The organism is Cognatundibacterium aquatile (assembly GCF_014699135.1).
Lineage (GTDB): Bacteria > Pseudomonadota > Gammaproteobacteria > Burkholderiales > Burkholderiaceae_D > Undibacterium > Undibacterium aquatile.
The window spans coordinates 519,043-576,713 of the sequence record NZ_JACOFT010000003.1 but is presented as its reverse complement, the minus strand read 5'-3'; the positions used below and the strand labels follow the sequence as shown (position 1 = coordinate 576,713).

Sequence of the window (57,671 nt, the reverse complement as noted above, 5' to 3'; positions counted from 1 at the left end):
CAAACAATGCATGCGGCACTGTGCTGGCTGAGGCTGAGGCTGAGCCTGCGTCAACGGCAGCAGTTGCGGCCAATTCGCTATCGGCCGCTGCGATGGAAGTCGCAAACTCCTCATCCGCCGCACTCCATACCTGTGACAGCCGGATCAGTGCATCGACATCAAGCAGACCCAGAGCCTGCGACTCTTGCTCACCAGCGGCAATACTGACGGTGGAATGAAACAATTCTTCGTCATCCTCACGCTGAACCACGCGCTGAATCTGACTGCCAGGGACGCGCTGCAAACCTTCAACCTGATCAATCGCCACACCGACCAGATGCGCATTCTGGCGCAATAATAATATCTGTCCGGGTAGCTCGCCACGTTCATCCGGCCACGGCAACCAGCGCCGCAAATCGAGCAATGGGATGGTCTGCTGTCTATACACAAACACACCGGCAATCGCCTGATCGCGACGTGGCAACAGCGTCAGCTGCGGCTGTCGGATCGCCTGCACGACATCGTTCAGCGGCACCGCAAAACGCAGGTCACCAAGCCGGCAGAATGTCATGCTCAGGCTGCTGTCGTTGCGATGCGCGTCGTTCAACGCTACCGATGCTGCGGCAAGGGTCACAGGCGCTCCGTCGATTGATTCAATTCGTTGAGCAAGTTCACGACGTTGCGGGTCGCATCCGCCTGCTCGCTGGTCGCGCCGTAAATAGCGGCGATCGATTGCGTGGTGTTATTCATTGAATCGAGAATCCGTGCAAACGAATCGCCGACCTGTTCCGACAAGCGCCCGCCCTCATCCACCCGCGTCACGGTTTGTGTGATCAACTTGGCGATCTCGCGTGCTGCCAGCGTCGATTTCTCTGCCAGCTTACGCACTTCGTCAGCGACCACAGAAAAGCCCAGCCCTTGCTCGCCAGCGCGTGCGGCTTCGATCGCCGCATTAAACGCCAGCAAATTGGTCTGGCTCGCTATATCGGCAATCGTGTTGATAATTTCGTTGATGTCGTTTGACGATTTCTGTATCGCCTGTATCGCTTCTTGCGAACGCTTCAGCACACCGCTGCCGTCGGCCGCATGTTGCTGCGTTTTCTGCGCCAGATCATTCGAGTGTTCAGAACTCTTGGAAATACTGTCGATTGATGCGGACAGTTCATCGAGTATGCGCGTGATCGATTCAACTTTTTCTGAAATCAGGTTTTCTCTATCCACCTGCTCGGTAATATCCACCGCATATTTCACGACCTTGTACGGTTTGCCTTCCAGATCGAGGATAGGATTGTAGGTTGCCTGTATCCAGACTTCTGCGTCGTGTTTTCCTATCCGTTTATAGCGCCCGCTTTTAAACTGGCCGTCCGCCAGATCCGCCCAGAAATGACGGTATTCCAGCGATTTGACCAGTGCGGCTTCACAAAAAATTTTATGGTGCTGGCCGATGATTTCCTGTTCGGTAAAACCAAAAGTACGCAAAAAATTAGCATTCGCCGTCAGGATATTTCCCTGCAAATCGAATTCAATCACCGCTTGCGAACGGGAAATCGCATTTTGCTTGCCCTCAGATTCTGCCTGCCTGGTACGCAGCTCCGTAATATCGGTCGCAAACTTCACGATCTTGTATGGTTTGCCATCCGGATCAAACACCGGGTTGTACGACGCCTGTATCCAGACATCCTTGCCATGCACATCGAGCCGCCGATACACACCGGCATCAAATTCACCACGCCCGAGGCGTTCCCAGAAATTCAGATATTCGACAGAACGCGCTTCGTCCTGCGTGCAAAAAAGACGATGATGTTGCCCCGTTATCTGTTCGATGTTGTAGCCGAAAATCTGCAGAAAATTCTGATTCGCAGCTAACACTCTGCCATCAAGAGAAAATTCAACAACCGCTTGCGCGCGGTCTATCGCATTGATTTTTCCCTCATCGTTCGCGCGTCGTAATTTTTCAGCGGTAATGTCGGTCGCAAATTTGACGATGCGTGCGGGCTTGCCATCGTCGCCCATGATGGGGTTGTAAGACGCATGTAACCAGACTGTTTTGCCGTCTTTTCCGTAGCGATGAAATTCACCCGAATAAGTTTCGCCCTTGGCTAACTTACTCCAGAACTGGCTATATCCTATGCCGTTGACATAAGCCGGTTCGCAAAAAATCTTATGATGCTGGCCGACCACTTCGTCACGCGTGTAGCCCATCGTTGAAAGAAATAATTCATTCGCATGCAGGATATTGCCTTGCAGATCAAATTCGATAATCGCCTGCACGCGGTTGAGCGCTTCGATCAAGGCATTCTGGCGAGAGATACTGGACTGGTTCATGACGGTGCTCTTTATGTTTGATACTCAGTGATGATGGCTGAATCAGCCCACTGCGCTGGGACCGTGAAGGAGCGCTCTGGCCGCCACGCTCGTGGCTGAAAGTGCGCATGCCGCTAAAAGCGAAAAATAAGCTGAAAAAAGCCACCGGAATAACATCGCTAAATTTGATAGATGATTAAAAATCAGCGTTGCATTGTTTTTATGTTTATGAGTGCAATCGTTTGATTCTATAGGATATTCAGCCGCAGCAATGGCTGATTGCCAGTAGGAAATAATATTTAACGAATCAGCCGCGCATCGTTTGCGATCAACGCTGACCGCTAATCACAACAACAGAGGGAAAAGTACGTTGTTTACGTTGATTACTTTGATTACGTTGAGGAATGAGATGTGCCAGGACTGGTCCCGCCGACAGGAATCGAACCTGTATCTTACGCTTAGGAGGCATACGTTCTATCCATTGAACTACGGCGAGACACGGTGTGAACAGCGACAGGCGCTGTTCAGCAAGCCCGCCATCTTACCTGAGCAGCCCCTAACAATCAATCAAGGCCGTATCAAGCTTCAGTCAAAGACGAATCAAGATCGCTAAGCGCTGCGCTGCCTGTCGTACAATACGGGTTTTCTCCAATGTAGTCCGGCATGATCTGCCGTACTGATCTCACAGGTATTTATGGCAGTTATCTCATTAAGCGATGCCCAATTGGCATTCGGTCACGTTGCTCTGCTCGATCATGCAGAGTTTTCCCTTGAAACCGGCGAGCGCGTCGGTCTGATCGGCCGTAACGGCACCGGCAAATCTTCTTTGCTGAAAATTATCGCCCGCACTTCAAAAATCGATGATGGCCTGCTGGTGCAGCAACAAGGTCTGAAAATCGCGTATGTGGAACAGGAACCGCAATTTGACCAGAACATCAGCGTGTTTGACGCGGTGGCTTCCGGTCTCGGTGAATTGCCTGCGCTGTTGCAAGAATATGAAAGCCTGACCGGCCAATTCGGTGGCGACAATGATGATGCGCTGATGGAGCGTATGCATGACATTCAGGTCAAGCTGGATGCCGCCGACGCCTGGAGCCTGGGCAATAAAGTCGAAACCACGCTGGATAAACTCAATCTCGGTAAAGACGCGATTATGGGTACATTGTCAGGCGGGATGAAAAAGCGGGTGGCGCTGGCCTGCGCGCTGGTCAGTGCGCCGGATGTATTGTTGCTCGATGAGCCGACCAATCATCTGGATTTTTCCTCTATTCAATGGCTCGAAGGTTTGCTGAAAGATTTCAAAGGCAGCGTACTGTTCATCACGCATGACCGTAGTTTCCTCGACAATGTAGCGACCCGCATCGTGGAACTCGATCGCGGCAAGCTGACTTCGTATCCCGGCAACTTCACCACTTATCAGACCCGCAAAGCAGAACAGCTGGAAAATGAAGAAGTCGAAAACGCCAAGTTTGATAAATTTTTAGCGCAGGAAGAAATCTGGATACGCAAAGGTGTGAAAGCGCGCCGCGTGCGCGATGAAGGTCGCGTCAAACGTCTGGAACAATTGCGTCTGGCACGCAGCGCGCGACGTGAATTGCAAGGCCAGGTCAAGCTCGATGTCACCACGGGCGAGCGTTCCGGCAAGATCGTCGCCGAGCTGGAAAACGTCAGCAAATCGTTTGGCGAGAAAGTCATCGTCAGAGATTTTTCCAGCATCATCATGCGCGGCGATAAGATCGGTCTGATCGGTCAGAACGGCGCCGGTAAAACCACCTTGCTGAAACTGATACTCGGTCAGGAAACACCGGATAGCGGCACCATCAAACAAGGCAGCAAATTGCAGATCGCGTATTTCGATCAGATGCGGGCACAGTTAAACGATGAAATGAGTCTGGCAGAAACGATTGCACCGGGCAGTGATTTTGTTGAGATCAACGGTCAGCGCAAACATGTGATGTCGTATCTGGGCGATTTCCTGTTTGCACCGGAACGCGCCCGTTCACCGGTCAAATCTTTGTCCGGCGGCGAACGCAATCGCCTGTTGCTGGCGCGCCTGTTCGCCAAACCAGCCAACGTCTTGGTGCTCGATGAACCGACGAATGATCTTGATATCGACACGCTGGAATTACTCGAAGAATTGCTCGAAGAATATACCGGCACCGTTTTCCTGGTCAGCCATGACCGAACCTTCCTCGACAACGTCGTCACACAGGTGATCGTCTCTGAAGGTGAAGGTCAGTGGCGCGAATATATCGGCGGTTACAGCGACTGGGAACGTTACAGCAATTCCGTCGCCAAATCCGCGGCGAAAGCGGACAGCAAACCAACCGCCAATGTCGCCAATACAGCAGCGACCGCAAATGTACCCGCCGCCGCGAAAGCCAAAAAGCTCAGCTACAAAGAGCAACGCGAGTTAGAAGAATTGCCTAAGCTGATCGCGCAACTGGAAGCGGAGCAAGCTGCGATTACCGCGCAACTCGCCGATGCTGACTTGTATAAAAATGGACCGGACGAAGCAAATAAATTGAATGCGCGCTTTGCCGAGATCGATGAGGAATTGCTGACAGCGCTGGATAAATGGGAAACCATCGAAGCCAGAAGTAAAGGCTGAATCCAACCGCAGTAAAGCAAAGAGAGGTGCACGGATGGCACCTCTCTGCATTTGGACTACAGGAGTCACTATGAAGACACGACGCGAACTATTCTCAGCCTCAACCGTGCTCGGCAGCTTGCTGCTGGTTCTCAGTATGACAACGGGTGCGCAGGCGCAAACCCTGTATCGCTGCGGCAATTCATATCAGGACAAACCCTGCGACAAAGGCCAGAAAGAGCAGATCTTAGGCAAGCTCGCCATCACAGACAATACGAATAAACCGGTGGTCGATGCGTCGTGTCGCTTGCGTGGTGAAGACGCCAAAAAAATTATCTGGATGCGTGAAGCCGGTGCGACGCAAGAGCGTGTTTTGTCTGAAGCCGGCACCGAAGAGCGCAAGAAACTGATCAATGAAATTTACGCGCAACGTGGCAATGCTGCGGATGTACGGGCGGCGGTTGAAAAAGAATGCATGGATGAAAAACAGCGTGCAATGAATGCCGCAAAACCAGCAGTACCAGCTGCGCCAGCGACACCAGCGTCGGCCTCGGCACCGGCTGCCAACGAAAAAGCCGCATCGGCAAGTGCGCCCGACAATGGCGAAGCAGCGCGCAAAAAAGCAATGTGCGATAAGGTGCGTGAAGCGCTGGTCAGCCTGCGTCAGGCAGGCAACGCGGGCAACGCCGACAAGGATTTAAAAAGCATGGGTTGCGATCGCTGAAAGTTGTACACAACACACGGCGCAAAACTGCCAACGAAACCAATTCATGCCAACGCATACCGGAATAGCTCTGAATTTGCCCGAATATGCCTTAAATATACTCCCCCCAGTATATTTTTAAGCCCTTTATTTATGCTGAGATAAAGGCGATTTCATTAAAAAAGAGGGGGAGTATCCGTATTGACAGAAAAAACCGGCGCATACGTCAAAGCGCCAGCCAGCACAATCTGCAGAGAAATAATCAGACAAAAAATCAGACAAACACCGGTTCAATTTCCAGCGTCACTGCAAACGTCGCTAACACATCGGCCTGCACTGCCTGCGCCAGCGCGCGCACTTCTACTCCGCTTGCACCGCCCCGGTTCACCAGCACCAAGGCCTGTTTTTCATAGACACCGGCACGTCCCAGATTTTTTCCTTTCCAGCCGCAACGCTCTATCAGCCAGCCTGCCGCCAGTTTGTACTCGCCGGACGCTTGCGGATAACTGACCAGATCAGGATAGTTCAGCAACAGCGCATCGCGCTGTGCCGCGCTCACCAACGGATTTTTGAAAAAACTGCCGGCATTACCGATCACCTGTGGATCGGGTAATTTCGCCTGACGTATCGCGATAATCGCATCGCTGATTGCGCGTGGCGAAGGTGCGCTGATCGCTTGCAGTTGCAGATATCTGGCGACATCGGCATAGCCGATTTTTGGCTGCCATTGTTTAGGTAACGCAAACTGCACGCTGGTGATTGCCACGCGGTCTTTCAGCGCATGTTTGAAAATACTGTCGCGGTAGGCAAATTGGCACGCAGCCTTATCCAGCACCAGCATCTCGCCAGTGGCAAAATCAAATGCTTCTAGCTGAAACAAAGCATCCTGCACTTCCATGCCATACGCGCCGATATTCTGTATCGGTGCCGCGCCAACCGTGCCGGGAATCAGGGATAAATTTTCCAGCCCGCCCAGGCCCAGCGCCAGCGTCCATTGCACGAAAGCGTGCCAGTTTTCACCGGCCTGCGCCTGCACATAAACAAATTCAGCATCTTCACCGACGATGGATTTGCCGAGTAAATCCATCTTCAGCACCAGCGCATCGACCTGATCCGACAACACCAGATTACTGCCGCCCCCCAAGATCAGACGCGGCATTGCAGCGATCGCCGGATCAGCGCGCAACGCGCGTAACTGCTCAATGTTGGTGATGGATAAAAAGTAATTCGCCTGCGCCGCAATGCCAAAAGTATTGTACGGTTGCAGCGAAACATCGCGGGAAAAAGAAAGATTCGTCGTCATAGGGTGCAAATTATAGCTGCTGCGCTTTGTGACAGCCGCGCATTTGATAAAATGACGCACGTTTATTTATTTCACCAAGGAAGCACTATGCCCTCATTTGATACCGTCTCTGAAGCAAACATGGAAGAAGTGAAGAATGCGGTCACGCAATCGAACAAAGTCATCACCAATCGCTTCGACATGAAAGGCACCAGCGCCAAAATCGAACTCAAAGATAAAGAGCGCGAAGTCGTGATTTTTGGCGATACAGAATTCCATCTGGATCAGATTATTACTGAGCTGACGCAAACCATGGGAAAACGTAAAGTCGATGTGCGTTTCCTGGATTTCGGTAAAGTTGAAAAAATCGGCGGCGACAAGGTCAAGCAAGTCATCAAGGTCAAAAATGGCATTGAGACCGAAGACGCAAAGAAAATTGTCAAAGTGCTGAAAGACAGCAAAATGAAAGTGCAAGCCAGCATACAAGGCGACGCTGTGCGCGTTCAGGGCGCGAAGCGCGATGATCTGCAAGCAGCGATGGCTTTACTGCGCAAGGAAATCAAAGATTTGCCGCTGGAATTCAATAACTTCCGCGATTGATTGCTGACGCGGATATCGTGCAATATCGCGCAATCTTGAGCCATATTGCACGATGCCCCATGATATCCGCTTCGTTCCGCCTTCCGACCTCACACCGAAAGTCACCATGAAACGCCTTGCCCTGCTGCCTCTTTTATTGTGTTCACTGACGTCCTTCGCAACGGATGTCGGCGTGGTCGGTTTATTCCCGGGTAAGGCGATACTGGTTGTCGATGGCGCGCCGCCCAAGGCTTATGCGGTAGGCAGCGCGCTGAGCAGCGACACCAAACTGGTCGATGCAGATCGCGAATCCGCCACCATCGTCAGCAACGGCAAACGCTACGTGCTGGTGATGGGGCAAACCGTCCACCGCTCGGCCGCCAGCAGCGGTAACAGTGTGGTTCTGAAAGCGGGTGATCGCGGGCATTTTATGGCGCCTGCCATGATCAACGGCGTCAGTGTGAATATGATGGTCGATACCGGTGCCAGCCTGATCGCTTTGCCTGCAACTGATGCGACGCGCATCGGCCTGAATTACAAAGCGGGGCGCATGGGCCGGGCCAATACGGCCGGTGGCGTCGTCAATACGTATCTGATCAAGCTCGATACGATCAAGATCGGTGACATCGAATTACATCAGGTGGATGCGTCCGTCATCGAAGCAGGCCTGACGATGCCTTTGCTGGGCATGTCGTTTCTGAACCGCATGGAAATGCGTCGCGAAGGCGATCAGATGACCCTGAGCAAACGTTTCTGATCAGGGTCACAGACACCAATAAGGCAGCACTTACGCTGGTTGCGCCTCAACGACGCGACGCTGTCTGACCGCCGCTGCCAGACCTTCCAATACCTTGACACTGGAATCCCAGTCGATACAACCATCGGTCACAGACTGACCATACACCAGCTCCTGACCCGGAACCAGATCCTGACGTCCGGCCACCAGATGTGACTCAACCATCACGCCGACAATGCGCGTGTCACCAGCAGCAAGCTGAGCGCCAATATCCGCACAGACCGGAATCTGGTTCGCTGGATTTTTCGAGCTGTTGGCATGCGATGCATCGATCATCAGGCGCGCAGCCAGACCGGCTTTCGCAATATCCTTGCAGGCCGCATCGACACTCGCTGCATCGTAATTCGGCGTTTTTCCACCGCGCAGAATAATGTGGCAATCTTCGTTACCATTGGTCGAAACAATCGCTGAATGACCGCCTTTTGTCACTGATAAAAAATGATGCGACTGCGAAGATGCCTTAATCGCATCGACCGCAATTTTGACATTGCCATCGGTGCCATTCTTAAAGCCGACCGGGCAAGACAAGCCAGACGCCAGCTCGCGATGGACCTGCGATTCTGTGGTGCGGGCACCGATGGCCCCCCAGCTGATCAGGTCAGCAATATACTGCGGGCTGATCACATCGAGAAATTCCGTACCAGCTGGCAAGCCGAGTTCATTGATATTGAGCAGCAGTTCACGTGCGATACGCAGGCCATCATTGATGCGGAAGCTGTTATCCATGTACGGATCGTTAATCAAGCCCTTCCAGCCGACGGTGGTGCGCGGTTTCTCGAAATACACGCGCATGACAATTTCTAACTCACCGGCAAAACGCGTGCGCTGCTCTGCCAGACGACGTGCGTATTCCATCGCAGCTTTGGTATCGTGAATCGAGCAAGGACCTATCACCACCATCAGGCGATCATCTTTGCCGTGCAGAATATTGTGCAAGGCGGTGCGTGCGTGCGCAGCAGTTTCAGAGGCTTTGACAGAACAGGCAAACTCACGGATCAAATGTGAAGGTGGAACCAGTTCTTTCATTTCGCGTATGCGTAAATCATCGGTACGGTGCATGTTCTCTCCTGTGTCTTTCAAGTATAAATAAGTGCAAATGGTTGAATTTGTGGCAAAAAAAAACCGCCATGACTGGCGGTTTTTTCAGAAATCTGGTTGAGCTTTTTTTCTTTGTGCGCTTACCTTCTTCCGACCGCCTGTGGCTTGGAATAGCTAAAGTAAAAAAAGAAAAAGAAGTGCGCAAGTTTCATAAATTAGGCGTTTAGCTTGAATCGCTATATTAAATTTTGATAAAACTTAAAAAGTTCGGCATTGATATTGCATCAAAAATCAGCAATTGGCAAGCCAAATCCCGCCAATTCGTATTTATTTTTTCCAGAGCGCTGGTGGTTCCGGCGGAATATCACCTTCAGGATACACATTCATGATGGGTTTGCTCTGCTCTTTCAATTTCACTTGCGGTACGTTGCGCCCCATCCATTGCCGCATGCTGGTCAGATTGGTCGCAATATCACGACGCTCAGGATTAAGCCGGACGGCGCGCTCCAGCAAATTCAGCGCGTTTTCATAATCGCCTTGCGCAGCAAGAGACACCGCCTGATTATTCAATGCAGATGCATCAAATGGATTTACTTTCGCTGCTTCAGCAAATTTTTTACTGGCTGCAGCGGCGTCCCCTTCCGCCAGATGTACCCGCCCTTCTGCCTGTAAATCCGCAGCGCTTACCAGGGTTGATAACAGCAGCGTTGCCGACGCGACGATCAAGGTATTCATGATAGTTTTCATCGGTCAATTTCCCAGATAGTAAGGCTTAGGCGCAATCGGCGGGAACGAGACCTGACCTCGCCGTGGCTCAAAGGTGTAACGGATATACAGCATGCCGCTGGCATCGGTGAAGTCACCGGAATTATCGGCAGATAACCTGCCGCCCAAAGTAAAATGCGGCGACAGCAAATACTCTAATGCGCCTGAAATTTTGTATTGCAATCCGGTATGCGACTGCCCGGCATAGCTGCTGGCAATATTCAACGCAGGATTCGCCGCCGCAAATAACTCCAGCTCAGTCTGGTCTGCGCTGATCAGCGGGTAGTACGGCGCCGCATCTTCGCGGAAATGCTGGACACCAACCGAAGCACCGGCCTGATACGACAACTTGCCATAACGTCCGCTGATTTCCAGTGGCACATTCAGAGCGACATACGATTGCGGGCTGAAATACCCACCGTGGCCGTAAGTGAAGTAACGCAGATTCTTTTTATAGAAACTCGAATTCAGGCCGAGCCCCGTTGTGACTGTGGTGTCTTTGGTCCGGTAAGCACGCCAGTAAATACCGGCACCTGCATCGACCATCGTGTTTTTAACGACGTTTTTACCATTGATGCCATACAGGCCAAGCGCACCGTAAACACCGCCATCCTCGCCGTCGTAGGACGCATCCAGACGCAAGCCGTTTCTGGTGACGCCGCCCCAGCTCAACCCGTACAGGCTGTCTTTTGCTCCCGCATACGACAGATAACTATCCGTCACAGAACGACGGGACACTTCTGCACTGAAATTCAGACCGTCCGACTGCGTGCTCCAGCGCAGCCCGCCGACAACATTCTGGATAGGGAAGTTCAAAGGACTGGAACCGACATCGAGCTTCACTCCGGCTAACTCATAACTCAGATTCAGCGCAACTCCTCTCGCCACCTGCTCTATCGAAGATGCATCTGATAAACCGCGCGTTCTGGCCTGCGTTGAAAAAGCGATTTTGGCGAATTTGGCCTGTTCATTGAGTATCGTATTGCGACCGAACTGACCTGCGATATTCGCATCATTCAGTTGCAAGGTACCGGCATCAATCACAACCGGAATCACCTTCAGGCCAAACTGGCCATAACCCAAGGTAGTGATATGTGCTTCTATCGGTGTTTCCAGATCTTTCAACTGAGATAAACCGCTTTGTCCGCTGCGTGCGCGGGCAGCAAATCCGGCGGTGACTTCGGAGCGGTTCAATTCATTCAGGGCATCAATCTCTTTGATCAGTGCGGCCTCTTCCGCGCTGACAGGTGCCGTTGACTTGGCAGATGATAGCGGTGAGACTTTTTTTACCTCGGCTCCGCTGACTGCGTTTCCTGCTACAGGCTTCGCTAGTGGTAAAGGGTTACTGCGAATCACAGCAGAACCCTGAGATACTGGTGGCGCAGCAGGCACGCTGAGCAATGCTGGCGCGTTCACTGTTTTGTTGCCGGCATTGCCAGCAACAGCCACGCCAGTTGAGTTACTGACGGCGGCGGGTATAGCTATCGTATTGGTTGTACCTGATGTACTTGTCGAACCGGGGGTAACTCCATTCGCAACCAGCGGTGTTGCAGAGACCGGCGCGACCGCTGCGGATGTTGCGCTTGCAGGCTTCGCCGCGGCAGCATATTGCGGTGCAAGTTGTGGCACCTCTTTCAATACCGGTGGCATGGGCGTCGCTGGCGCACTCACTGGCGCAGGTGCTGCGACTTGCGTCACTGCCGGAACAACGTCAGCCTTACGTTCAGCAAAAGGATTGACTTTGAAATTGTTGAGGTTGTTAGCAACCGAACCTGGTGTGACCAGACGCAAACCATCGACACCTGCGCCGGACAATGGGCGCTGTGCCTGTTCCAGTGCCAGTGCTTTTTTGAAATAGCCTAAGGCTTTGCCGTTATGCCCCTGTGCCCGTGCAACATTCCCCGCCAGCGCAATAAAGCGCGGATTCTCTGGCTGCATGCGCATTAATTTATCAAGGTAATTCTCAGCGCCACTGAAATCTTTGATCTGTATCGCCGCAAAGACCAGTCCTTGTAATACCTCGGGATTATCCGGATCGGTTTCCAGTACTTTGGTGTACAACTCTTTTGCCGGTTCGCTGTCACCAGCAGACGAATAAATACGCGCCAACGTCAGCAGCAATAAATTATCGTCCGGCGTCTCTATCAGATAAGGCTGGATATAAGCATAAGCCGCCGCGTAGTCTTTTGCTTCTCTGGCGCGCTCGGAGTAACGCATGGACAATGCCTTTTGTAATTGCTTAAAGGATTTAATTTCATCCTCCTGCAATTTCGGCATCGCCGCCACTTTACGCATCACGGCTTCCAGCTCGGCTTCCTGATTCGCCTGCATCAAGGTGCTGGCGTATTGCAACAAAAGGCTGGCGGAAGGTTGCTGCGTATTTTGTACCGCCTGCCGTATCATGGCAAAACCGCGTTCGGTATCGCCTAACTTGATGTACAAGGCCGCAAGAGTGCCGATGTACTCGTTATCTGTTCCTGCCGCCGCTTCAATCTGTGTCAGAATTTCCCTTACCTGATCGACATAGCCACGTTTGTTCAGAAGATCAATCCGGTCAAGCTGGACGCGTATCCATAATTGCTTTTGCAGGGCAAACATTTCTGGTTTGCGCGCGTTGGCAGGGACGCGCTCCAATGTTTGCAAACCCTCCCACCAGAGCTGCTGCATCTGACTGAGCAAGGCGCTGACATAAAGCGCCTCTGCATCGGGTTTTTCAACATTGGTCAGTGCATCTAACAATGCCTGCGCCTGCGGTGCCATGTCCCGTTTCAGATAAATTTTGGCCAGCGACATTCTTAACCAGGCATCTTCCGGCTTGATCAGAATCGCGTCTTCCAACACCCTTTGCGCGCCGACGATATCGCCTGCTGCTTCAAGTTGCTTGGCCTGAGCCGCCATTTGCTCAGACTTCAGATTCGCGACGATCGCCAGGTGACGAGGTAATAAATATTCACCGAGCGCCTCCAGATCACTGAGTCGCTTCTGCAAAACATAGATGCCGATCAGACCATCGAGCGCGCGCATTTCTTTTTTATCTGCATTAAAAACACGCTTAAAGTTTTCTTCTGCGCCAGCCATATCGTTTTCAGCCTGCAACGCATCGGCGAGTTGTAAAAGTCCGGATGGCTCGGTGCCATTGATCTCAACCGCTTTACGCAATAACGCGATCCCTTTTACGCTGTCAGCATCTTCAAAAGCGGTGCGTGCATCTTCGATCAGTGCCCAATAATTGGCGCCGTCAAATGCTTGCTTCCAATTCGATTTCGCTTTTGCGGACGAAAAATCTAAGGCTTTTTGCAGGAATTTACGCGCTTCAATAAATTCTTCCTGGCGCATTTTGACCAGCCCCATGCCACCATAACCAACAGGATCTTTAGGATGAGATTTGATCAGTGACTGGAATTCTTTCTCTGCCGTCGGCACATCATTGGCATCAAGTGCTTTAAACCCGATTGCAGATCCTTTTGCTAAAGGACTCTCAGGCTTGGGCTTATTGACGGGACGGCGCTCTTCCGGCGCATCATTCCTGACCGGACGATTCACGCTCGCAAGTTTATCTTGTATGGTTTTATCCTGCGGGTGTTTTTCCAGATAGTTCCGGAAATATTTACTGTTGCTGCTTTGCAGCCCCATCCAGGTTAATGCCTGACGCCATGCCTCTTCCGCCTGCCTGGATACGTCCGCTTTACTGGTCAGACTCTCCAGCAAGGCTAGGCCTTCCGGTCTGCTGGCATCGCGGTACGTCAGCGTTTGCGCATAAGCCAAAGCATATTTATGGTTGGAGGGATTTTCTTTCGCCAGTTTTTCAAGGCCGCGTTTTGCCTCGGCATAACCAGATTTAGTACCGGCCAGCACCTGATAATATTCAAGCGCCGCATCACCTTTCACATCGCCGATCATGCGATAACTGTCGGCCGCTGCCTCAGTATCGCCTTGCTGCGCCAGTCTTCTGGCATTTTCAAGCTGAGACTTGCCCCCGGCAGTACCGAGACTGATCGCTTTTTCTACCAGACGAATTTGCGCGCTTGCCGCCTTCACTTCTTTCAGCTTATCCAGATGATTTTTCGCGAGATCGGCATTGCCGCTGTGAGCGTCGAATATACCCAGTGCGACCAATGCCTCAATATTATTCGCATCGACTTTCAGTACCTTGCGCCAGGCATCGGCGGCGTTATCGTCACGACCGCGCTGCTCCCAAAAATGTGCCTGCTCAACTAATTTCTGGGTCAGAGGAGAGTTTGCAAAAGCAGTGCTGCATTCGACACACATCGCTAAAAGCGCCAACGCCATCGCTTTTCTTTTGAAAACCATTACCATCCCCTATTCAACACTTTGATGAAGCGATCTCTACCTCAATTGGAGAATTTGAAATCTGCTTTAAAACTGGCATTAAATTATAAACAGGCAGACCACAATCATGTGGTCTGCCTGCGTAAATTTACTCTTTTATTCAGTTATTTTTGATGTATCAATGTTGATCTTTGGGCTCATTCGCCTTCAAGCGCTGGGCTGCCTTTTTCCGTAAATAACGGAACAGTAAAGCGGCGGCAATCAATGACGCCAACATCAGGAAAGCAATCAGCAAGACAGGTTTTGTCGACAGATTCCACTTCAGCCAGGTCCATAACGGCAGATGACCGGAATAATAGGTGTTACCGATCAATGCATTGATGACCTTATCACCTTTAATCAACACCAGATCGCCCTGGAATTGGCTGCGAAGATCGGCTTTATTCAAACCATCTGTCACATCCAGTAAGCCGCGGGGGCTGCCAGAAGTCACGACGACAACGCTGTGACCGCCAGACAATGGCGATTCAAACTGCATAACGGTGCCAAATGCACTTCCGGTGCTGGCTAACATTTCGCCGGATTTACGCTCGAGTTCATCCAGATCTTTACCAGCCCAGCGCGCCAGAACACGTAAAAATCCGGTCGGCAATTGCAAACGGTTCCCTGTTTCATCAATGGTCAGTGGCATATATTTTGACCATTGTTTCAAAAGAGGCTGGTTACCGTTAGTCGCAATCACGAGCAAATCTTTATTGCTGTGTTTTTCGACATCGCTACCGTAGATCACGGTATTGTTAGTGACAGGATAGCCGGTTGATTCCCCCATACGCCCCATCAGATTGAAAAAAACTTCCAGCTCCTGATTACTGGCGCGCTCAGGGAGAATGACAGCCGTTTCAGATAAATCTGCCAATTTGGTAAACGGGAAGCCGGCATTCGCAATGTAGGCAAGGTTGGGGTATGTCGCGTAATGCGGCATGTGTGAAAAATCTATGGTCGAATCTGGGTCAATCGTAGACCGCACGTTATCCAGATACACATCTTTACAAGCACCTTGCTTAGGATAGTCATAGAAGAAGTGAAATTGCAGTTGGTTTTCAGCGCCGATTCTGAATGTCGGTACTTGTATCTCCTCCTGAGCGTAACGCAAACCGGACTTGAAGAAAAGCATCACAGATTCTTTGATCTTGCCTTTTTCCGGTTCTGCACCAGACAAAGACAATGCGCGGACAAAACCATCATTAATACCGATATTTAACGTCGACTTGTCAATCGTTGGTCTGGGCGTAAAGCGATAGCGCAGATCCATAGGAACGCCCTCGGTCTGCCAGGTGAACAAGTCAGGTGCCACCCGCATGTTAATCCGGATCAGATCGGGCGTCAGGCCATTCACCTGCAAACTTTGCAGCGGGGTCAGTTCGCCGAATTTAACCGGCCGCGAAGTTGGCAGCCATTTAGGCGCATCATAGGCTTTACGCAGCGCGGGCTCTTTAAAGTTACGGATAATCGCCGTCTGACCTGCCAATGCCGTTTGTCCCAGTGTCAAAGCTTGCGTCGCAATTTTCAGCTCTGCATTGTCACGTCCTAAAACTAACAACAACTTTGTTTTCGGGTTTTGCGGATTTGGTACCACCATCAAGGTCGGGCCATTGATCACAGGTAATTGCACACCGGCAGGTGCTTCTTTCGTCGTTGCGAATACGATCGCATGTGATTTTGGCATGCCATCAGCGACCGGAAAACGAGCACCGCGATAGGACGCCAACTGACCAAACCAGGAAGCCACAACACCGGCATTGCGCAACAATTCCAATGATGCTCCATTGGGCAACACAAACGGCAACTCCAGCAATTTGGAATCGCGCTTGTCAAAGAATGGCCCAGGCAACAGCGCCAGATCATTCGCCAAATCGATTGTGCTGACGGTCAGCTCCAATTGCGTCGTATTACTGATTTTCGCCCACAAACTGGAATGATATGGGTCTTCACATTCTCTGGTGTAATGCCCTATCAGTTTGAAACTGAGCTGATTAAAGTCTGCAAAAAACCGTGGGTCGATATTATCTTCGCGGACGATCCCCTTAGGATTATCTTTCGGCAGGGGCACAACGCTGACCAGCTCATTGTTAACCGAAACTTTGATATGGGATAAATCCGGCAACAGCGCTGGCGAATACGCAATGCCATAACGTATTTTTGCCGAAGTAATCACTTCGTCACTGCGGACTGTGAAAGGAAATGTACGCTCACCTTCAACACCACGCAATTCGATATTCGAGCCCTGCCCCATCTGCTTGAGGCTGATGGTATACACTTTTTGGCCAAGAACTGGCGTTGAAGCAACGGCAGAGGCATCACTTGTCAGTGTCTTTTCCGTTTCTTCCGTTTGCGCTTCAGCAGATTTTGCGCGCTTCGATTTCGCAAAAACGTCATCATGCGCCGTCACACTCATGCCAAATGCAATTGCCAGGGCAAGCGTGGTTTTGACAGTTTTTTTCCAAGGCAATGTTGATTTCATGTTTTTCACAATGTTCGCTTCAGTAAGTGTATTCATGTGCTAAGCGCTTTTTCCTAAGTATTGCCTCAATCCGGCTCCGAACCGGATAAAACCACGCATACTATGAAAGGCAATTTCTTTTAAACCATTCAAAGGATGATCCAGATCGCGTTCCTCGGACCAATTCAACCAAACGTCTGCCCGGCCAATTGTGCAACTGATCAGATCCATCTGTTGCTGTAAACTCAGATCCAGAAATTGCAGACTCAATAAATTCTCTTTTGAGAAAATAACTTTCGATGGAAATAAACATTCGCCATTCGTACCATACAGCGAAATCATTGCCTCTTCGCCTTTCTCCATTTTGAAGCCTTCGGGTACTTTGAGTGACATTCCGCCCATAGAAAAATCCTCGGTCTGACAAACAAAGGAGTGTCCGTTTGGCAAACGCAATGTGGCGCTCAACTCTGCACGGACGCGGTGCGAGCGCCGTACCTGCTTGGACTCGGTTGCCACGGCAAGAGTCGCACCAAGAATAATCAGGTTATAAATCGTCCATAACATGTTCAGCAAAACTGTGTCGAGCTCATAGCTATTCCACCAGATAGCCCGTCCGATACCGACGATGAAACCTAAAATATTCAAGGCCAGCATCACCAGGTAGGGTTTGGAAATCACCCAGTCAAAGTGCTCCTCTTCAACTAAACCACCTTTGGCGGTTACGTTGAACTTACCTAATTTTGGATTAATCAACGCCACCATCGTTGGCCGGAAGATGTACCAGGCAAGCGTTGCCTCATAGACTTCAGCCCAGAATGAATGCCGGTGAGCGCCCTGAATACGAGAGTTGGTCAAGTTGGCGTGCAGCAAATGTGGCAACGAATATGCCGCAATAGAAATCGCTGATGCCTTGATGATGTGAACTTCAAAAAACAGATACGAGATGGGTGCCAACAGGAAAACCATGCGCGGCAGACCGTAAAAGAAATGTAGCATCGCATTGCTGTAGCAAAGTCGCTGACCAAAAGTCAGCCCCTTACCGAACAAAGGATTGTCGACCCTGAAAATCTGCGCCATTCCACGCGCCCAGCGTATGCGTTGCCCCACGTGTGCAGACAAACTTTCGGTTGCCAGTCCCGCCGCTTGTGGCAGTGCCAGATACGCCGTGTTATATCCAAGCCGCTGCATTTTTAATGCGGTGTGCGCATCTTCAGTCACGGTTTCAACGGCGATACCACCAATCTCTTCCAGATAAGTACGCCGCAAAATAGCGCAGGAGCCACAAAAGAAAGTCGCGTTCCATAAATCATTTCCATCCTGAATCAAGCCGTAAAACAGCTCGCCTTCGTTGGGTACATGTCGGAACGTATGCAGATTTCTCTCGAACGGGTCGGGTGACAAAAAATGATGGGGCGTCTGTATCATCGCCAGTTTCGGATCGACCAGAAACCATCCCATCGTGTATTGCAAAAACGAGCGGGTCGGCATGTGATCGCAGTCAAAAATCGCGACAAATTCACCCGTGGTGCGCTTCAGCGCTGCGTTAATGTTGCCTGCTTTGGCGTGGTTATTATCCGAGCGCGTAAAACACTGGACACCAATCGTCTCAGCGAACTCAGCAAATTCCGGACGCCGCCCATCGTCCAGAATAATGATATTCAATTTATCTTTTGGCCAGTCTATGCCCATCGCCGCCATCACGGTCGGTTTGACGACTGCCAAATCTTCGTTATATGTCGGAATAAACAGATCAACAACTGGCCAGCTTGATGTATCGGTCGGTAAGATGACAGGTTTGCGCCTCAGAGGCCAGGCAGTTTGCAGATATCCCAACAGCAACACCAGCCACGCGTAAACTTCTGCCAGAATCAGTACCAGCGCAAAAAACAAATCGACCAGATTTTCAGTATCTATCGTGTAATTGACCCGCCAGTAAATATAACGGCTGGTTGCGCTGACGGAAAACATCACCATGATCAGTGAAATCAGCGTTCCTGTGTACCGGCGTAAATACATCGCGGTAGAAAATATCACTGCCGAGAAAAAAGTCTGATATGGCAATTCCATTGGAATACTGATCGAAATCCAGAACAGCACGGCGGCAACAATCAACGCCAACACGCGGGGCAACTTCGAATTCCACCCGGACCAGTTAACCATCAATCGCCCAAACTCATTGAGCCGGCCGTATAAATATCTGGAGTTCAGTATTGAGCGCATTAATCAATCAGTCCAAAATTTTCCTGCAGCCATGCAGCAAGTTGCTGCACATCATGTGTCGCTGAACTGTGTTGTGCGTAGTAAGAAACCGGCATCTGGCACGCCAGCGCCTCACTCACGGCTTCATCCTTATGTATCGTGGAAGGAACAAATTTGTCTCCCAGCGTTGTCCGCAGCATGCCATGGACATCACGGCATAATTGTCTTGAGGCATCCATTTGATTCAAGACGTAACAGTAGCCGAGAAAGTCTTTTCTTCCTGCGGTGTAATATTGAATCAAGGACTCAATCGAAGGGATAGTCGAATATGAAGCAGCGTCAGGCTTCAGCACAACCAGCCCGATATGCGCGACACTGAGCACTTGCTGCAAATAAATGCTTGGACCCGGCGGCGTATCAATTAAAACGACGGTCTCCGGTTCCAGAAATAAATTCTGCAAATGAGAAAGCAACCAATCCGGATTTTCTCTGACCGCATCTTCAAATATCGCCCGCTGATCTTCTTCCACCGTTCCATATGGTAAGAAGTCAACGCCATAAGTACTTTGGTACAACACGTGCGACCAGCGATCATCTGCCAGATTACGGATCGCGATTCCGGAAGCATCCTCGTAAGGTATTCCGAAATGCAATCTCAGCGCATTCTGCGGATCCAAATCTAACACAACTACCTTAGCGCCCATGCGCGCAAGCGATGCCGCGAGGTTCGCCGTGACCGTTGTCTTTCCTACCCCTCCTTTGGGAGAAATGACTGCAACTATCCTCATGATTTGAAGATTTTTTTGAAAAAGGAATTCACTGGCGTATCGACGGTTTTAGCTGGCTCCGGCTGCTTAGCCAGTCGTTTAAAAATGTCAGAGACAGCTTGATGTTTATCTGCATGAACAGGTAAAACTGCTACTTTTTCCTGAGAGCCCGATCCGTTCCCTTGCGCGCTCACTGCATCCACAGGCAAACGGCGAAACAAACTGCTGTTTTGTTGCAGCTGCTCATCCGTCTGGAATAAAGTGGTTTTTTGCTGACGCTCAGATCTGAATAAGCTTGCAGAACCATTGATCTTTTCAGGAACAGCAACGACCGACTCTGTCGGTGTAAGGTCTTGTTTTCTGCCGAAAATATCACTCGCTCCATGAGAACTGCTACCAATACTTTCTTTTAACACTGGCTTACGATCAGTTCCGGGCATAATTTCTGGCCTTATTGATGGCGAGGCTTGCGGCACCGGGAGCGGCTCCATGTCTTCGGGCATCGAGTTGTCAGGAATTGCATGCACCCTGACATCACGTAAAAGCGGCCAGCGCTTTTTAGCCTGCTCACTCTCCACGTCTCGATTTATCTCTTGGTATGCTGTCGCTGGTTGCCCAAACTTTTGAAAAAGATTTTTAACGTCATCATCCATAATCTTTACAGCCCTTTTCAATACTTAATACATCTTTATCCGACAATCAACGACGCGTGAAATATGTCGGCTCATTGAGCTGTTTCTTTAGTTCAAAAACAAACAACTGACCATCTTCCAAAGCATCACCGCGCTGCGTTAAGCAAAGTGATTTGTCCATTCCAAGATTATCAAACAATTGTGCATAAACACCTTCGAGTAGCGCGGACGACCATACCAACGCATCCTCACCAAAAGCCACTTTCAACGGAGAAGCATGGTGCTCAACAACGAGACTCTCTGCTTGCTCTATCAGTTCCACCCAGCCCCAATCGATTTGCGACCAGTGAGAATTAATACCATCCTCAAGTACTTGCAAACTACTGCCGTTGAGCGCCGGAAAAGCGGCTGCCATGGTCCGTCCCATCTGATACATAAACGCCCGCAAATCAGACACCTCGCCTTTAGAGGCAAACTCAGCAGAAAACGCAGCAAGAAATGTTCTCCATTGATTCGAGCACTGTTGAGACTCGTAATACTGCAGATTTTTCTTCAACATACTAAACACTTCCATTCATTATTTTGCTGTTCTTTCTGCACCCGGCGTCTGCAACAAAGCCAGATTCATCGCCTGAAACTTTAACACCCTGCAGAATTGCTCGTCTAGCGATACACAGTAAACAAATGTCAACAATTTATAATTAGGAATATCCAAACATCAATGCAGAGTCATTTTTTCTCAATAAGTTTCAAAGCAAAAACATTAGTTTGCGTTAGATCAGAATCCGTCAGAAGTAAATAGTCATTTCATTTGCTTACAATTACCCGACATTTGACCATGACACATGATAAAAAACATTATTACATTGGCAATTAATTGATTTTTATTTTCTGATAGCTCGCTTATATGGAGTAACTATCCATATAAGCTGGCAAACGCAAAAGGTTTTTCGTGGGGCAGATCTACAGATACAGGGCGGATGTCGTCCAACCGTCCACTCAAGCAGAGGAAAAAAGAGGAGGAAATTTTTTCATTCAATGAGATTTTGGGGCATGCAAAAGTAGCCAATCGACGACAGACTGTATTTTCTTTGTGGCCGGATTATCCGGGCGATAATGCAGAAGTGGACACTCGTAGGCCAAAGCCTCTTCAACCTCAGCGTCTTCCGGTATGACCCAAGGCACCATACGCTCACCTAATTGTGTGTGAAACAGTGCTAATACATCTTGCGCCAACTGCCGCTTTGCCGATTGATTAATCACATAAGCGGATCCTGCAATCTGCGCACTTGGTGGTCTATAGGCAGAGATCAGTTCTTCCATTTCTGGCAAGGTCGAGTACGACGCCGCGTCAGCCAGCACCACGGCAAGAACATAATCTGCGGCATGAATTGCCTGTTTCAGATATACGGAAGGCCCAGGCGGGGTATCCAATAGCACAATCGCGTTTTCTGACAAATTCGCTTTTTTTAACTTACCACGTAACCAATCATCTTGTTTTTCCAGAATGCTCTCAAAACGCTGACGCTGCACCTCTCCCCCTCGTCCATAAGGAGAAAAATAAACATGATAAGGGCTGGCATGTGTCACACCTGCAAGTCTGGTGCGTGTACCGGTCAATGCACTGATCCCCTTGCATTCGTTCTGATCCAACCCGCCAAGATGCCATTGGAGTGCATTTTGCGGATCGAGATCAACCACCAGAGTGGGGTGTCCACGCTGAGCAATCCCAACCGCAAGGTTGGCTGATAGGGTAGTCTTCCCTACGCCACCTTTTGCTGACACGACAGCAATCACAAACATGGAACCTCGCCCTCAATCAATACTAGTTAAATAATAATCAGCGTTACGCAGTGCCCCCGACTGTCAGACCATCAATACGCAGACTCGGCTGACCAACACCAACCGGCAAACTCTGTCCTTCCTTGCCGCAAACACCAATACCGGAATCGAGGCGTAAATCATTACCTATCATAGACACGTGGTTAAGTACTTCAGGTCCGTTACCGATCAGGGTTGCGCCTTTGACCGGATAACTAAGCTTACCGTTTTCTATCATGTAAGCTTCGCTGGCAGAGAACACAAATTTGCCATTGGTGATGTCAACCTGACCGCCGCCAAAATTCACTGCATATAAGCCATTTTTCACAGAAGCGAGAATCTCTGCCGGATCTTTATCTCCGGCCAGCATATAGGTGTTGGTCATGCGCGGCATAGGTAAATGCGCGAACGATTCACGCCGGGCATTACCAGTGACGGCCATCTTCATCAGACGCGCGTTCATCGTGTCCTGCATGTATCCCTTCAGTATGCCGTCTTCAATCAACGTACTGCATTGCGTAGGATTACCTTCATCGTCAATATTGAGCGAACCGCGGCGATGTTGCATCGTGCCGTCATCAACGACAGTCACACCTTTTGCCGCAACGCGCTCACCGATACGGCCAGAAAACGTACTTGATCCTTTGCGATTGAAGTCACCTTCCAGACCGTGCCCTATCGCTTCGTGCAGCAGCACACCAGGCCAGCCTGGCCCAAGCACGACCGTCATCGGCCCTGCTGGTGCAGGACGGGCATCCAGATTCACCAGCGCCGATTTCACGGCTTCATCTGCATACTGTTCAAGCAAGACATCGGAAAAATAAGAGTAATCATAACGACCACCGCCACCGCTGGAACCCATCTCACGACGACCATTCTGCTCAGCAATCACGGTCAGGGAAACGCGCACCAGAGGGCGTATATCTGCCGCCAGCGCACCATCACTGCGGGCAACCAGAATAACGTCATACTCGCCAGCCAGCGATGCCATCACCTGTACGATGCGCGGATCTTTTGACCGCGCCATTTTTTCTATACGCTCAAGCAAACGCACTTTCTCATTGGCATCGAGAGAATGCAGAGGATCATCACGCAAATATAAATCCCGCCCCTGAATTCCGTGTAAAGCGGAAGCCACTTTAATTTTGCCAGCGCCCTGAACTGCAATCGTTCTGGTTGCTTTGGCAGCATCAGACAAAGCCTTTTCAGAAATTTCATCGGAGTAAGCAAAGGCGGTCTTATCACCTGAAACAGCGCGAACACCAACACCCTGATCAATCGAAAAACTGCCGGTTTTGACTATACCTTCCTCAAGACTCCAGCCTTCGCTGCGAGTGAACTGAAAATACAGATCAGCATAGTCCACACGGTGAGTGAACATAGAACCAAGCACTTTCGACAATTTATGGTCGTCCAGACCAAATGGCGTCAATAAAATGTCGCGAGCAATAGCAAGGTGGTTCAAGGCTGAATTTGAAGAACTCATAAAGTAGATTAACCAATACAAAAGAATGCAATATATGCATTGTAAAACAACTCAGCGACGACAACAGTATGCTGATAACTTACACTTGAAGTTGAGCCGCCCTGAGAGGTAAGCTGGAGGGCAACTATAATTTCCGATGTTGCAACGCGGGCAGGCTGGTGCGGATCTGATGTAACAGTTCAGCATCTATTTCGCCGCTGACAAAGCCTTCACCTTCGGGCAATTCTGCGACGATCTTACCCCAAGGGTCAATCAGCATACTATGTCCCCAGGTGCGACGCCCGTTCAGATGTTTGCCGCCCTGCCCCGATGCCAGAACATAACACTGATTCTCTATCGCTCTGGCTCGCAACAGAATTTCCCAGTGCGCCTGACCTGTGGTGTAAGTAAAAGCAGCAGGAACAACGATCAGGGAACAAGGTCCCATCGCACGGAATAATTCCGGAAAGCGTAAGTCATAGCAAATAGACAGGCCTACCCGGCCGGCCTCAGTTTCAAAGGTGGTTACCTGTTCGCCGGCAGTAATGGTACGCGCCTCTTCGTAAGACTCCTCGCCTTTAGAAAAACCAAATAAGTGGATTTTGTCGTAGCGGACGCGCTGCACGCCCTGCGGGTCAAATACCAGGGTCGAATTCATGACTTTGCCGGCTTCAGCTGACTGCAGCGGAATTGTGCCGCCGATGATCCAGACCTTTAGTGAACGCGCCATATCGGCTAAAAATTCCTGCATAATGCCGCTGCCGGCAGGTTCGGCGATCGCCAGTTTGTCGGTATCCTGCAAACCCATTAAAGGCCAGTATTCCGGTAGCAACAATAATCCAGCCCCCTCGCCTGCCGCCGCGATCAACAGGCGTTTTGCCGTTGCCATATTGTCGGCCAAAGCATTGGAAGAAACCATCTGTATAGCTGCAACTTTCATCATTCACCTTTCTTGGCATCTTGCACGCGATGCTCACCTGCAACGTCCTGATTTTCCTGACGTTCAATTTTTTTCACCAGAGGATCTTTCCACGGGCCGCTCACCATATATTCGAAGGTGAAAGCCTTTGCCAGCGGTTCACGTAAGAATAATTGCGCCAGGAAAGTACCTAAGCCGATAACGGGATTGACCGCCAGCCCATACACAACCGATGCTGCACCCGCATTGATAACAGGAATAACCACAACATGCAATTGCTGAGATTCATTCACGATGTCCGCGTTGCCAGCCATCACCACGGTCGCATTCACTCCGCGCATTTTCAGATTATCGGTACGTGCCACACCCTGCAGAATTTGTGCGCTGCCGGTAATCGCATCAAAAGCGAATCCTTCAGAAAATATATCCCGGAAATCCAGAGTCAGACGTCGCGGCAACGACTGCATACTCAGCACACCGAGTAACTTCGCAGCGCCTGGATCGACTTTTAAAAACTGCCCGGCGGCCAGATCGAGCTGCACCTTGCCGCTCATGCTGGGAATGTCCATCGCATACGGCAAGCCATTCCATTTCACGTCGCCGTCCAGACGTCCGCGTCCACCGCGCACGACATTGGCAAACCCAAGCCTGTCCAGCAATTGCCCGGCATTCGCGATATCGAGCACGTAATTGAGTTGGGTCACGCTATTTCCGGCGCTATTCCCAGTGCGACTTCCCCAGCGTCCAGTCGCCCTGAGTTCCGCATCCGGATTTTTCAACAGTACCTTACTGAGCAGCCATTCACTGGAAGCGCCACTCATCTGATTACTGGCTTGCAACTCTAATCTGCCCAGCTTCTTGTTGAATAATTCAACATTATCCGCAACGATATCGAGCCCCGGTATCTGGGTACTGCTACGCTTTTCATCGAACAAATCACCCGTATCGCTTGCCGCCGATTGCTGGATAATCAGCTTGCTTAAACGGGCCGTCACGCTGCCCGGTCCGGCTACCGCAGCGCCAGCTTTTGCGCTGCCGTCATTCCAGCTGATATGGCCGGAGACCTGATTGGCATCGATATTCGCCTGCCAGAGATCATTATGATGAGAAACCCCCATCACGACATGATCCAGTTGCTTACCCATGATATGCAACTGACCGGTTTTTAATGCCAGGGTGCTGACATCCAGATACGGTGCAATATTTAAAGCGGTGACACCCTGCACCACTTTGCCAGCAGCGCCGTTCAGCGCAGAAGTCGCCGTATTGTTATTCGCCATTGCCGGGCCAGCAGAACCTGTGTTCAAGACGCTGCGCCACTCATCGACATGCAGTACATTCGATTCAATATTGACCGCCACTCCGCGCAAAGGCTCAGGCGCTGGCACATTCACACCGATGCCGCCACGCAGAAGCTGCCAGCTCGCCTGCTTATCTGTACTTTTCTGTCGTACGTATTTTGCATGCACTGCATTGCCAAGATGAATGCGCAATTCATCCTGCAGAACACTGGTGTCAGTGTTTATCTGCGGCACCAATTCGATGCGCAAGGGCATTGCTTCAGTCGCGCCTTTTTTCAACGGTGCAGGAAAATTGAGCGCCATTCCCTGTAAATTTGATTCAATCACGATTTCCGGTAATTGCTTTTTCACGGCGATCGTTGCGATGTAGCGGCTGGTACCGTCAATCTTGATTTGCTCGCGATTAGCCGCTGGCAGCATCTGCCGCAAGCCCTCGCCAGTGACGCTGCCATCAAGCCGGACGCGAATACTGTTATCTTTTTGCGAGCCGCCGCTAATCACAATTGGCCCGCCCAACGCAGTTCCCTTCAGCGTTCCGAGATTGACACCGCGCTCATTAAATTCCAGCTTGCCGTTGACGCCGGTCACCAGCGGAATGCCGGGTTGCAGCACTACGTCATTATTGGCAAACTGCAGCACACCGTTGACTTTTGCGTCGATCATATGTCGTAACGGTAATTGCAGCTTTAAAGTCAGACCAGCAGTCGCGCTGGCTTTCGATTCCGCCAGAAAATGCCCCAACCAGCCATCCACCGGACTGGCGCTGACGTAAGCCAGCATGGTTTGCAATTGACCGCTGGCGTTGCCATCGATATTCAGGACAGATCCCGCACTTAATAAATCGGGAATCACCGCTTTGACTTTACGCAGATCAGCGCCCAGGGTTTTCGCCGTATCGCCGTTAATTTCCATTCTGGCGCGCTCAAAGATGAAATTCCCTTTGATATCGTCTATCACTGGCCATAAAGGCGCTTTGCCACCTTCCGCCAGCTCACCGGCAGTGAAATCCAGTTTGCCGCCAGTCAGATTACCCCTGACCAGAAATTCACCTTTGTTTTTGGAATGAGGCTCACTGGCTGAAAATGGGAAATGCGCGAGGTCGCCGCGAATGCGCACGGTGACATCGTCGGCGCGCCCATCAAGGATGCTTTTTGTCAGCCAATGTCGTAAATCCGGCTCGGCGACCGTTGGAATATAACGATCCAGCTGTTTCAGGTCGAAACCATCTATATGCGCCGTTAAATCGACGTCACCGGGCTGCGGCTGCGCCGACGCACGCATAGACATGATGTGTTTGCCGGATAAAGTGGCATGCATACTCTCTTGCGTCATGTCCATACGATTAATCTGAAACATCAGCTTATCGTCGGCTTGAAATTTCCAGTTGGCCTGCATTTGCAAGCGGTTGAACGGCATGACAGGATCAATGAAGTAGCTGGCAAGGCGCAAGGACAAGTCTTTTGAATCCAGCGAAAATGCCCCACCACGGTCACTGGCATCCACGGTGCCGGATAAATTTTCAAAGCCCGGAATCGCCGGAACTGCTGCTTTCGCCGGAGTTTTTGCGGTTTTGGCGCGAGCTAACTGAGCTGGCTGCGGCTGCATGGACAAATTGATAAATTCGCCATTGACTTTGTAGGCTGCGACATCCGGATAAGTCCCTTGCCAGGAAGCGGAGAATTCTTTTAATTGCCCCTTGGGTGCAAAATCCGCCAGCATCTGCCGCTGATCGGCAGGTAAAGGCAAATGTCCGGCAAAATTGGCCAGAATTTGCAAATCAAGAAATTTGGCATACAACTCGACCTTCGCTGGCTGGTTTCCTATGCCGGGGGTAAAACTTTCCCTGATGGTGGTCGCTGGCATGACCGCGCCATCTCTGGCTTTCATGTAAAAATCGGTGAGTGCAATCGTGTGTCCTGCTTTGCCGAACAAAGATGGCAGATACTTTTTCCCCAGATCGGCTTTTTCACTGGCGGTCACCCGACCACGAATTTCTGCCATATCCAGCTCAGGCAAGTCTTTGGCAAATTTCCCCTGCACATCTGCAAGTTTCAGGTCGGCGCTGACATCAGCAACTCGGCCGCGATCGAGCCGCAACCATGATCTTACTGCGCCATAGCCCTGACTGATATCGGCAGGATAATCAATATATGCGCGCAACGCGTGCAGGTCGGTACTTTGCAGATCGGCATACAGCTCACCGCTCCAGTTGGAGAAATCAGACACTTGCCGGCTAAATGGCGGATGCTGCAAATCACCGCGAATATCGACCGGTGCGGTCAATGCCGCAGGTGGCGTTGCGCGCAGTGCAAACTGATGATGCTGCCAGCGATTGCGCAAAATCAGACTGACATCCTTGAGCTGTAATTCCGGTGCGTTGCGTGCCTGGTCATTCCAGCGCAGCAAGCCTTGTTTGATCACAATCTGATGCTGCGCCAGCACCCAATCGAGGCCCTTGCCATCGCTCTTCTTTTTCGGATCGATAAAAAACCCACCGATATACAATTTGCCGTCGGCGTCGCGCTGTATATCGAGTACCGGCTGATGCAGCTCTATCTTGTCGAAGCGCAGATCAAGCAGCGCCAGACTCCACCACGACAGCGTCGTCCTGACCTCGGGCAGACGCAAGGCCGCTTTGCCATGCTGATCAAGCATCTCCACGTTCTGCAATACCAGTTGCGGATTAAACCCTTGCCAGGATGCCTGTAAAGATGCCATGTGCAATTCGCGTCCGATCGCCCGGCTGACCATCGCTTCTACTTCCGGCTTGTAATCGGCAACATGTGGCAACACCAGATAGCGCAGCACCAATACGAGGATGCAGAACACAAAGTACAGCAATAAAGCAGCGCGGAGAACAAAGCGGATGCTGCCACCGCAAGCGGCAAAAGTATGCGACGACAGCCGACGCCAGCGCGAGCGTGCTGGCAATACTGGCTCCTGATCTTCCGCAGCAGAAGGCTGAGAGGCGGGGATATCCGTTTTCATTTAAGCAATGACACTATTCTGCCGACAAGGCGCTGGTCACTGGATATACCGCTATTTTCAACATACTCCCCTATATTTTTCTTCATTTCGCCCAATTGTCCGCAGAAACATTGGGCTTTAAATAATACTCCCCCGGAGTATATTTACGCCTTCCGGGAGGAACTTCACACTTCTTTGATTAAGACGCCCGCAGCCGATCAAGATGACTTAGAATCGAAGCAACACTGCGACACCGCGCTTTCCCGACGACTGACTATGACTCTCACGCCACCCGACCAAGCTGACATCCCCGATATTCTGAATGCATCGCGTTTCCTGCAACGCTGGCTACAAGGCGGCAGCGACCGTCAGACAATGTTGGACGAGATTTCAAGATTATCCTTGACCCCGGCAATTTTTGCTCAGATTTTACAAAAAGAAATTTCATCTGGTGCGACGCTGAACAAAGCCATGCGTCGTTTGCGCAACCTCGTCGTCTGCACCCTGATCAAACGCGATCTGTGCGGCGACGCAGACATGCACGAAGTGGTGACGACCATCAGTGAATTTGCCGACTTCGTCGTGCAGCAGCATCTGGCCGCACTCAGCGCTGAAATGCAGAGTTTATACGGCACACCGACCGGGGAAGACAGCGGCCGCGTGCAGGAAATGATCGTGCTCGGCATGGGCAAGCTCGGCGGCTATGAACTCAATGTGTCGTCGGATATCGATCTGATCTTTTGCTATGCCGAAGATGGCGACACCGTTACCAGCGACAGCACGCAACGCAGCTTGTCGAATCATGAATATTTCACCCGCCTCGGCAAAAAGCTGATTGCGGCGATTTCTGAAGTGACCGAAGACGGCTTCAGTTTCCGCGTCGATATGGCATTGCGCCCGAACGGCGCCTCCGGGCCGCTGGTCGCCAGCTTTGGTATGGTCGAAGAATATTTTCTGATTCAGGGCCGCGAATGGGAGCGTTATGCCTGGGTCAAAGCACGCGCCATGACTGGTACAGCGGAAGATATAACCACGCTGGAAAAAATTATCCGCCCATTTGTCTATCGGCGCTATCTCGATTACGGCTCGATTGATTCGCTGCGTTCCATGCATGCGCAGATCCGTGCCGAAGTGATACGCCAGGAAAGCAAACATCCGGAACGCAGCAACAATGTCAAACTGGGACGCGGCGGCATCCGTGAAGTGGAATTTCTGGCGCAGGTATTTCAGCTGATACGCGGCGGCCGCGACACCAGCCTGCGTGACCGCTCGACCCGCAATACCTTATTGACGCTGGCCGAAAAAGGGATACTCGACACCCGGATGGTGCAACAGTTGATTACTTCTTACACTTTTTTGCGCAACCTCGAACATCGTTTGCAATATCTGGATGATGCGCAAACCCATACTTTCCCGGCGCAAACAGAAGACCAGTTGCGCATCGCGCAAATGATGCGTTGCCAGAGTGTGGAAGAACTGCTGACGCAATTGCAGCCGCATCGCGCCTTTGTCGCGGAACAATTCGACGCCATTTTTAAAGATAAAGCAGACGACAGCACAGAAGCCGCCCAATATCTGCTGACAGCCAATCTCGGCAGCAGCGACAGCGAAGAATTACTGACATCACAATTAAGCAACGCGGGCTTTCATGAGGCGGGCGATGTCGCACGCAGACTGATCGCCAGCTGGCAGTCGGGGAAAATTCAGAGTTTGTCAGAATCCAGCCGCAACAAAATGATTGCGCTGATCAACAATGCGCTGCCCCAGATTGCCAGACAAGAAGAAATGCAACTGGCTTGCTGGAACCGCCTGCTCGATTTTCTCGAAACCATTGCACGCCGCTCGGCCTATCTTTCTTTACTGACCGAATATCCGCATGCGCTGGCACGCGTGATCCGCATGATGGAAGCCAGCGACTGGGCAGCCAAGTTCCTGACCCGCCATCCCATCCTGCTAGATGAACTGCTCGATGAGTCATCGCTGCACCAGCGTCCTGATTGGGGCAGTTTTGAGCAGGATTTGAAGCGACAGCTCAGCCAGCACCAGGGTGACACGGAACGCCAGATGGAAACCCTGCGCGAGCTGCACCATGCAATGCAGTTCCGCTTACTGGCACAAGATCTGGAAGGCCAACTCAGCGTAGAACATCTGGCCGATGAACTCTCCAGACTCGCTGATCTGATCGTAGCGGCAACCATACAAGCCGCATGGGAAACCATCGCCAGCCGGCATCGCGAGGTACCGCGTTTTGCCGTGATTGCCTACGGCAAACTGGGTGGCAAAGAACTCAGTTACGCGTCGGATCTGGATGTGATTTTTCTGTATGACGATGACGATCAGGAAGCGCCCGGCAATTACGCCAAACTCGCACAGCGCTTCATCACCTGGATGACCAGCCATACACCGGCGGGCATACTGTTCGACATTGATATTGCGCTGCGTCCCGACGGTGCGAGTGGCTTATTGGTGTCTTCGCTGGGTTCCTTCGCCCGCTATCAGGAAAAATCCGCCTGGTTGTGGGAACATCAGGCGCTGACCCGCGCCCGCTTTTGTGCTGGAGATGGCATGATCGCGCAGGAATTTGAACGCATCCGCGATCAGGTATTGCGTCAGCCCAGAGATGTTGCCGGGTTATCGCAGGAAGTCGTCAGTATGCGTAAAAAAATGCGTGATGCGAACATTAACCGCAGCGAATTATTTGACCTCAAGCATGATGCTGGCGGCATGATCGATATCGAATTTATGGTGCAGTATCTGGTTCTCAGACATGCCCATCAATATCCGCAACTCACAGCCAATATCGGCAATATCGCCTTGCTGAAACTATGTGGCGAACTCGGTCTGATTGATGCCGATCTTGCCGGGAAAACCGCCAAAGCTTACCGCTGGCTGCGCAAATTGCAACATGGCATCCGCCTGCAAGGGGAAGACCGTGCACGCATCGCCGTCACCAAAGTTACTCAGGAAGTAGCAGCAACGCGGCAATTATGGGCGTCGCTGTTTGGCGACGACATCACACCGGCATAGATTCCTCTAAGCTTATCTTCCAGATACAGGGCACAGCCGGCATCGCAACGCTTTGGCCTGTATCTGACTCCGGCGACTATCCGCTGGCATTTCCTCCAGTGTCATTCCCAACGCATGCAGCCTGCTCAGTTAATCGTGGCAGCAGACATGCGTTGGCGCGCGCCGCCCTTTCACCCCCAACGGCTCTATGTCAGCGCCCAAACCTCACACACAAGTGCCAATACCATAACCGTGCACTATCAAGGGAATAAGTAACAACAATGCAAATGAGACTAATTCCTATTTACATTAATTAAAATGTTGTTTACACTACGCGCAAACCTTTAACTTCAACCAGGAGCACACCTTGAGAAATAAGCAAACGCGCCAGCCAAATAGCCTACGCATCAATGACACGACATTCATCTCTATGAATAAAACCAGCATTGCCATGGGCATTTCCACCGCGATGTTTATTCCATTAGTGGCGATGGCGCAGACAACACCAGCAAAACCTGCCGATGACAAAACGCAGGCACTGCCAGAAGTGCAAATTTATGGCAAAGCACTGGATCCGAACCCGAATGCAGAATCGGGCGTGCCTTACAAAGCAAAAACATCTGGAGATTCCCGTCACACCCGCCCGCTGGCCGAGACACCACAAACCATTTCTGTCATTACTAAAGCTGCTATTGATGATTCCGGCCTGACTGAACTGAAACAGATTCTGAGCGCACAGCCGGGCATTACCCTCGGTACCGGCGAAAATGGTAACGCCTTTGGCGACCGTTACATCATTCGTGGCCAGGAAGCCCGTAGTGACGTATTCGTTGACGGTCTGCGCGACCCGGGAATGACGACACGCGAAAGTTTCGCAATTGAACAGCTGGAAATTTCCAAAGGACCGAGCTCCAGCTTTGCCGGTCGCGGCAGTGCTGGCGGTGCGGTGAATGCCATCACGAAACAGGCAACTTTAGATAAAGATTTCTCCAAAGTGTCTATCGGTGCAGGTACCGACAATCAAAAACGTGTGACTGCCGATATTAACAAAGGCTTTGGTGATAACTTTGCCCTGCGTGCCAACGTTCTCTACGGTGACGAAGGCATACCAGACCGCTCACCATCAAACCGCAATCGTAAAGGGGTGGCACTGTCCGGTCTGTGGGAAGCTAATGAAAATCTGTTTGTGACGCTGGATTACTACGGTTTGCGTACCGAAGATAAAGCACCGGATCTTGGTTACTATCTGGTTGGCACCGTACCTGACCGCGTTCCGGCAAAAAATGTTCCGGTCTATGCGCAAGCCAATGACTTCCTGAAATCTGATGTCGATACGCTGACCGCACGCGTCAAGTGGAAAATCGCACCGGCGCTCACGCTCAACAGCCTGACACGTTACGGCAAATCCGGTAATTCCTATGTCACGACCGGCGCATCCAGTGCAACCCGTTACGATGGTGCGACAGGCAAAGCGTACACGACAGGTGTGCTTGATAACGGCCATACCGGCTGGCAGGACGTTGACTATTTCGCGCACCAAAGCAATCTGCGCTGGGATAAAGAATTGATGGGTCTGAAACACGAATTCATCTTCGGCGCAGAATACACCGATCATAAAGTCGTTTCTGGTAACTTCGCTGTCAGCAACAGCGGCGCTTTTAACTGTAAAACAACCGCAGGTATCGGTGCAAATAACGGCTATTGCTTTACTGATAGTAATGGTGTGCCAGTCAGCAACCTGAATACACTCGCAGGTCGCAACGGCATCCGTCAGGGCTGGACTCAGAACTGGCAGGTAAAAACGATCGCACTGACAGCGATGGATACCGTTGATCTGACCGATCGCTTCACTGCATTTGGCGGTTTGCGTGCCGATTATTTTGACCTGTCACTGATCCGCCGCAACAATACTACAGCCGCTATCACTGGCGACTACAGCTACAACGATACACTGGTCAACGGTCACCTTGGGCTGAGCTATAAAGTCACGCCAAAACTGATCGTCTACGGCAGCATGGCAAGTGCACAGGATATCAACGGCGGTGAAGCCGATGCTGGTACCAGCAGCGGTTACGGTGGCGCTGTCTTGTATCAAAATCAGATCGCGGGTGCTAAACCTGAAACCTCGATCAATCTGGAACTGGGTGCCAAGTGGAATCTGTTTGACGACAAATTACTCGCAACGGCAGCGATATTCCAGACCAAAAAATCTGATGTGATGGAAGGCGCCAATTACGACACCATCGGTACATTCAACACAGGTAAAAATCGTGTACAAGGTATAGAGTTTGGCCTCGCTGGTGATGTGACTGAAAAACTGTCAGCACAAGTCGGTCTGGCGATTTTGCGATCAAAAGTGCTGGATTCTGCAACGGCATCAAATATTGGTCGTCCTTTGAGTAACTTTGCTGAAAAATCATTCTCTGCACAAGCTAAGTATCAATTGACAAACGCATTCTCGTTCGGTGCTACTGCCCGCTACGAAAGCGACCGTTGTGGTGGTCAGCCAGACACTGCGGCTGGTTACACTGCGACTGGCTATTGCTCGCAACCGGTGCCGTCATTTGCTGTCTACGATGTATTTGCAGCGTATCGTTTTTCCAAAAAGCTGGATCTGCGCGTGAACGTATTAAACGCTACGAACAAGGACTACTACACGGCAGTTTATCGTTCTGGCTCGTTCTTGTATAAAGGCGATGCCCGTGCAGTCCGGTTAACGCTGAACTATGAAATGTAAGTTCGCTGCAAAAACCATCATCAACGCTTCATAACGTTCGATACAATGTCGGGCACTTGCCCGACATTTGCTGATATGACTAATACAACCACCGCAACGGCGCAAGCTGCGCTCAGCACTATTCCACCGGACATACGCTGCGCACAGGATTACGAGCGTCTGGCGCAACAATTCATGGTGCTCCCCCATTATGAATATGTTGCCGGTGGTTGTGGTCGCGACATTACTGTCGCGGCAAATCTGAACGCCTTCGCGCTATGGGCCATTTATCCCCGTCTGCTACGAGATGTCACCGCTGGTCACACCCGGCTGACGCTGGGGCAGCAAGCATTCCCCCACCCGGTTTTTATGGCACCGGTCGCGTTTCAGCAACTCGCTCATCCGGCCGGAGAAATAGATACTGCCCGTGCTGCGCAGGCGATGCGGAGCTGTATGGTCAGCAGCACGCTGTCATCCGTCCGCATGGAAGACGTTGCGGCTGTCGCCAGTAATGGTGGCTCGCCGCGCTGGTTCCAGCTGTATTTTCAGCCCCAACAAAATGACACACTGGATCTCATCAACAGAGCAGTAAATACAGGCTACAGTGTCATTGTCGTCACTTTAGATGCATCGATTCAGGCTGCCAGCTTACGCGCCCAGCGCGCAGGCTTTCGTATGCCACAAGACTGTGTGGCAGCCAATCTGCGCGATCATACTGCACCTGCAAACATCACTCTCAGCCCCGGTGAAAGCCGCGTCTTTCAGGGCATCATGCGCGACGCGCCAACCTGGAAAGATCTTGAGTGGCTGATGACCCAGACATCGCTGCCAGTCTGGGTAAAAGGTGTGTTACATCCTGACGATGCACGCGCACTGCAAAACATGGGCGTGGCTGGCATCATCGTCTCGAATCACGGCGGGCGTAGTCTGGATGGCGCTCCAGCCAGCCTCGATGCGCTGCCTGCCATTCGTGCTGCCGTCGGTACCAGTTTCCCCTTATTACTTGACAGTGGCATACGCTCTGGCAGCGATATATTCAAAGCCCTGGCATTGGGTGCAGATGCCGTTCTCATAGGCCGTCTGCAAATGTACGCACTGAGTGTCGCTGGTGCTCTGGGCGTCGCCCACATGATCAAGCTGCTGTGTGAAGAACTCGAAATATGTATGTCGCTGGCAGGTTGCGCGACACTGAAGGAAATCAATCGAGGCGCGTTAGTGCGATGTGGCACGTCGGCCACGTCGACTGATTTTCCACCTCACGACAACAGTCACGAATAAATGAGATGAAATTATGCTGATTACTATAGATCACGTATTGAGTAAGGATGAAGTAAAACAATTCCGTCACTATCTGGATAATGCTGAGTGGAATGACGGCACCAAAACAGCAGGAACACTGGCGCGTAACGTCAAACGTAATGCACAGATTGACGACAGCACTGAAGTCGCAATCAGCCTGGGCAACCATATTCTGCGTTCGCTCGGGAATAATCCTCTGTTCGTCTCGGCGGCGTTACCCCGCAAAATATATCCACCAAAATTCAATCGCTATGCTGACGGCGGCACCTACGGCACGCATGTGGACAGTGCGATCATGCAGATACCCGGCACAAATCTGAGCCTGCGCACCGACTTATCCGCCACATTGTTTCTGGCTGAGCCGGATGAATATGAAGGCGGCGAGCTGGAGATCGAAACAGAATTCGGCGTGCAGGCAGTCAAACTGGAAGCCGGCGACATGGTGTTGTACCCATCATCCAGTCTGCATCGGGTCATGCCAGTCACCGAAGGTGCCAGAGTCGCTTCATTTTTTTGGATAGAAAGCCTGATCAGCGATGAAGGCGAACGTGCGATGCTGTTCGACCTCGATCAAACCATACAAAAACTGACACCATCCATTGACGCAAATGATCCTCGTTTGCTGAAACTCACGGGTATTTACCATAACCTGCTGCGCCGCTGGTCGATTACCTGAATCACCATTGAGCATTACCTTCACCAAGGAGTTTGTATGACATCGATAATCAAAAAAATTATGCCGCTGCTTCTCGCTTTTTCAGCAAGCTATGCGTCAGCCCACGGAGATGTGAAGTGTACGAGCCAGCCCAAATCGGAATGGCGACCACACACGGAATTACACCAGAAACTGACCAAGGAAGGTTGGGTTATACGCCGCATGGAAATGACTTCAAGCTGCTACGAAGTCTATGCCAAAGATCCGCAAGGCAAGCGCATCGAGGCTTTTTTTGATCCAGTGACATTCAAGCGTGTTGAAGAAAATTAAGCAGTCAGTCTGGGATTTGCCAGTACGCCTGCTGCACTGGCTGTTGGTTGCAACGATTACAGCAGCCTGGATCAGCAGCCATCGTACTGGCTCAGCGCACGAATACATTGGCTACGGTGCCGGCATGATCGTTTTCCTGCGGCTACTGTGGGGTTTTACTGGCAACCGTTATGCCCGCTTCCGGCAATTCGTTCGCCCTGCCCCGCTGACGCTGCAATATCTGCGTGAAGTGGTGCAAGGTCATGCAGCTCGCTATCTGGGACATAATCCCTTGGGCGGATGGATGGTCATTGCATTGCTGAGCTGTGTCGGCCTGCTCGTTGTCAGCGGCTGGCTCACGACCACCGATTTATTGTGGGGCTATGCGTGGCCGGTGCTGCTACACACCAGCATCGCATGGGCCTTAATCGGACTGATTGCTTTGCATATCAGCGGCGTCTTATTTACCAGTTGGCAGCATCATGAAAACCTGATCGCCGCCATGCTCACAGGAAAGAAAACGCCCGCTGGTGACGATGATATTGAGTGACGACTCAATAGGCACGTCAGCCCTAAAAACTGGACTATAAGAACAATGAACAAGGGATTCGTATATCAGAGCTAGCTACAGCGGAGCCTCAAACATATTGATGAAGTAATGCAGATGCGTGGAAGATGTGGGGATAATCAGAAGTTATTTGATGGCATCACAGACAAAAATATGGTGATGCCATCCGTGCTGATATCGGTTAAATCAGTATTGATCAAGCGCAGAATCAGACTTGTGGTTTAGCGCTTTCCAGCCATTTTTTAATACGGCCAGCGTCTGCCAGGCGAGAGTATTTTCCCTTGGAATCAAGGAATACCATGACAATTGCACGACCTTCTATCATCGCCTGCATTACCAGGCAGCGACCAGCCTCTGCAATGTAACCGGTTTTTTGTAAACCGATTTCCCATGCAGGATTCGAGACCAGTTTATTCGAGGTACCGTATTCAAGCTGACGACCGCCAGGATTGACCACATATTTAGAGTCGGTTGAATACTCGCGAATGACAGGATGCTGATACGCAGCATTAACCAGCTTGACCAGATCTTTTGCACTCGCACGGTTCTGGCTCGATAAGCCACTGGAATCAACATAGTGCGTTTCCGACATTCCCAGTTGGTGCGCTTTCGCATTCATCGCGTTGACAAAGGCAGGCAATCCACCTGGGTAATTCCGCCCTAACGCCGATGCAGCGCGATTCTCAGAACTCATTAAAGCGATATGCAACATATCTGAGCGCGACAACTTCGCACCGATCTTCAGACGGGAGCCTGTTCCCTTTTCTTTATCGATGTCATCTGTCGTAATTTCTATCAGCTCATTCAAATCCTGATTCGCTTCGACGACAACCAGACTCGTCATGAGTTTGGTAATGGAGGCAATCGGCAAAGATACATTGGAATTTTTTTCAAACAAGACCTTAGAACTCGCCTGATCAACCACATAGGCAACGTTTGACTGTAAAGCTAAAGGATCGTGTGAATGATTGAGTCCTACAGTATCGCCAACACTGGGCTTTTCTGGCACCACAGGCGCCGCCGCAACACGTTCAGTGATCACCCTGCGTTTACCGTTAACAACAGCATAACGTTTAGTCGTTTTTGCAGCGGCTGTTTTGACCACTTTTTTGTGGACAATATGTTTCTTATGCGAGGTGTGTTTATGTTCGGTCGCCTGCGCCGATAAAATCGTGGCGGGGAACAGGCTAACAAAAGAGAGGATTAAGGCTTGACGGGCAAATTTCACTGTCACTAACTCCTATTAAAATATGCCAAAAAATTTGATGCAGTTTAGCAAATCTCAAAAAAATCGCAAGATAATTAATAACTTAGCGTAAGTTTTTGAAGCAATACATCATGTTAAAAATTTAACGAACGCAGATACAGACTCACGTTCAGTGACCAGCGTATTTTCCACTTTCGACGTATCTGCGTAACCCAAAGCCATGCCACAAACAAGCATTTCATTTTCAGAAAACTGTAGTTGCTCACGGATAATTTTATGATACTGGGTAAAAGCGGCCTGTGGGCAAGTATCCAGACCACGGGCTTTTGCTGCAAGCATGATATTTTGTAAAAACATGCCGTAGTCTAACCAGGAGCCTTGTTCCATTACGCGATCAATGGTGAAAATCAATCCCACCGGTGCATCAAAAAAAGCATAATTCCTGCCATGTTGCGCATGCATCCCTTGCTTATTCTCGCGGGCAAGTCCAAGCAAGGCATATAAGTCCCAACCAACTTTACGCCGCCGCTCCAGATAGGGACTAACCCATTTTACGGGGTAATAATTATATTCCTCAGTATGCGGCTCTTCTGCAGAGGGATGTTGATGGGCATGCAGAATTTTTTCAGACAGCTGCGTCAGACTATCACCCGTCAATACATAGACTTTCCATGGCTGCGTATTGCTCCCGGATGGTGCGCGCGATGCCACCTCAAGAATGCGCTGTATGTCTTCGGACGCCACTAAATCAGGTAAAAATGCACGAACCGAACGGCGTTCAGTAATAATCTGGTCAACAATTTTCTGGGAGGGGGAAGCTATCATCATGAATCACTTTTTATTGATTGCAAAAGTAAGCGCAAAGCGTCTGGGAGCAGGACCGGACGGCGGCTCGCCCTATCCACATAGACGTGGACGAAATGACCTTGTGCGCACGCTTCAGTCTCATCTGCTTTAAAAATACCCAGTTCGTAACGCACACTGGAATTTCCCAATTTACTCACAGAAACACCGGCGGTCACTTTGTCAGGAAAAGCGACGGAAGCGAAATAATTACACTGAGTTTCTATCACGAGCCCAATCACATTACTTTTCTCAACATCAAGTACCTGATGACTGATCAGAAATTCATTGACGACGGTATCAAACCAGCTGTAATACACCACATTATTCACATGACCATACGCATCGTTATCCATCCAGCGCGTGGTTATTTCATGGAAATGGCGGAAGTCGCTACGGCTTTTCGCTTGCATCTTCATTAGTCCCCTTTAACATCGGCTCGGTGCCGCTATAGTCTGGAATAAAAGTCTAACATAAGCTTACAAATTCATTATCCTGTCATACAGAAAAGCGAGACTACGCATTGAGAATCGACATTTCTCCTGACTCGGCAGGCAAGGTCAGAGTTTGATCAAAAATGAAGACGTTAAAATATTGCATTAATTGCATAATTACGCTTGATTAAGCGCGATGAAGCAATATAATAATTACTGCAATGCACAAATTTAACGAACGACTGCATTTATCGATTGTATTTGTTCTGTTTCAATAAATGCTGAAAACACCCTCTATCTGATTCGCCCTTTTAAACAGGAGATCATCATGTTTTCCGTACCTGAACAACTTTCCAATGCAACTAAAGCAAACTTAGACGCACAACTCGCGTTATTTTCTAACCTGAGCGGTAAAACCTTCGAAGGTGTTGAGAAATTAATTGAATTGAATCTGAATGCAATTAAAAGCTCATTCGAATCATCTGCCGCAACCACAAAACAATTGCTGGCAGCAAAAGATCCTCAGGAATTTTTTGCTCTGAGCAGTTCACACGCTCAGCCAAGTGCAGAAAAATTACTCGATTACAGTCGCCATCTGACATCAATAGCATCTGCCGCACAAGCAGAACTCACGCATGCTGCAGAAGCACAAATAACAGAAAGCAATCGCAAGTTTCAGGCATTGTTTGATGAAGTTTCGAAAAATGCGCCTGCAGGATCAGAACAATTCGTTTCGTTTTTTAAAACAGCGATCACGAATATGAATTCCGGATATGAGCAATTAAGTAAAACCACTAAACAAGCAGTGGACGCAATAGAAGCTAATCTGAACAACACAGTCGCACAAATCTCCCAAGCAACAGAAAAAGCGACTCCTCGTACTACAAAGAAATAAACGTACATGGCCCCGACATTCAGGGGCTTCAGTTGTAAAAAAAGCCCCGGAAGTTTCCGGGGCTTTTTTTATGAAGGGAAATAATCAGACTTCACCTAAATACGCCGCCTGAACTTTTGGATCATCCAGCATGTCTTTGGCGTTACCGTTCATGGTGATGGTACCTGACTCCATCACATAACCACGATGAGCGGCCTGCAGAGCTAATTTTGCATTTTGTTCTACCAGCAAAATCGTAATACCCTGTGCTGAAACATTTCTGATTACTTCAAAAATCTTCTCAACCATAATGGGTGACAACCCCATTGAAGGCTCATCCAGCAACAATAATTCAGGATGACTCATCAATGCTCTTGCCATCGCCAGCATCTGTTGCTCGCCACCGGAAAGGGTGCCTGCCAGTTGAGCAGAGCGTTCTTTCAAGCGGGGGAAAATCGAGAACCATTTATCGATATCACTTTCAATACCGGCTTTATCATTTCTGGTAAAAGCACCCATCATCAGATTTTCAAGAATCGTCATACGGGTAAATACGCCTCGTCCTTCAGGTACCATTGCCAGATGGTTCGTCACCAGTTCAAAAGAGTTTTTTCCTCTGATGGATTTGCCTAAGTAAAAGATATCACCTTCCACCGTACAGCTCGGCAAAGTACCGGTGACCGCTTTTAATGTAGTGGTTTTCCCCGCGCCGTTCGCACCAATCAACGTGATCAATTCGCCCTTATTCACCTCAAGGTCTATGCCTTTAACGGCCTTAATACCACCGTAAGCAACCTTCAGATTACTGATCTTTAAAATGTTCTCAGCCATTAATGAGCACCTCCCAAATATGCTTCGATTACCGCAGGATTTTTCTGAATATCAGCCGGAACACCTTCTGCAATCGGTTTGCCATAATCCAATACGGTAATACGGTCACACAGGCCCATCATCAATTTCACGTCATGTTCAATCAAGAGTACGGTCTTTCCTTCGGCCTTGATTTTCACCAGCAGTTCTCTGAGTGCAAGTTTTTCAGTCGCATTCATACCAGCAGCTGGCTCATCAAGAGCAAGTAATTTCGGATCAGTTGCTAATGCGCGGGCAATTTCAAGTCTGCGCTGATCACCGTAAGAAAGAAACTTGGATGTACGTCCGGCGAATTGTCCAATACCGACAAAATCTAGCAATTCCTGTGCGCGACGACGGATTGCCGCCTCTTCTTCACGCGCAGCAGCGTGTTGAAATATAGCGCCAAAAACACCTTGCCTGGTACGGATATGACGCCCCACCATCACGTTTTCGAGTGCAGTCATTTCGCCAAACAGACGGATATTCTGGAAGGTACGGGCAATCCCCGCCTTAGCGACCTCATGCGGTGCCGAAGGCGAATACGGCTTGCCATCCAGCTCGAAGCTGCCGGTATCAGGTTGATACAAGCCGGTGATCACATTAAAAAAAGTTGTTTTACCAGCGCCATTCGGGCCGATCAAACCGTAAATCTGACCTTTCTTGATGTCAATCCCTACGTTTGACAATGCTTGCAAACCACCAAAACGCTTGTTCGCACCCTCAATTTTCAACATTGTTTGTTCAGTCATCTTGATCTTCCTTATGCTGCTGCGTCATTCGTTTTGGCCATTCTGTCTTCATGTTTCGGCGCTGGCCATAAACCGGCCGGACGATTCAACATGACAACCACCATTGCCAGACCGTACAACAGTTGGCGCAATACCTCAGCATCAATCCAGATTTTTCCGAATATCAACATCTGCACTGGCTCAACCACGTGACGTAACACTTCAGGTAATGCCGCGATCAAAATCGCGCCGAGAATCACGCCGGGAATATGACCGATCCCTCCCAGTACGACCATGGCGAGAATTACCATAGACTCGGTCAGAGAAAAAGACTCTGGTGAAACGAATCCCTGAAACGACGCGAACATGGCACCAGAAATACCACCAAATGATGCGCCCATGGAAAACGCCAGCAATTTCACGTTACGCGTATTGATACCCATCGCTTTTGCAGCGATTTCATCTTCCCGAATCGCTACCCAGGCTCTTCCGAGACGCGAGTGCTGCAAACGTGTCGATACAATCACGATGGCGATACACAAAAATAAAAACAGGAAATAATAGGCATTCACCGATGGCATGCTGAAACCAGCCAGATTAATCGTCGCATTGGAACCCGCTTCACCTGCCAGCGAAACACCTAAGACACTGACCGGATCAATCATGTTGATCCCCTGAGGTCCGTTCGTAATATTGACCGGCGCATTCATATTATTCATAAAAATGCGGATAATCTCACCGAAACCCAACGTCACGATCGCAAGGTAATCGCCGCGCAGCTTTAATGTAGGCGCACCAAGCAATGCACCAAATAAGCCCGCAATGGCTGCCGCAAAAGGAATAATGATCCAGACCGAAAGATGAATACCCTTTTGTGCGATTTCCGGGCCAAACAGCGTTACCAGAAAATTCCCGAGTGCCGGGTAATTTTCAACAAACGACGCCAGAACAGTCGCAAACTGTGGTGAACCGAAAAGAGCCGCCAGATAAGCACCTACCGCATAAAACGCGATATAGCCAAGATCGAGTAATCCGGCAAAACCGACCACAATATTTAAACCAAGCGCCAGCATGATATAGAGCAACGCGAAGTCGATAATACGAACCCAGGAATTACCAAAATTTGCAGCAACAAACGGGAAAAGAACCAGCACTATCCCCAACACAGCAAAGCTCGTGTAGGCCTTTTCAGGATTTGCTTTGACATCAAATATAGTTGACATTGATCTTCCCCTTACGCACGGTCAGCAACGCGTTCACCCATGATGCCGGATGGTCGCAATGTCAGCACGATAATCAAAACAATAAAAGCAAAAATATCCTGGTATTGGCTACCGAGTACACCTCCGGTTAAATCACCGATATATCCTGCTCCCATACTTTCGATCAACCCAAGAATGATGCCACCAACCATCGCACCATAAATATTACCGATTCCGCCTAATACAGCTGCAGAGAAGGCTTTTAAGCCGGGAACAAATCCCATGGCGAACTGTGCAGACGAATAATTGGCAGCCCACATTACGCCTGCAATGGCAGCAAGTGCGGCACCAATTGCAAACGTGGCGACGATCACCTTATTCGAATCAACCCCCATTAAGCCTGCAACACGGGGGTTTTCAGCCGTCGCCCGCATTGCCCGTCCCATCTTGGTTTTTTCTACCAGCAGCACCAGCGCTATCATCGCCACGGTAGCCAGTACCAGCAGTAAGATTTGCACCTGAGAAATCACTGCCCCGCCAACCTCAACAGGGATAGTCGGCATGACAGACGGGAATGAGATAGGACTACGCCCCCAGATCATCATGGCAAAGGTCTGCACCAGAAGTGAAACACCAATTGCCGTGATCAATGGAGCCAGACGAGGCGCATTGCGCAAACGGCGATATGCCACACGCTCAATAAGCAGATTGACAGCGATACAGACTGGAATTGCGCCAAGAATTGCAATCAGCAACATGACGAAACCTGGAAGTCCGGGCGCATAGACCTGCAAAAGCTTGATGATACTCAGCCCCGCCATCGCGCCCACCATCAGCACATCACCGTGTGCGAAGTTAATCAGATTCAGCACCCCATAGACCATGGTGTACCCCAGGGCAACCAGAGCATACATACTACCTAAGACAAGCCCATTAATAATTTGTTGGATAAAGGTATCCATATTTCGCATCTCTCTCTATAAACGAATCGGAATTTCAGCTAAACGACAACTTTGAACTGGATAAGCTAGTTCGTAATCAGCAAAAATCATTCCTGTTAACAAAAAACGGCTCCCTTTACTCAGGGGGCCGCTCGTGTTTTAACAATTTGCTATCCGAAAAGGCGCGTCATCATATCGAGAGTGCCAATAGTACGTGTAATGCACATGATCAATTCTCCTCTGCAACTTTTTGTAAAAGTTTTTCTAATATTTAGACTTCTTTGTTACGCCATTGAAGTGGGCGGAATTATACAGATGCGACACACTGTACGAGTGGTAAAAAAACCACCCGATGCTACGTATTTTCCACAAAAATCAATGACGACTGTCAACACTTGATCAATTTGGTCAATATCCGCATTGATGTGCGGAACAATCTTAAATACGAATTGGCAAAATAAAATATTGAATATCGATAGAAAACAAATTTTTCAATTGTTATGTCGATGAGTTTGCCTGGTGTGATATTTCCTTATTGGCACTGAGTCCTTTTGGCATAGGAAACGTCACATGCTCCTGAACACCATCTAAAGCCCGGACGCTGCGTGCACCAAGATCGCGCAAACGTGCAATCACCTCAGCCACCAATACTTCTGGAGCAGACGCGCCAGCAGTAACACCGATGCGCAGGACATTTTCCAGCCAGACAGGATTGATCTGCGCCGCATTGTCGACCATAAATGCAGGCACGCCAATTTTTTCGGCGAGTTCACGTAGACGATTTGAATTCGAACTGTTTGGACTTCCAACCACCAACACCAGATCGACTTGAGGTGCCATGAACTTTACAGCCTCCTGACGGTTAGTTGTTGCGTAACAGATATCCCCCTTTTTGGGTTCACTGATGGATGGAAAGCGCCTCTTCAGAGCGGCGATAATTTCGGCAGTATCATCAACCGACAGCGTAGTCTGCGAGACATAAGCCAGCATCGCAGGATCCGAAACGATCAAGCGATCTACATCCTCAATTGTCTCAACCAAATACATCCCGCTTTCTGCCTGTCCCATCGTACCTTCGACTTCCGGATGCCCCTGGTGACCGATCATGATAATTTCCCGGCCCTCATCACGCATCTTAACAACTTCAGAATGAACCTTTGAGACCAAAGGACAGGTAGCATCAAAAATCTGTACGCCACGTTCTTCTGCTTCTTTACGGACGGCCTGAGACACACCATGCGCAGAAAAAACCAAGGTATTTCCGCGAGGAACATCGTTCAGGTCTTCGATAAAAATAGCCCCTTTTTCTTTCAAATCATTCACAACATAAGCGTTGTGTACGATTTCATGCCTGACATAGATAGGTGCACCAAATTTCTCTAATGCCCTCTCCACGATTTCAATTGCACGATCTACCCCGGCGCAAAAACCACGGGGCTGAGCCAATAAAATCTCTTTTTCCATGTGTTTACAAAATCCCTATGATTTTTGTTTCAAATAATAAGGTCTGCCCGGCAAGGGGATGATTGAAATCAAAAATATATCCCTGTTCATCCACTGAACGTAACACTCCGGCAAAACGTCCACCAGAAGGAGCGGCAAAATCAACCAGATCTCCAACGACGTATTGTTCGCCAGATGCCGAATTTTCTTTTAAAGTAGTGACAGACACACGCTGAACCAAGTCAGGATTACGTGGACCGAACGCTTTTTCCGGCGATAATTCTTGCGTTACATGAGCTCCCTCTGTCAAGCCAATCAGAGACAGTTCAAGCTCAGGAGCAAGCTGGCCGGTTCCCATCTGCAATGTTGCCGGGCTTTCTTTGAATGTGCTGATAATGTCTTCACCATCTAAGGTCGCGAGCCGGTAATGCAAAGTAAGATAAGCATCTTTAGTAACAATGGGGGTGTTGGAAGTGGTCATGATCAATGGCTTTAACAAATAAGTGTCTATTGTAAGCCAGCTTTTGTACTTCGATTCTTTTCTCAAAATTCCGGAGTGACGTAAATATGGCAATTAACGATTGGCCTGAAGATCAGAGGCCAAGGGAAAGACTGATCAGATTTGGCGCGGCTGCGTTATCGGACGCTGAACTCCTGGCTGTGTTTTTACGAACCGGCGTTACAGGGAAAAGCGCGGTGGACCTGGGGCGCGAGATGATCAATAGCTTTGGCTCTTTATCAAAGTTATTTAACGCCTCCATTACCGAGTTCTCTGCCATTCACGGATTAGGGCATGCTAAATACGCACAATTGCAAGCTGTGCTTGAATTGGCCAGAAGGTCTATTTACGAAGAGTTGCAAATCAACGCCTCCCTATCTTCACCACAAGCCGTTAAGCACTATCTGCAACTCTTAATCGGAAACAAAACACATGAATCCTTTGCGGTTCTGTTTCTCGACACGAAAAACAGGCTGATTACATCAGAAGAATTATTTCGGGGCACCCTCAATCACGCCAGCGTGTACCCCAGAGAAGTAGTTAAAACAGCCTTACAACACAACGCAGCGGCCATTATCCTTGCTCACAACCACCCGTCAGGCTCCTGCGAACCCAGCGATGCAGATGTGCGACTAACGCAAACTCTGAAGCAGGCACTGGCACTGGTCGATGTACGAGTACTGGATCATTTTATTATTGCAAACCCAGATGTCTACTCCTTCGCAGAGCATGGTTTACTCTGAATTTTAAATTGTTAAATTAATTTTTAAATTAAGACACAATTATTTTTCGCAAGTCATTGATAATTCATGAGATTTTGTTTATACTCTCATTTTTTCCAATTTCGGAAACTATCAAGGAGTTAAATATGGCACGTGTCTGCCAAGTAACTGGGAAAGGGCCGATGGTTGGCAACAACGTTTCCCACGCTAATAACAAAACAAAACGTCGCTTTTTGCCTAACCTGCAAAACCGTCGCTTTTTCGTAGAATCAGAAAACCGTTGGGTTTCTCTGCGTTTATCTAACGCTGGTCTGCGCGTCATTGACAAAATCGGTATTGATGCGGTTTTGGCTGACCTGCGTGCTCGCGGCGAAAAAGTTTAAGCTAAACTATTGTTAGGAAATCATCATGGCTAAATCTGGTCGCGACAAAATCAAACTGGAATCGACTGCTGGTACAGGTCACTTCTACACAACATCTAAAAACAAGCGCACGATGCCTGAAAAAATGGAGATCATGAAATTTGATCCTAAGGCACGTAAGCATGTAATCTACAAAGAAACCAAAATTAAATAATTTTGCGTTTTTAGTAGCAATAAAAAAACCTCGCATTGCGAGGTTTTTTTTTCGTTTTTCGTTTCCCTGAATGTTCTCGATTAACCATAAAAAAAACGGCGCTACTCACGCCGTTTCTTATACGCTATGCCGTATCAGGCGTAGGTGCGCAACCTGCGGGAAAAATCGTGTAAAGCCTGAATACCCGACGCTTCAGCGCGCAGACACCAATCCTGCAGTTGATGCACCAGTTGTTCACGGCTGACTGTCGAACGCTCCCAGATCAGTCCTAATTCAACACGCATATCGTGCATCGTCTGCAAGACGGTACTGTGAGCCAACACTTCTGACAATTCTTGTTTCTGAGATACTTCCAGCTTGGTCGGTTCACGCTGCAACAGCTTTTTTGTGACTTTCAGACGCGCCGCTTCAAACTGGGCTTTCTCGCGCAATAAAACAACTTCATCATGCCAGGTTTTACGCAAAGATTTTGCGTACTTAGCCATGACATCGTAGCGATTAGTGATCACCGCCTGCAAAGTTTCCATATCGACTGCGGATTTCAACTCGACAAATTTTGGTTCCGGCGCCACTTTTTTCACCGTCGCCCAACCAACCATTTCCATGGTGCGGATATACATCCAACCAATATCAAACTCGTACCACTTAGATGACAACTTCGCCGAAGTGCCAAACGTGTGGTGGTTATTGTGTAACTCTTCACCACCAATCAATATTCCCAACGGAAATATATTGGTAGAAGCATCAACACAATCATAGTTACGATAGCCCCAGTAATGACCGATACCGTTAATTATTCCGGCGGCAGTAATCGGAATCCATACCATCTGCACTGCCCAGACAGTAATACCGATAACGCCAAACAGGAGAAAGTCGATAAGCAGCATTAAGACAATGCCTCGCCCGCTGAAGCGGGTGTAGACATTCCTCTCCAGCCAATCGTCCGGGGTCCCATGGCCGTATTTCTGCATGGTTTCCAAGTTCTTGCATTCACTACGATACAATTCCGCGCCCTCGAACAACACTTTCTTGATACCACGCGTCTGCGGACTGTGCGGATCCTCTTCAGTCTCACACTTTGCGTGATGTTTACGATGGATAGCAGCCCATTCTTTCGTGACCTGACCAGTGGTCAGCCACAGCCAGAAACGGAAAAAATGACTAGGAATAGCGTGCAATTCCAGTGCGCGATGCGCCTGACAACGATGGAGAAAAATCGTTACGCTGGCAATCGTAATATGAGTAACGATTGCGGTGAATACAAAAACTTGCCAGCCAGTGGCACGGGTAATGCCATTGGAAAGAAAATCTATTGCGGTTTCAATAAAAGTGCTCAAAATATCATGTACTCCGTCGTTATCGCTTGCTTCGTAGCTTATGTTGTATAAATATACGCACAACCTCAGTGGCACGTGCGCGGGTATTGTACGCGTTTTTAGAGGGGTTCCACCAATTTATATGCGTCCATCAGCTCAACTTTGCAGCCTCCGATGGCTCGTTTTTGAGTAATGTCACCACTCTTTGTGGAAACGGCAGATCTATGTTGTGCTCTTTAATGACTTGCCAGATCGCCAGATTAACCTCGGACAGCACGCCGACACGCCCATTCTCCGGATCAGATATCCAGAATCCAACACGGATCTCAAAACCGTCAGCGCCAAACTTAATCAGAGATGCCGACGGGGCGGGATCTTGTGCAACCCGTGCAACCTTAGCGACCGCAGATGCTAACAGAGCCAGTAGCGTATCCAGATCAGTCTGATAGGAAACCGTCAGATCCGTCGACATCGCCACCTTGCTATTGGTTAAGGAATAATTTTGTACCGGCGTTGATACCAGCATTTCGTTCGGAATCACGGATTCGGAACCATCAGGTCCCAACACAACGGTGTACCGGGTATTGATCTGAGTGACTTTTCCGCTGAATTTATCTACGGTAATCATATCTCCGATAGACATGCTGCGGTCGAGCAAAATAATGAATCCCGAAACATAACTACTGGCAATTTTCTGTAAACCAAATCCTAAACCAACCCCAAGTGCGCCGCCAAATACGGAAAGGACGGTTAAGTCGATCCCGACAATGGTGAGACTCATCAGAATTGCGACGAGAATAAGCAATGCGCGTCCGACACGGGAGAGAACAACTTTCAACGATGTATGCACCGTTGGCAACATCATCAGCCGGGTTTCAAGTGCGGCGCTGGCCCACAATGCGACAATTAAAGTAATCGCGACGGAAATACTTGCCTGAAAAATCGTCAGCAAGGAGATTTTATTCTTACCAACTGGAATGACCAGGTCATCCATTGCTTCCAATAAATCTGGCCACAAACCACTGAAGTGCAAGACAACACCGACCCACACCAAGCCTGCGAATAGCTTTTCAAAAAGAGCCAGAAACTTACCTAAGCTTCCATCCCTGGCAAAAGTCTTACGTACAACATAAAACCCAAAGCGTATGAGTGCCAGAGAACCTATCACTGGAAATAGTAACCGGATCAGATTGGTATGCTGCCATTGTCCCAAAATCGCTTTACCGATCAGTAAAAACAATAAGGTCAGCGCGGGCGTCAGCACACGTGAAAAACTACCGACACCTAATTGGACAACACCTGAGCTGGCATGCTCACGACTACCCGCGACACTACTTTTAAGAAAGCGCGAAATGACCCAGGCAAGCGCAAAACAACATAACACGGTCCCCACTTGCCAAAAAAACTGAGGCTCACGAAAATCGGTGGCCAGATCTGACAATAAACTGGCGAGTAATGGTGCGCTCATATTGGGAAAATAAATCGGGAAAATAAAAATGTCCTCTTCGCATAACGAAGAGGACTATAGAAGGAACAAATTATTTATTGCGTTCTAATATCGCAGCAAAGAAACCGTCAGTCTGATGAATATGTGGATACAACTTCAGATAGTCGCCCATCTCCAGTTCTATCTTTTGCTCAGCCAAGACTTTTGATGCCGGCACTAAAGTGAAATCAGCATGTTCCGCCAGGAAAGCCTGAACAATCGCTTCATTCTCTTCATCCAGAATACTGCATGTCGCATATACCAAACGACCACCAGCTTTCACCATGCGAGAGGCACTCGCCAGAATAGAAGCTTGCTTTACATTCAGTTCCGCCACACCTTCGACCGTCTGGCGCCATTTGACGTCAGGATTGCGGCGTAAAGTCCCGAGGCCACTGCATGGTGCATCAACCAGCACACGATCAAGCTTGCCTGCCAAGCGCTTAATTTTTGCGTCCTTCTCATGCGCAATCACAACCGGATGCACGTTTGATAAGCCACTGCGGGCGAGACGTGGCTTCAGCTTCGCCAGACGCTTTTCAGAAATATCAAATGCGTATAAACGACCTGTGTTGCGCATCGTCGCACCGAGTGCCAATGTCTTACCACCGGCACCAGCGCAAAAATCGGCAACCATTTCACCACGTCGGGCGCCAACCAGTTGCGCGAGTAACTGACTGCCTTCGTCCTGAACTTCTATCGTGCCGTCTTTAAATAACGGCAAATTCTGTATCGATGGCTTTTTCTTTACCCGCAAACAAGTGCTGGAATACGGTGTCGGCTCGGCGATAATCGGTGCCTGCGCAAGTGCCGCAGCCACATCATCACGATTAGCTTTCATCGAGTTCACTCGTAAATCAAGAGAAGCAGGTGTATTCAATGATTCCGCCAGCGCCAGCGCCTTCTCTTCACCAAAACGCTCACTTAATTTTTCCCACAGCCAGGCAGGTAAATTAGCCTTCATTACGACGGGTAAATGTGAGCGATCGATTTGCATTACCCGTTCTAACCAGCTGCTTTCTTCTTCGGTGAGCCCACCAAGTGACTCAGCACCAACAGCATCTGCCAGACCAAGTAAGGTCAGACGTCGCATCGGCGAACCAGAACCAGATTCAGCAAAATTGGTATATACCGATTTATTCCGCAACAAGCCGTAGATCGCTTCAGCGATCACGCCGCGTTCACGCGAACCAAGGCGCGGATGTTCGCGGAAATAGCGGGATAAAGTACCATCGGCTGGACCGGTAAAACGTAAAATCTCGCGTAAAACTTCTTCTGTGTGGCCAGTAATGGCTGGAGGTAATCTCATGCTGCTTCCTTAAAATTCTATATCGGTCAATGTTGACCTGTTTATTCACTGACCGTAACGATATGGCCAGTAATATTGATTTTGTCTTCCACAAACAGGCGTACCGCCTGTGGATAAATGACATGCTCCTGCTCCAGTACGCGAAGAGCCAGACTGTCCTCGGTATCATCCGCTTTGACCGGAACAACTGCCTGAGCAACAATCGGCCCGTGATCAAGCTCCGCGGTCACAAAATGCACCGTCGCGCCATGCACCTTGACGCCAGCATCCAGTGCCTGCCTGTGTGTCGCAAGGCCAGTAAAACTCGGCAACAATGATGGATGTATATTCAGCAAACGCCCGGCATAATGCTCTACGAATGCAGGTGTGAGAATCCGCATAAAACCCGCCAGGACAACAAGATCAGGCAAATATTCGTCAATCTTCTGCTGCAGCACATGATCGAATGCTTCGCGAGATGAAAATTCCTTGCTGACGACAACGGCTGTATCTATGCCAAGCGCGGCAGCGTAAGCCAAACCGCTGGCATCGGCTTTGTTACTGATTACGGCAGCAATCTGTGCTGGCCATTTTTGTGAAATGCAGGCATCAACGATTGCCCGCATATTACTACCACGACCAGAAATGAGAATAACGATCTTTTTCATGGCGGCATTGTAACGCTGTAAGGCACTGACTCCCAAATAAAAATGCCGGTCATCAGCGCCGGCATTTTAGTCTGGCCACATTGAGATCGTTATTCAAACGAATAAAATACCCGAAAAGCAACTTTCTTTTCTGCCCAGAAATCGGCGGCATCACGAAACACGTCTAATAAAATTTCACGCGCTTCCTTATCAAATTTCGGTGTATTTGGTAATTGCTCCAGAACAATGACAAAGCCGGGTTGTAGGCCTGCCTGATGAATCATATCTGTCAGGCAATCATACAGAGCGTCAAAATTTTTCCCGAAATGTTTTGGAAAACCGAAAGATGCAGCAATTTTAGCCAAAACTTGTTGCTTGGTCGTCGTGTCAAGACAATATGCGTACAAAAAGTGCTGCCCCAGATGTGCCGCTTCTGCTTGCAGATCAGGAACACGAAAAGCCCGAATCGACTGCACGACATTCGGTGCCACTGTTACTAATAAATCCATTTCTCCCTCAGGTGATGAGATCATAATTATTCTCTGATACGCCGAAAACTTTCGTAATGGTCATCGGTATAGTAATACTCCCCGGATTGCGCCGGTATTCCGCCAGCGATAATGCGGCGAGCACCGCGATTGCGGGCTCTCGGGGTTTTGACTGTGTATTCGTGATAATAGCCACGCTTTTGCTTTGGAAGTCTGGACTCGTAATTACCAAAAACAACGCCATCTTTTTCGTATGGAAACGGGCCACCTTGCTTAATCAGCATAAGGGTTGTCTGTGCCTCGCGCGGAAGTTCGCTGACGAACACGATGCCGACATTATCTTTTGCAAATACAACAGAAGCAAGTAAAGCAATCGTCAAAAAGAGAAAGTACTGGCGAAAAAATCGAAAATTTCTCATTAACTACTCATTAATTTAGCATTATGCAAACGGTGAACTAAACCGTAGATTAACGGTTTGCTCGCCATGTATCAACCTTCATTCATAGCTGACCGGCCTGTTATCGTTTGAGAATGTCGTCTTCTGAACGAAAAAAATTTAATACATCTTCTTGCTTTGCCCTGGTATCACGTCTGCCCAGCGCAATCAATTCGCGCGTATAACTTGCTTCAAACAAAAGATAGGACGCCAATGCCGCGCCACGTGCCTCGGTTGCACCTACTCCTCCCAGCATGGTTCGAACAGGCAAAGGTAAGCTGCCGGTATGGCGACTCGCAATTTCATCCAGACGTTCAGAAGGTGCAATCACCAGTAACTCTACTGGGCGCAACGGCGCATTTGCGAGGGCTTCTTTGGGCAACAAGGACAAGGTTTTATTAATCCGCGTCAACCGTTCAATATCAACGGCGAGACTATCGAGAAAAATACTTGAAAGAGCATGGCCGGCAATTTGAGCAAGACTGGGATATTGCGCATGATCCGCACTTGCGGCAGGTGGTTCCGCCAGCCTGCCAGCACCCACGATCAGCACTTTCTTCGCCCCCAGATGGATCGCCGGGGAAATCGGTGCCAACTGGCGCATAGAACCGTCACCGCAATATTGAAGATGGCCTCCCCAATTCAATGGAACGGCGGGAAAAATAAATGGAATTGCTGCCGATGCCATTAAATGTGAGACGGCGATAAAGTCACGTTGCGACAAACGCTGACTGCGTACCCATGGTGCAATATCTGCCAGAGTCTGATAAAAAGTTAAGTGATGACCAGACGTGTACGACGAGGCCGTCACCGCCAAAGCCCGCAAAGCGCCCGATTGCAGTGCGGCGTCTAATCGCGGCAAATCCAGCATCCGGTTCAGCAAATCTGCAAGTGGTGAACTATCCAGCAGAGAATTGGGTGGCGACTGACGCCATTTATTCAGCAACCAGCCAAATGACCACAAGGTCAGCCAGCGAGCGCCTGTCCGGATGACACCTAAAGAATCAGACCGGTAGACCTGTGCTGCTTCAAAGTTTTCCCACACCTTGAGCACATGCGCGACCGACTCGCCAAAATGATCGGCACGACAAGCCAGAGCCGTCGCATTGATGGCACCGGCAGAGGTGCCGCAGATAATACCGAAAGGGTTAGTGGCAGGAGACCAGGATGCTTCCTCAACCAGAATCCTGGCAATTTCATCCAGCACGCCAACCTGGTAGGCAGCGCGAGCGCCACCACCGGTCAGGATTAATCCAGTTTCAGAATGAGAATTCATCAGACTCCGACAATAAAAAAAGGGCAAACAAGTGTTCGCCCTAGTGTATTAGCCTGTAACGAAATTGTCATCAGATCAGGCACAGACGCTGCGCTCTCTGACAACATCAACGATACATCAACGATATCGCAACGTTATTTTGGCTGCATACGGATAGCGCCATCCAGACGGATAGTTTCACCGTTCAGCATGACGTTTTCAATAATCGTTTTGGACAAATGCGCATATTCTTCCGGCTTGCCGAGACGAGGTGGGAACGGCACCATCTTTCCTAACGCGTCCTGCACTTCTTGCGGCATGCCCAGCAACATCGGTGTTTCAAAAATACCCGGCGCAATTGTCATGACACGAATCCCACTGCGGGATAAATCACGCGCCATCGGTAAGGTCAGCCCGACAACCGCTGCTTTAGAGGATGCATATGCTGCCTGACCAATTTGTCCATCATACGCCGCAACCGATGCGGTATTAATAATCACACCACGCTCGCCTTGTTCTGTCGCGTCTGTTTTTGCCATCGCATCAGCAGCCAGACGACACATATTGAACGTGCCAATCAGGTTAATATTCACCACACGCTGAAATACGTCGAGCGGATGTGGTCCGTCTTTACCAACAGTTTTAACCGCAGGCGCAACGCCCGCGCAATTCACCAGACCACGCACAGTACCCAAAGCAGTCGCGGCGTCGACAACCGCTTTGCCATCGGCTTCTGAAGTTACATCACACTTCACGAAGATGCCGCCCAATTCTGCCGCCAGTTTCTCACCAGCATCCACCTGCACATCTGCCAGCACAACTTTACCGCCATTGGCAGCGATCATCTTTGCCGTCGCGGCACCCAAGCCGGAAGCACCGCCAGTAATAATAAAAACACCATGTTGGATTTGCATGTTCTGTCTCTTTCGTTTTGGTTAAGAAATAGCAAACTAATGCTATTGATGTGAAAATCTGACCAGATATTGGGCTTGCATTCAAACGGGCAATGCAAACGCATTACGTTTACGTAAACGTCATATCTGCATTGTATCCAAGTTTGCCGCACCGCTAAAAGAAAAAAGATGCTCCGCTGTTCTGGCACGCATCTTTTTTATCTGAATCAAATATTCCGTTTATATCTGTGTCTTTTTCTAATTTGATCTTGCATCTATTTCTGTACCGACACTGACAGAATCCCCTCGAGTGGAGGTACAGCAGGAACGAGGACGACAGCGGCAGATGAGGTAGAAACACTTGCTGTGCTACCGCCAGCCGACTGTAGTACTGGATGCGGATGCGGCAACAGCGGCACAAGTAACAAGGCAACAATATTAATAATTTTGATCAAAGGATTCACGGCTGGTCCGGCGGTGTCTTTATAAGGGTCGCCCACCGTATCACCGGTCACAGCCGCCTTATGCGCCTCTGAGCCTTTGCCACCGTAATGACCATCCTCAATATATTTCTTTGCATTATCCCAGGCACCGCCACCGGTCGTCATAGAAATGGCGACGAATAATCCTGTCACTATCGTTCCCATTAATAATCCACCCAAAGCGGCTGGTCCCAGCAGCAAACCAACGAGCACTGGCACAATCACGGGCAACAGCGACGGCAAGATCATTTCCCGGATAGCTGACGTGGTCAGCATATCGACCGCCTTGTCGTACTCTGGCTTGCCAGTGCCATCCATGATGCCTTTGATTTCGCTGAACTGGCGGCGCACCTCCACCACCACGGCACCAGCGGCACGCCCCACGGCTTCCATTGCCATTGCACCAAACAAATAGGGAATCAATCCACCTATAAACAGCCCAACAATGACCTGAGGATTAGACAAATCAAATGCGGTCGATTTACCGACCGCATCTAAAGCATGGGTGTAGTCGGCAAACAATACCAATGCAGCCAGACCCGCTGAGCCTATCGCATAGCCCTTGGTCACCGCTTTGGTGGTGTTGCCAACCGCATCCAGCGGATCGGTAATGGCCCTGACAGACGCTGGCATTTCTGACATTTCAGCGATACCACCGGCGTTATCTGTAATCGGGCCATACGCATCAAGAGCGACGATGATGCCCGCCATCGACAGCATCGCCGTCGCAGCAATCGCAATACCGTATAAGCCGCCAAAGCTGTAAGAACTCAGAATGGCAGCGCACACCGCCAGCACCGGCCACGCGGTCGATTTCATCGACACACCCAGACCGGCAATAATGTTGGTACCGTGGCCGGTCGTCGATGCCTGGGCAACGTGCTGCACCGGCTTAAAATCGGTTCCTGTGTAATATTCAGTGATGTGCACCATCAGGCCAGTCAGCACGATACCAACCACGGTCGCGCCCATCATGCGCCAGCGCATTGCGTCGTCGGGCCACACCAGCCAGGTAACGATCGCAAAGCCGATCAGCGACAAACCGGCGGCCCACCATAAGCCGGTATACAGCGCTGACATGATTTTTTTACCGGGTCTGGCTTTGACAGCAGAACAACCGACAATCGAGGCGAGTATCGACACCGCCCCGAGCAGCAAGGGATAAACAATCGCTTGCGTGACAGCGTTAGTGACGACCAGTGCACCCAGTAACATCGTCGCAATCAGCGTCACGACATAAGTTTCAAATAAATCTGCTGCCATACCTGCACAATCACCGACGTTGTCACCAACGTTATCGGCAATCACGGCAGGGTTGCGCGGATCATCCTCAGGAATACCTGCTTCGACTTTACCGACCAGATCCGCACCGACATCGGCGCCTTTGGTAAAAATACCACCACCCAGCCGGGCAAAAATAGAAATCAGCGAAGCACCGAAGGCGAGTCCGATCAAGGGCTGAATCACATCATGCTGACTCAGCATCAGTCCCATGCCATGTGGCGCGGAGAGTATGAGTATCCAGTAAAAACCGGTGACGCCTAACAAGCCCAGCCCTACAACCAGCATGCCGGTAATCGCACCACCACGGAAGGCGACATCCAGCGC

47 protein-coding genes, 1 tRNA gene and 1 pseudogene (2 of these 49 only partly in view) are annotated in these 57,671 nt (G+C 49.8%); 15 read left to right on the top strand and 34 right to left on the bottom strand.

What is annotated here, in order from left to right; translation table 11 throughout:
• The 3 genes from H8K26_RS11075 to H8K26_RS11065 all read right to left on the bottom strand — a co-directional run.
• Nucleotides 1-613 carry the start of a chemotaxis protein CheW gene (locus H8K26_RS11075; RefSeq protein WP_190479494.1) on the bottom strand. Its footprint begins 953 nt before the window's first position, so the window shows 613 of its 1,566 coding nt (coding positions 1-613); it begins with the start codon at nt 611-613; its stop codon lies off the left edge, out of view.
• Nucleotides 610-2,304 carry a methyl-accepting chemotaxis protein gene (locus H8K26_RS11070; protein ID WP_190479492.1) on the bottom strand — a complete coding sequence of 565 codons (1,695 nt, stop codon included), beginning with the start codon at nt 2,302-2,304 and terminating at the stop codon, nt 610-612. The genes H8K26_RS11075 and H8K26_RS11070 overlap by 4 nt, the downstream gene beginning before the upstream one ends.
• 400 nt (nt 2,305-2,704) lie before the next feature.
• Nucleotides 2,705-2,779, bottom strand: a tRNA-Arg gene (locus H8K26_RS11065).
• 198 nt (nt 2,780-2,977) lie between these two features.
• On the opposite strand from H8K26_RS11065, the gene H8K26_RS11060 reads away from it, so the two are divergent.
• Together H8K26_RS11060 and H8K26_RS11055 are read left to right on the top strand one after the other, a co-directional pair.
• Complete coding sequence (locus tag H8K26_RS11060; protein WP_186883198.1) at nt 2,978-4,894, top strand: ATP-binding cassette domain-containing protein; 1,917 nt, start codon at nt 2,978-2,980, stop codon at nt 4,892-4,894.
• Nucleotides 4,895-4,964: 70 nt separating this feature from the next.
• Nucleotides 4,965-5,597 (top strand): hypothetical protein, encoded by a 633-nt coding sequence (locus H8K26_RS11055; protein WP_190479740.1) that lies wholly within the window; start codon nt 4,965-4,967, stop codon nt 5,595-5,597.
• 253 nt (nt 5,598-5,850) lie between these two features.
• Here the strand turns inward: H8K26_RS11055 and murB are convergent, their stop codons facing one another.
• Nucleotides 5,851-6,879: a UDP-N-acetylmuramate dehydrogenase gene (gene murB / locus H8K26_RS11050; protein WP_190479490.1), complete on the bottom strand. Its 1,029-nt coding sequence runs from the start codon at nt 6,877-6,879 to the stop codon at nt 5,851-5,853.
• Nucleotides 6,880-6,966: 87 nt separating this feature from the next.
• Here murB and H8K26_RS11045 point away from each other — a divergent pair, with 87 nt between their 5' ends.
• Nucleotides 6,967-7,458 (top strand): YajQ family cyclic di-GMP-binding protein, encoded by a 492-nt coding sequence (locus tag H8K26_RS11045; RefSeq protein WP_186896721.1) that lies wholly within the window; start codon nt 6,967-6,969, stop codon nt 7,456-7,458.
• Between the two features lie 52 nt (nt 7,459-7,510).
• A complete protein-coding gene (locus tag H8K26_RS11040) occupies nt 7,511-8,194 on the top strand; it encodes a retropepsin-like aspartic protease family protein (RefSeq protein ID WP_223826969.1) in 684 nt (227 codons plus the stop codon).
• A gap of 30 nt (nt 8,195-8,224) precedes the next feature.
• On the opposite strand, the gene aroG is transcribed toward H8K26_RS11040, so the two are convergent.
• Nucleotides 8,225-9,292, bottom strand: coding sequence for a 3-deoxy-7-phosphoheptulonate synthase AroG (gene aroG / locus H8K26_RS11035; protein ID WP_186896722.1), 1,068 nt, complete (start codon nt 9,290-9,292; stop codon nt 8,225-8,227).
• 68 nt (nt 9,293-9,360) lie between these two features.
• On the opposite strand from aroG, the gene H8K26_RS11030 reads away from it, so the two are divergent.
• Nucleotides 9,361-9,498 carry a hypothetical protein gene (locus tag H8K26_RS11030; RefSeq protein WP_186883193.1) on the top strand — a complete coding sequence of 46 codons (138 nt, stop codon included), beginning with the start codon at nt 9,361-9,363 and terminating at the stop codon, nt 9,496-9,498.
• Nucleotides 9,499-9,598: 100 nt separating this feature from the next.
• Here the strand turns inward: H8K26_RS11030 and H8K26_RS11025 are convergent, their stop codons facing one another.
• The 11 genes from H8K26_RS11025 to H8K26_RS10975 form a co-directional block, all read right to left on the bottom strand.
• Nucleotides 9,599-10,018, bottom strand: coding sequence for a tetratricopeptide repeat protein (locus tag H8K26_RS11025; RefSeq protein ID WP_190479488.1), 420 nt, complete (start codon nt 10,016-10,018; stop codon nt 9,599-9,601).
• Between the two features lie 3 nt (nt 10,019-10,021).
• Nucleotides 10,022-14,347: a cellulose synthase subunit BcsC-related outer membrane protein gene (locus H8K26_RS11020; protein ID WP_190479486.1), complete on the bottom strand. Its 4,326-nt coding sequence runs from the start codon at nt 14,345-14,347 to the stop codon at nt 10,022-10,024.
• Nucleotides 14,348-14,504: 157 nt separating this feature from the next.
• Nucleotides 14,505-16,883, bottom strand: a complete 2,379-nt coding sequence (gene bcsB / locus H8K26_RS11015; protein ID WP_190479484.1) for a cellulose biosynthesis cyclic di-GMP-binding regulatory protein BcsB — start codon at nt 16,881-16,883, stop codon at nt 14,505-14,507.
• A gap of 3 nt (nt 16,884-16,886) precedes the next feature.
• On the bottom strand, nt 16,887-18,986 hold the full coding sequence (bcsA, locus tag H8K26_RS11010; RefSeq protein WP_223826968.1) for a UDP-forming cellulose synthase catalytic subunit: 2,100 nt from the start codon (nt 18,984-18,986) through the stop codon (nt 16,887-16,889).
• A 59-nt stretch (nt 18,987-19,045) separates the two neighbouring features.
• A complete protein-coding gene (bcsQ, locus tag H8K26_RS11005; protein ID WP_190479480.1) occupies nt 19,046-19,813 on the bottom strand; it encodes a cellulose biosynthesis protein BcsQ in 768 nt (255 codons plus the stop codon).
• Complete coding sequence (gene bcsP, locus H8K26_RS11000) at nt 19,810-20,445, bottom strand: cellulose biosynthesis protein BcsP (RefSeq protein WP_190479478.1); 636 nt, start codon at nt 20,443-20,445, stop codon at nt 19,810-19,812. The genes bcsQ (H8K26_RS11005) and bcsP overlap by 4 nt, the downstream gene beginning before the upstream one ends.
• Before the next feature lie 46 nt (nt 20,446-20,491).
• Nucleotides 20,492-20,983, bottom strand: a complete 492-nt coding sequence (bcsD, locus tag H8K26_RS10995) for a cellulose biosynthesis protein BcsD (RefSeq protein ID WP_186883186.1) — start codon at nt 20,981-20,983, stop codon at nt 20,492-20,494.
• A 476-nt stretch (nt 20,984-21,459) separates the two neighbouring features.
• The gene (gene bcsQ, locus H8K26_RS10990) at nt 21,460-22,227 is read right to left on the bottom strand and encodes a cellulose biosynthesis protein BcsQ (RefSeq protein WP_190479476.1); all 768 of its coding nucleotides are present in this window, start codon (nt 22,225-22,227) and stop codon (nt 21,460-21,462) included.
• Nucleotides 22,228-22,270: 43 nt separating this feature from the next.
• Nucleotides 22,271-23,731, bottom strand: coding sequence for a metalloprotease TldD (tldD, locus tag H8K26_RS10985; protein WP_190479475.1), 1,461 nt, complete (start codon nt 23,729-23,731; stop codon nt 22,271-22,273).
• Between the two features lie 124 nt (nt 23,732-23,855).
• Nucleotides 23,856-24,653, bottom strand: coding sequence for a carbon-nitrogen hydrolase family protein (locus H8K26_RS10980; RefSeq protein WP_190479474.1), 798 nt, complete (start codon nt 24,651-24,653; stop codon nt 23,856-23,858).
• Nucleotides 24,650-28,918, bottom strand: coding sequence for a YhdP family protein (locus tag H8K26_RS10975; RefSeq protein WP_190479472.1), 4,269 nt, complete (start codon nt 28,916-28,918; stop codon nt 24,650-24,652). The genes H8K26_RS10980 and H8K26_RS10975 overlap by 4 nt, the downstream gene beginning before the upstream one ends.
• 255 nt (nt 28,919-29,173) lie before the next feature.
• Here H8K26_RS10975 and glnE point away from each other — a divergent pair, with 255 nt between their 5' ends.
• From glnE to H8K26_RS10945, 6 genes are all read left to right on the top strand, one after another.
• Entirely contained in the window at nt 29,174-31,924 is a 2,751-nt protein-coding gene (gene glnE, locus H8K26_RS10970; protein ID WP_190479470.1) for a bifunctional [glutamate--ammonia ligase]-adenylyl-L-tyrosine phosphorylase/[glutamate--ammonia-ligase] adenylyltransferase, read from the top strand.
• Nucleotides 31,925-32,270: 346 nt separating this feature from the next.
• A complete protein-coding gene (locus H8K26_RS10965; RefSeq protein ID WP_223826967.1) occupies nt 32,271-34,640 on the top strand; it encodes a TonB-dependent receptor in 2,370 nt (789 codons plus the stop codon).
• Between the two features lie 75 nt (nt 34,641-34,715).
• The gene (locus tag H8K26_RS10960; protein ID WP_190479468.1) at nt 34,716-35,897 is read left to right on the top strand and encodes an alpha-hydroxy acid oxidase; all 1,182 of its coding nucleotides are present in this window, start codon (nt 34,716-34,718) and stop codon (nt 35,895-35,897) included.
• Nucleotides 35,898-35,910: 13 nt separating this feature from the next.
• Nucleotides 35,911-36,594, top strand: a complete 684-nt coding sequence (locus tag H8K26_RS10955; RefSeq protein WP_190479466.1) for a Fe2+-dependent dioxygenase — start codon at nt 35,911-35,913, stop codon at nt 36,592-36,594.
• A 36-nt stretch (nt 36,595-36,630) separates the two neighbouring features.
• Nucleotides 36,631-36,903, top strand: coding sequence for a PepSY domain-containing protein (locus tag H8K26_RS10950; protein ID WP_190479464.1), 273 nt, complete (start codon nt 36,631-36,633; stop codon nt 36,901-36,903).
• A complete protein-coding gene (locus H8K26_RS10945; protein ID WP_317889271.1) occupies nt 36,887-37,432 on the top strand; it encodes a cytochrome b/b6 domain-containing protein in 546 nt (181 codons plus the stop codon). The genes H8K26_RS10950 and H8K26_RS10945 overlap by 17 nt, the downstream gene beginning before the upstream one ends.
• 226 nt (nt 37,433-37,658) lie before the next feature.
• On the opposite strand, the gene H8K26_RS10940 is transcribed toward H8K26_RS10945, so the two are convergent.
• The 3 genes from H8K26_RS10940 to H8K26_RS10930 form a co-directional block, all read right to left on the bottom strand.
• Complete coding sequence (locus H8K26_RS10940; RefSeq protein WP_370589891.1) at nt 37,659-38,684, bottom strand: serine hydrolase; 1,026 nt, start codon at nt 38,682-38,684, stop codon at nt 37,659-37,661.
• A gap of 102 nt (nt 38,685-38,786) precedes the next feature.
• Nucleotides 38,787-39,482 carry a nitroreductase gene (locus tag H8K26_RS10935; protein WP_190479717.1) on the bottom strand — a complete coding sequence of 232 codons (696 nt, stop codon included), beginning with the start codon at nt 39,480-39,482 and terminating at the stop codon, nt 38,787-38,789.
• A complete protein-coding gene (locus H8K26_RS10930) occupies nt 39,482-39,919 on the bottom strand; it encodes an acyl-CoA thioesterase (protein ID WP_190479462.1) in 438 nt (145 codons plus the stop codon). The genes H8K26_RS10935 and H8K26_RS10930 overlap by 1 nt, the downstream gene beginning before the upstream one ends.
• Before the next feature lie 343 nt (nt 39,920-40,262).
• Between H8K26_RS10930 and H8K26_RS10925 the strand changes: the two genes are divergently transcribed.
• The gene (locus H8K26_RS10925) at nt 40,263-40,829 is read left to right on the top strand and encodes a phasin family protein (RefSeq protein ID WP_186883176.1); all 567 of its coding nucleotides are present in this window, start codon (nt 40,263-40,265) and stop codon (nt 40,827-40,829) included.
• Between the two features lie 84 nt (nt 40,830-40,913).
• On the opposite strand, the gene H8K26_RS10920 is transcribed toward H8K26_RS10925, so the two are convergent.
• The 6 genes from H8K26_RS10920 to H8K26_RS10895 form a co-directional block, all read right to left on the bottom strand.
• A complete protein-coding gene (locus tag H8K26_RS10920) occupies nt 40,914-41,639 on the bottom strand; it encodes an ABC transporter ATP-binding protein (RefSeq protein WP_190479460.1) in 726 nt (241 codons plus the stop codon).
• A complete protein-coding gene (locus H8K26_RS10915) occupies nt 41,639-42,409 on the bottom strand; it encodes an ABC transporter ATP-binding protein (protein WP_190479458.1) in 771 nt (256 codons plus the stop codon). Before H8K26_RS10915 ends, H8K26_RS10920 begins: the two co-directional genes overlap by 1 nt.
• 11 nt (nt 42,410-42,420) lie before the next feature.
• Entirely contained in the window at nt 42,421-43,611 is a 1,191-nt protein-coding gene (locus tag H8K26_RS10910) for an ABC transporter permease subunit (RefSeq protein WP_190479456.1), read from the bottom strand.
• 11 nt (nt 43,612-43,622) lie between these two features.
• Nucleotides 43,623-44,552 carry a branched-chain amino acid ABC transporter permease gene (locus tag H8K26_RS10905; protein ID WP_186896739.1) on the bottom strand — a complete coding sequence of 310 codons (930 nt, stop codon included), beginning with the start codon at nt 44,550-44,552 and terminating at the stop codon, nt 43,623-43,625.
• 477 nt (nt 44,553-45,029) lie between these two features.
• Entirely contained in the window at nt 45,030-45,995 is a 966-nt protein-coding gene (gene ispH / locus H8K26_RS10900; RefSeq protein WP_186883171.1) for a 4-hydroxy-3-methylbut-2-enyl diphosphate reductase, read from the bottom strand.
• A gap of 4 nt (nt 45,996-45,999) precedes the next feature.
• Nucleotides 46,000-46,455: an FKBP-type peptidyl-prolyl cis-trans isomerase gene (locus H8K26_RS10895; protein ID WP_190479454.1), complete on the bottom strand. Its 456-nt coding sequence runs from the start codon at nt 46,453-46,455 to the stop codon at nt 46,000-46,002.
• Nucleotides 46,456-46,541: 86 nt separating this feature from the next.
• Between H8K26_RS10895 and radC the strand changes: the two genes are divergently transcribed.
• The 3 genes from radC to rpmG all read left to right on the top strand — a co-directional run bounded on the left by radC (nt 46,542) and on the right by rpmG (nt 47,771).
• Nucleotides 46,542-47,216, top strand: coding sequence for a RadC family protein (gene radC, locus H8K26_RS10890; protein ID WP_190479452.1), 675 nt, complete (start codon nt 46,542-46,544; stop codon nt 47,214-47,216).
• A 125-nt stretch (nt 47,217-47,341) separates the two neighbouring features.
• Entirely contained in the window at nt 47,342-47,578 is a 237-nt protein-coding gene (rpmB, locus tag H8K26_RS10885) for a 50S ribosomal protein L28 (RefSeq protein ID WP_162040513.1), read from the top strand.
• Between the two features lie 25 nt (nt 47,579-47,603).
• Entirely contained in the window at nt 47,604-47,771 is a 168-nt protein-coding gene (gene rpmG, locus H8K26_RS10880) for a 50S ribosomal protein L33 (RefSeq protein ID WP_110257750.1), read from the top strand.
• Between the two features lie 134 nt (nt 47,772-47,905).
• Here rpmG and H8K26_RS10875 read toward each other — a convergent pair whose 3' ends face one another.
• From H8K26_RS10875 to H8K26_RS10835, 9 genes and pseudogenes are all read right to left on the bottom strand, one after another.
• Nucleotides 47,906-49,108 carry a DesA family fatty acid desaturase gene (locus H8K26_RS10875; RefSeq protein WP_190479450.1) on the bottom strand — a complete coding sequence of 401 codons (1,203 nt, stop codon included), beginning with the start codon at nt 49,106-49,108 and terminating at the stop codon, nt 47,906-47,908.
• Nucleotides 49,109-49,238: 130 nt separating this feature from the next.
• Entirely contained in the window at nt 49,239-50,555 is a 1,317-nt protein-coding gene (locus H8K26_RS10870; protein ID WP_190479448.1) for a mechanosensitive ion channel family protein, read from the bottom strand.
• A gap of 70 nt (nt 50,556-50,625) precedes the next feature.
• The gene (locus H8K26_RS10865) at nt 50,626-51,882 is read right to left on the bottom strand and encodes an RsmB/NOP family class I SAM-dependent RNA methyltransferase (protein WP_190479446.1); all 1,257 of its coding nucleotides are present in this window, start codon (nt 51,880-51,882) and stop codon (nt 50,626-50,628) included.
• 41 nt (nt 51,883-51,923) lie between these two features.
• A complete protein-coding gene (gene purN, locus H8K26_RS10860) occupies nt 51,924-52,529 on the bottom strand; it encodes a phosphoribosylglycinamide formyltransferase (protein WP_190479444.1) in 606 nt (201 codons plus the stop codon).
• Between the two features lie 89 nt (nt 52,530-52,618).
• Nucleotides 52,619-53,038, bottom strand: a pseudogene (locus H8K26_RS10855) (barstar family protein); the annotation flags it as partial.
• Between the two features lie 5 nt (nt 53,039-53,043).
• The gene (locus tag H8K26_RS10850; RefSeq protein ID WP_190479440.1) at nt 53,044-53,415 is read right to left on the bottom strand and encodes a ribonuclease; all 372 of its coding nucleotides are present in this window, start codon (nt 53,413-53,415) and stop codon (nt 53,044-53,046) included.
• 100 nt (nt 53,416-53,515) lie between these two features.
• The gene (locus tag H8K26_RS10845; protein ID WP_186883151.1) at nt 53,516-54,709 is read right to left on the bottom strand and encodes a patatin-like phospholipase family protein; all 1,194 of its coding nucleotides are present in this window, start codon (nt 54,707-54,709) and stop codon (nt 53,516-53,518) included.
• 134 nt (nt 54,710-54,843) lie between these two features.
• Nucleotides 54,844-55,602 carry a 3-hydroxyacyl-CoA dehydrogenase gene (locus H8K26_RS10840; RefSeq protein ID WP_190479438.1) on the bottom strand — a complete coding sequence of 253 codons (759 nt, stop codon included), beginning with the start codon at nt 55,600-55,602 and terminating at the stop codon, nt 54,844-54,846.
• Between the two features lie 254 nt (nt 55,603-55,856).
• Nucleotides 55,857-57,671, bottom strand: the 3' portion of a protein-coding gene (locus H8K26_RS10835) for a sodium-translocating pyrophosphatase (RefSeq protein WP_190479436.1). The gene runs 354 nt beyond the window's last position; the window shows 1,815 of its 2,169 coding nt (coding positions 355-2,169); its start codon lies off the right edge, out of view; the stop codon is at nt 55,857-55,859.

Coding starts and splice junctions, on each gene's coding strand:
- H8K26_RS11070 (WP_190479492.1), bottom strand. CDS start 2,304: ATGAACCAGTCCAGTATCTCTCGCCAGAATGCCTTGATCGAAGCGCTC.
- H8K26_RS11060 (WP_186883198.1), top strand. CDS start 2,978: ATGGCAGTTATCTCATTAAGCGATGCCCAATTGGCATTCGGTCACGTT.
- H8K26_RS11055 (WP_190479740.1), top strand. CDS start 4,965: ATGAAGACACGACGCGAACTATTCTCAGCCTCAACCGTGCTCGGCAGC.
- murB (WP_190479490.1), bottom strand. CDS start 6,879: ATGACGACGAATCTTTCTTTTTCCCGCGATGTTTCGCTGCAACCGTAC.
- H8K26_RS11045 (WP_186896721.1), top strand. CDS start 6,967: ATGCCCTCATTTGATACCGTCTCTGAAGCAAACATGGAAGAAGTGAAG.
- H8K26_RS11040 (WP_223826969.1), top strand. CDS start 7,511: ATGCCCCATGATATCCGCTTCGTTCCGCCTTCCGACCTCACACCGAAA.
- aroG (WP_186896722.1), bottom strand. CDS start 9,292: ATGCACCGTACCGATGATTTACGCATACGCGAAATGAAAGAACTGGTT.
- H8K26_RS11030 (WP_186883193.1), top strand. CDS start 9,361: ATGACTGGCGGTTTTTTCAGAAATCTGGTTGAGCTTTTTTTCTTTGTG.
- H8K26_RS11025 (WP_190479488.1), bottom strand. CDS start 10,018: ATGAAAACTATCATGAATACCTTGATCGTCGCGTCGGCAACGCTGCTG.
- H8K26_RS11020 (WP_190479486.1), bottom strand. CDS start 14,347: ATGGTTTTCAAAAGAAAAGCGATGGCGTTGGCGCTTTTAGCGATGTGT.
- bcsB (WP_190479484.1), bottom strand. CDS start 16,883: ATGAATACACTTACTGAAGCGAACATTGTGAAAAACATGAAATCAACA.
- bcsA (WP_223826968.1), bottom strand. CDS start 18,986: ATGGTTAACTGGTCCGGGTGGAATTCGAAGTTGCCCCGCGTGTTGGCG.
- bcsQ (WP_190479480.1), bottom strand. CDS start 19,813: ATGAGGATAGTTGCAGTCATTTCTCCCAAAGGAGGGGTAGGAAAGACA.
- bcsP (WP_190479478.1), bottom strand. CDS start 20,445: ATGGATGATGACGTTAAAAATCTTTTTCAAAAGTTTGGGCAACCAGCG.
- bcsD (WP_186883186.1), bottom strand. CDS start 20,983: ATGTTGAAGAAAAATCTGCAGTATTACGAGTCTCAACAGTGCTCGAAT.
- bcsQ (WP_190479476.1), bottom strand. CDS start 22,227: ATGTTTGTGATTGCTGTCGTGTCAGCAAAAGGTGGCGTAGGGAAGACT.
- tldD (WP_190479475.1), bottom strand. CDS start 23,731: ATGAGTTCTTCAAATTCAGCCTTGAACCACCTTGCTATTGCTCGCGAC.
- H8K26_RS10980 (WP_190479474.1), bottom strand. CDS start 24,653: ATGATGAAAGTTGCAGCTATACAGATGGTTTCTTCCAATGCTTTGGCC.
- H8K26_RS10975 (WP_190479472.1), bottom strand. CDS start 28,918: ATGAAAACGGATATCCCCGCCTCTCAGCCTTCTGCTGCGGAAGATCAG.
- glnE (WP_190479470.1), top strand. CDS start 29,174: ATGACTCTCACGCCACCCGACCAAGCTGACATCCCCGATATTCTGAAT.
- H8K26_RS10960 (WP_190479468.1), top strand. CDS start 34,716: ATGACTAATACAACCACCGCAACGGCGCAAGCTGCGCTCAGCACTATT.
- H8K26_RS10955 (WP_190479466.1), top strand. CDS start 35,911: ATGCTGATTACTATAGATCACGTATTGAGTAAGGATGAAGTAAAACAA.
- H8K26_RS10950 (WP_190479464.1), top strand. CDS start 36,631: ATGACATCGATAATCAAAAAAATTATGCCGCTGCTTCTCGCTTTTTCA.
- H8K26_RS10935 (WP_190479717.1), bottom strand. CDS start 39,482: ATGATAGCTTCCCCCTCCCAGAAAATTGTTGACCAGATTATTACTGAA.
- H8K26_RS10930 (WP_190479462.1), bottom strand. CDS start 39,919: ATGAAGATGCAAGCGAAAAGCCGTAGCGACTTCCGCCATTTCCATGAA.
- H8K26_RS10925 (WP_186883176.1), top strand. CDS start 40,263: ATGTTTTCCGTACCTGAACAACTTTCCAATGCAACTAAAGCAAACTTA.
- H8K26_RS10920 (WP_190479460.1), bottom strand. CDS start 41,639: ATGGCTGAGAACATTTTAAAGATCAGTAATCTGAAGGTTGCTTACGGT.
- H8K26_RS10915 (WP_190479458.1), bottom strand. CDS start 42,409: ATGACTGAACAAACAATGTTGAAAATTGAGGGTGCGAACAAGCGTTTT.
- H8K26_RS10910 (WP_190479456.1), bottom strand. CDS start 43,611: ATGTCAACTATATTTGATGTCAAAGCAAATCCTGAAAAGGCCTACACG.
- H8K26_RS10905 (WP_186896739.1), bottom strand. CDS start 44,552: ATGGATACCTTTATCCAACAAATTATTAATGGGCTTGTCTTAGGTAGT.
- ispH (WP_186883171.1), bottom strand. CDS start 45,995: ATGGAAAAAGAGATTTTATTGGCTCAGCCCCGTGGTTTTTGCGCCGGG.
- H8K26_RS10895 (WP_190479454.1), bottom strand. CDS start 46,455: ATGACCACTTCCAACACCCCCATTGTTACTAAAGATGCTTATCTTACT.
- radC (WP_190479452.1), top strand. CDS start 46,542: ATGGCAATTAACGATTGGCCTGAAGATCAGAGGCCAAGGGAAAGACTG.
- rpmB (WP_162040513.1), top strand. CDS start 47,342: ATGGCACGTGTCTGCCAAGTAACTGGGAAAGGGCCGATGGTTGGCAAC.
- rpmG (WP_110257750.1), top strand. CDS start 47,604: ATGGCTAAATCTGGTCGCGACAAAATCAAACTGGAATCGACTGCTGGT.
- H8K26_RS10870 (WP_190479448.1), bottom strand. CDS start 50,555: ATGAGCGCACCATTACTCGCCAGTTTATTGTCAGATCTGGCCACCGAT.
- H8K26_RS10865 (WP_190479446.1), bottom strand. CDS start 51,882: ATGAGATTACCTCCAGCCATTACTGGCCACACAGAAGAAGTTTTACGC.
- purN (WP_190479444.1), bottom strand. CDS start 52,529: ATGAAAAAGATCGTTATTCTCATTTCTGGTCGTGGTAGTAATATGCGG.
- H8K26_RS10850 (WP_190479440.1), bottom strand. CDS start 53,415: ATGAGAAATTTTCGATTTTTTCGCCAGTACTTTCTCTTTTTGACGATT.
- H8K26_RS10845 (WP_186883151.1), bottom strand. CDS start 54,709: ATGAATTCTCATTCTGAAACTGGATTAATCCTGACCGGTGGTGGCGCT.
- H8K26_RS10840 (WP_190479438.1), bottom strand. CDS start 55,602: ATGCAAATCCAACATGGTGTTTTTATTATTACTGGCGGTGCTTCCGGC.